This is a genomic window from Curtobacterium sp. MCPF17_011 (assembly GCF_003234145.1).
In the GTDB taxonomy this organism is placed as follows: domain Bacteria; phylum Actinomycetota; class Actinomycetes; order Actinomycetales; family Microbacteriaceae; genus Curtobacterium.
Map to the genome: position 1 here is coordinate 57385 of NZ_QKSK01000001.1, position 56381 is coordinate 113765.

56 protein-coding genes, 1 tRNA gene and 1 riboswitch (1 of these 58 running past the window's edge) are annotated in these 56381 nt (G+C 71.4%); of the genes, 23 read left to right on the forward strand and 34 right to left on the reverse strand.

The window, feature by feature from the left end; all coding sequences use genetic code 11:
• The 3 genes from DEJ25_RS00270 to DEJ25_RS00280 all read right to left on the reverse strand — a co-directional run.
• A protein-coding gene (locus tag DEJ25_RS00270) for an anti-sigma factor domain-containing protein (RefSeq protein WP_111043415.1) crosses the window boundary here: on the reverse strand, window positions 1-543 show its 5' portion. It extends 330 nt beyond the left edge of the window; only the first 543 of its 873 coding nucleotides appear in the window; it begins with the start codon at window positions 541-543; its stop codon lies beyond the left edge, outside the window.
• Window positions 540-1139, reverse strand: a complete 600-nt coding sequence (sigK, locus tag DEJ25_RS00275) for an ECF RNA polymerase sigma factor SigK (RefSeq protein WP_111043416.1) — start codon at window positions 1137-1139, stop codon at window positions 540-542. Before sigK ends, DEJ25_RS00270 begins: the two co-directional genes overlap by 4 nt.
• Window positions 1140-1828: 689 nt before the next feature.
• Window positions 1829-2458, reverse strand: a complete 630-nt coding sequence (locus tag DEJ25_RS00280) for a DNA-directed RNA polymerase subunit beta (protein ID WP_110903456.1) — start codon at window positions 2456-2458, stop codon at window positions 1829-1831.
• A gap of 43 nt (window positions 2459-2501) precedes the next feature.
• Here DEJ25_RS00280 and DEJ25_RS00285 point away from each other — a divergent pair.
• From DEJ25_RS00285 to DEJ25_RS00295, 3 genes are all read left to right on the forward strand, one after another.
• Window positions 2502-2574, forward strand: a tRNA-Lys gene (locus DEJ25_RS00285).
• Between the two features lie 107 nt (window positions 2575-2681).
• On the forward strand, window positions 2682-3320 hold the full coding sequence (locus DEJ25_RS00290; RefSeq protein ID WP_111043417.1) for a TetR/AcrR family transcriptional regulator: 639 nt from the start codon (window positions 2682-2684) through the stop codon (window positions 3318-3320).
• Window positions 3321-3482: 162 nt separating this feature from the next.
• Complete coding sequence (locus DEJ25_RS00295) at window positions 3483-3803, forward strand: hypothetical protein (RefSeq protein WP_110903458.1); 321 nt, start codon at window positions 3483-3485, stop codon at window positions 3801-3803.
• Window positions 3804-3842: 39 nt separating this feature from the next.
• On the opposite strand, the gene DEJ25_RS00300 is transcribed toward DEJ25_RS00295, so the two are convergent.
• Both DEJ25_RS00300 and DEJ25_RS00305 read right to left on the reverse strand, forming a co-directional pair.
• A complete protein-coding gene (locus DEJ25_RS00300) occupies window positions 3843-4778 on the reverse strand; it encodes an aldose 1-epimerase family protein (RefSeq protein WP_111043418.1) in 936 nt (311 codons plus the stop codon).
• The gene (locus DEJ25_RS00305) at window positions 4775-5620 is read right to left on the reverse strand and encodes a DeoR/GlpR family DNA-binding transcription regulator (RefSeq protein ID WP_111043419.1); all 846 of its coding nucleotides are present in this window, start codon (window positions 5618-5620) and stop codon (window positions 4775-4777) included. The genes DEJ25_RS00300 and DEJ25_RS00305 overlap by 4 nt, the downstream gene beginning before the upstream one ends.
• Before the next feature lie 63 nt (window positions 5621-5683).
• Here DEJ25_RS00305 and galT point away from each other — a divergent pair, with 63 nt between their 5' ends.
• Both galT and galK read left to right on the forward strand, forming a co-directional pair.
• On the forward strand, window positions 5684-6781 hold the full coding sequence (gene galT, locus DEJ25_RS00310; protein WP_111043420.1) for a galactose-1-phosphate uridylyltransferase: 1098 nt from the start codon (window positions 5684-5686) through the stop codon (window positions 6779-6781).
• Complete coding sequence (gene galK, locus DEJ25_RS00315) at window positions 6778-7920, forward strand: galactokinase (RefSeq protein ID WP_111043421.1); 1143 nt, start codon at window positions 6778-6780, stop codon at window positions 7918-7920. Before galT ends, galK begins: the two co-directional genes overlap by 4 nt.
• Window positions 7921-8077: 157 nt before the next feature.
• On the opposite strand, the gene DEJ25_RS00320 is transcribed toward galK, so the two are convergent.
• Window positions 8078-8989: a tetrahydrofolate dehydrogenase/cyclohydrolase catalytic domain-containing protein gene (locus DEJ25_RS00320; RefSeq protein WP_111043693.1), complete on the reverse strand. Its 912-nt coding sequence runs from the start codon at window positions 8987-8989 to the stop codon at window positions 8078-8080.
• Window positions 8990-9006: 17 nt separating this feature from the next.
• Window positions 9007-10296 (reverse strand): serine hydroxymethyltransferase, encoded by a 1290-nt coding sequence (glyA, locus tag DEJ25_RS00325; protein ID WP_375334522.1) that lies wholly within the window; start codon window positions 10294-10296, stop codon window positions 9007-9009.
• Window positions 10297-10365: 69 nt separating this feature from the next.
• Window positions 10366-10451, reverse strand: a riboswitch (ZMP/ZTP riboswitch).
• A 38-nt stretch (window positions 10452-10489) separates the two neighbouring features.
• Here glyA and clpS point away from each other — a divergent pair.
• On the forward strand, window positions 10490-10777 hold the full coding sequence (gene clpS, locus DEJ25_RS00330) for an ATP-dependent Clp protease adapter ClpS (protein ID WP_110903463.1): 288 nt from the start codon (window positions 10490-10492) through the stop codon (window positions 10775-10777).
• Complete coding sequence (locus DEJ25_RS00335) at window positions 10774-11250, forward strand: DUF2017 family protein (protein WP_110903464.1); 477 nt, start codon at window positions 10774-10776, stop codon at window positions 11248-11250. Before clpS ends, DEJ25_RS00335 begins: the two co-directional genes overlap by 4 nt.
• 93 nt (window positions 11251-11343) lie before the next feature.
• Here DEJ25_RS00335 and DEJ25_RS00340 read toward each other — a convergent pair whose 3' ends face one another.
• Window positions 11344-12219 carry an NmrA family NAD(P)-binding protein gene (locus DEJ25_RS00340; protein ID WP_111043422.1) on the reverse strand — a complete coding sequence of 292 codons (876 nt, stop codon included), beginning with the start codon at window positions 12217-12219 and terminating at the stop codon, window positions 11344-11346.
• Window positions 12220-12300: 81 nt separating this feature from the next.
• Here DEJ25_RS00340 and DEJ25_RS16515 point away from each other — a divergent pair, with 81 nt between their 5' ends.
• The 4 genes from DEJ25_RS16515 to nagA are packed head-to-tail and all read left to right on the forward strand — an operon-like array spanning window position 12301 to window position 15203.
• Window positions 12301-12765: a MarR family winged helix-turn-helix transcriptional regulator gene (locus DEJ25_RS16515; RefSeq protein WP_181427306.1), complete on the forward strand. Its 465-nt coding sequence runs from the start codon at window positions 12301-12303 to the stop codon at window positions 12763-12765.
• A gap of 4 nt (window positions 12766-12769) precedes the next feature.
• On the forward strand, window positions 12770-13639 hold the full coding sequence (purU, locus tag DEJ25_RS00350; protein ID WP_111043423.1) for a formyltetrahydrofolate deformylase: 870 nt from the start codon (window positions 12770-12772) through the stop codon (window positions 13637-13639).
• 8 nt (window positions 13640-13647) lie between these two features.
• Window positions 13648-14055, forward strand: coding sequence for a YrdB family protein (locus DEJ25_RS00355; RefSeq protein WP_111043424.1), 408 nt, complete (start codon window positions 13648-13650; stop codon window positions 14053-14055).
• Window positions 14052-15203, forward strand: coding sequence for an N-acetylglucosamine-6-phosphate deacetylase (gene nagA / locus DEJ25_RS00360; RefSeq protein ID WP_258366379.1), 1152 nt, complete (start codon window positions 14052-14054; stop codon window positions 15201-15203). The genes DEJ25_RS00355 and nagA overlap by 4 nt, the downstream gene beginning before the upstream one ends.
• A 16-nt stretch (window positions 15204-15219) precedes the next feature.
• Here nagA and DEJ25_RS00365 read toward each other — a convergent pair whose 3' ends face one another.
• On the reverse strand, window positions 15220-15717 hold the full coding sequence (locus DEJ25_RS00365) for a MarR family winged helix-turn-helix transcriptional regulator (RefSeq protein ID WP_111043425.1): 498 nt from the start codon (window positions 15715-15717) through the stop codon (window positions 15220-15222).
• 87 nt (window positions 15718-15804) lie between these two features.
• Here DEJ25_RS00365 and DEJ25_RS00370 point away from each other — a divergent pair, with 87 nt between their 5' ends.
• On the forward strand, window positions 15805-16860 hold the full coding sequence (locus DEJ25_RS00370; RefSeq protein WP_111043426.1) for an LLM class flavin-dependent oxidoreductase: 1056 nt from the start codon (window positions 15805-15807) through the stop codon (window positions 16858-16860).
• Window positions 16861-16888: 28 nt separating this feature from the next.
• On the opposite strand, the gene DEJ25_RS00375 is transcribed toward DEJ25_RS00370, so the two are convergent.
• Window positions 16889-17371, reverse strand: coding sequence for a MarR family winged helix-turn-helix transcriptional regulator (locus DEJ25_RS00375; protein WP_111043427.1), 483 nt, complete (start codon window positions 17369-17371; stop codon window positions 16889-16891).
• Between the two features lie 70 nt (window positions 17372-17441).
• Between DEJ25_RS00375 and DEJ25_RS00380 the strand changes: the two genes are divergently transcribed.
• Window positions 17442-18329, forward strand: coding sequence for an NmrA/HSCARG family protein (locus DEJ25_RS00380; RefSeq protein WP_111043428.1), 888 nt, complete (start codon window positions 17442-17444; stop codon window positions 18327-18329).
• Window positions 18330-18381: 52 nt separating this feature from the next.
• Complete coding sequence (locus tag DEJ25_RS00385) at window positions 18382-18717, forward strand: zinc-binding dehydrogenase (protein WP_111043429.1); 336 nt, start codon at window positions 18382-18384, stop codon at window positions 18715-18717.
• Window positions 18718-18789: 72 nt separating this feature from the next.
• Here DEJ25_RS00385 and DEJ25_RS00390 read toward each other — a convergent pair whose 3' ends face one another.
• Complete coding sequence (locus tag DEJ25_RS00390) at window positions 18790-19020, reverse strand: hypothetical protein (protein ID WP_111043430.1); 231 nt, start codon at window positions 19018-19020, stop codon at window positions 18790-18792.
• 55 nt (window positions 19021-19075) lie between these two features.
• Window positions 19076-21541 carry a GH92 family glycosyl hydrolase gene (locus DEJ25_RS00395; protein ID WP_258366380.1) on the reverse strand — a complete coding sequence of 822 codons (2466 nt, stop codon included), beginning with the start codon at window positions 21539-21541 and terminating at the stop codon, window positions 19076-19078.
• Between the two features lie 143 nt (window positions 21542-21684).
• Here DEJ25_RS00395 and DEJ25_RS17190 point away from each other — a divergent pair, with 143 nt between their 5' ends.
• Complete coding sequence (locus DEJ25_RS17190) at window positions 21685-21936, forward strand: hypothetical protein (RefSeq protein WP_375334529.1); 252 nt, start codon at window positions 21685-21687, stop codon at window positions 21934-21936.
• Window positions 21933-23111 carry an aminotransferase class I/II-fold pyridoxal phosphate-dependent enzyme gene (locus tag DEJ25_RS00400; protein ID WP_309146908.1) on the forward strand — a complete coding sequence of 393 codons (1179 nt, stop codon included), beginning with the start codon at window positions 21933-21935 and terminating at the stop codon, window positions 23109-23111. The genes DEJ25_RS17190 and DEJ25_RS00400 overlap by 4 nt, the downstream gene beginning before the upstream one ends.
• A gap of 89 nt (window positions 23112-23200) precedes the next feature.
• On the opposite strand, the gene nagB is transcribed toward DEJ25_RS00400, so the two are convergent.
• Window positions 23201-23986 (reverse strand): glucosamine-6-phosphate deaminase, encoded by a 786-nt coding sequence (gene nagB / locus DEJ25_RS00405; RefSeq protein ID WP_111043433.1) that lies wholly within the window; start codon window positions 23984-23986, stop codon window positions 23201-23203.
• Between the two features lie 74 nt (window positions 23987-24060).
• Between nagB and DEJ25_RS00410 the strand changes: the two genes are divergently transcribed.
• Window positions 24061-24540 carry an NUDIX domain-containing protein gene (locus tag DEJ25_RS00410; protein ID WP_111043434.1) on the forward strand — a complete coding sequence of 160 codons (480 nt, stop codon included), beginning with the start codon at window positions 24061-24063 and terminating at the stop codon, window positions 24538-24540.
• A gap of 42 nt (window positions 24541-24582) precedes the next feature.
• Here DEJ25_RS00410 and DEJ25_RS00415 read toward each other — a convergent pair whose 3' ends face one another.
• From DEJ25_RS00415 to DEJ25_RS00430, 4 genes are all read right to left on the reverse strand, one after another.
• Entirely contained in the window at window positions 24583-25653 is a 1071-nt protein-coding gene (locus DEJ25_RS00415; protein ID WP_111043435.1) for an ABC transporter ATP-binding protein, read from the reverse strand.
• Entirely contained in the window at window positions 25650-26429 is a 780-nt protein-coding gene (locus DEJ25_RS00420; protein ID WP_258366381.1) for an ABC transporter permease, read from the reverse strand. The genes DEJ25_RS00415 and DEJ25_RS00420 overlap by 4 nt, the downstream gene beginning before the upstream one ends.
• Window positions 26430-26530: 101 nt before the next feature.
• On the reverse strand, window positions 26531-27541 hold the full coding sequence (locus tag DEJ25_RS00425) for an ABC transporter permease subunit (RefSeq protein WP_111043697.1): 1011 nt from the start codon (window positions 27539-27541) through the stop codon (window positions 26531-26533).
• 5 nt (window positions 27542-27546) lie between these two features.
• On the reverse strand, window positions 27547-28689 hold the full coding sequence (locus tag DEJ25_RS00430) for an ABC transporter substrate-binding protein (protein ID WP_111043437.1): 1143 nt from the start codon (window positions 28687-28689) through the stop codon (window positions 27547-27549).
• 188 nt (window positions 28690-28877) lie between these two features.
• On the opposite strand from DEJ25_RS00430, the gene DEJ25_RS00435 reads away from it, so the two are divergent.
• Both DEJ25_RS00435 and DEJ25_RS00440 read left to right on the forward strand, forming a co-directional pair.
• On the forward strand, window positions 28878-29315 hold the full coding sequence (locus DEJ25_RS00435; RefSeq protein WP_110903480.1) for a YdeI/OmpD-associated family protein: 438 nt from the start codon (window positions 28878-28880) through the stop codon (window positions 29313-29315).
• Window positions 29316-29341: 26 nt separating this feature from the next.
• Entirely contained in the window at window positions 29342-30196 is an 855-nt protein-coding gene (locus DEJ25_RS00440) for a hypothetical protein (RefSeq protein ID WP_146240592.1), read from the forward strand.
• A gap of 163 nt (window positions 30197-30359) precedes the next feature.
• Here the strand turns inward: DEJ25_RS00440 and DEJ25_RS00445 are convergent, their stop codons facing one another.
• From DEJ25_RS00445 to DEJ25_RS00480, 8 genes are all read right to left on the reverse strand, one after another.
• Complete coding sequence (locus DEJ25_RS00445; protein WP_111043439.1) at window positions 30360-31223, reverse strand: NAD(P)H-hydrate dehydratase; 864 nt, start codon at window positions 31221-31223, stop codon at window positions 30360-30362.
• Window positions 31216-31962 (reverse strand): histidine phosphatase family protein, encoded by a 747-nt coding sequence (locus DEJ25_RS00450; protein ID WP_111043440.1) that lies wholly within the window; start codon window positions 31960-31962, stop codon window positions 31216-31218. Before DEJ25_RS00450 ends, DEJ25_RS00445 begins: the two co-directional genes overlap by 8 nt.
• 144 nt (window positions 31963-32106) lie before the next feature.
• On the reverse strand, window positions 32107-33333 hold the full coding sequence (locus tag DEJ25_RS00455; RefSeq protein WP_111043441.1) for an ice-binding family protein: 1227 nt from the start codon (window positions 33331-33333) through the stop codon (window positions 32107-32109).
• Window positions 33334-33619: 286 nt separating this feature from the next.
• Window positions 33620-36673, reverse strand: a complete 3054-nt coding sequence (locus tag DEJ25_RS00460) for a glycoside hydrolase family 38 C-terminal domain-containing protein (RefSeq protein ID WP_111043442.1) — start codon at window positions 36671-36673, stop codon at window positions 33620-33622.
• Window positions 36674-36706: 33 nt separating this feature from the next.
• Window positions 36707-37606, reverse strand: coding sequence for a carbohydrate ABC transporter permease (locus DEJ25_RS00465; RefSeq protein WP_375334523.1), 900 nt, complete (start codon window positions 37604-37606; stop codon window positions 36707-36709).
• Entirely contained in the window at window positions 37606-38556 is a 951-nt protein-coding gene (locus DEJ25_RS00470) for a carbohydrate ABC transporter permease (protein ID WP_111043443.1), read from the reverse strand. Before DEJ25_RS00470 ends, DEJ25_RS00465 begins: the two co-directional genes overlap by 1 nt.
• 116 nt (window positions 38557-38672) lie before the next feature.
• Window positions 38673-40031 carry an extracellular solute-binding protein gene (locus tag DEJ25_RS00475; protein ID WP_110903487.1) on the reverse strand — a complete coding sequence of 453 codons (1359 nt, stop codon included), beginning with the start codon at window positions 40029-40031 and terminating at the stop codon, window positions 38673-38675.
• A 181-nt stretch (window positions 40032-40212) separates the two neighbouring features.
• Window positions 40213-41499, reverse strand: a complete 1287-nt coding sequence (locus tag DEJ25_RS00480) for an ROK family transcriptional regulator (protein WP_111043444.1) — start codon at window positions 41497-41499, stop codon at window positions 40213-40215.
• 106 nt (window positions 41500-41605) lie between these two features.
• Here DEJ25_RS00480 and DEJ25_RS00485 point away from each other — a divergent pair, with 106 nt between their 5' ends.
• Window positions 41606-42058 carry a GNAT family N-acetyltransferase gene (locus DEJ25_RS00485; RefSeq protein ID WP_110903587.1) on the forward strand — a complete coding sequence of 151 codons (453 nt, stop codon included), beginning with the start codon at window positions 41606-41608 and terminating at the stop codon, window positions 42056-42058.
• Window positions 42058-42537, forward strand: coding sequence for an MGMT family protein (locus tag DEJ25_RS16830; protein ID WP_111043445.1), 480 nt, complete (start codon window positions 42058-42060; stop codon window positions 42535-42537). The genes DEJ25_RS00485 and DEJ25_RS16830 overlap by 1 nt, the downstream gene beginning before the upstream one ends.
• Here the strand turns inward: DEJ25_RS16830 and DEJ25_RS00495 are convergent.
• The 6 genes from DEJ25_RS00495 to purN all read right to left on the reverse strand — a co-directional run bounded on the left by DEJ25_RS00495 (window position 42534) and on the right by purN (window position 49582).
• Complete coding sequence (locus DEJ25_RS00495; RefSeq protein WP_110903490.1) at window positions 42534-42989, reverse strand: DUF805 domain-containing protein; 456 nt, start codon at window positions 42987-42989, stop codon at window positions 42534-42536. The genes DEJ25_RS16830 and DEJ25_RS00495 overlap by 4 nt on opposite strands.
• 137 nt (window positions 42990-43126) lie before the next feature.
• The gene (locus DEJ25_RS00500) at window positions 43127-44935 is read right to left on the reverse strand and encodes an ABC transporter ATP-binding protein (RefSeq protein ID WP_111043699.1); all 1809 of its coding nucleotides are present in this window, start codon (window positions 44933-44935) and stop codon (window positions 43127-43129) included.
• Between the two features lie 125 nt (window positions 44936-45060).
• Complete coding sequence (locus tag DEJ25_RS00505; RefSeq protein ID WP_111043446.1) at window positions 45061-46887, reverse strand: ABC transporter ATP-binding protein; 1827 nt, start codon at window positions 46885-46887, stop codon at window positions 45061-45063.
• 198 nt (window positions 46888-47085) lie between these two features.
• Window positions 47086-47253, reverse strand: a complete 168-nt coding sequence (locus DEJ25_RS16525) for a hypothetical protein (RefSeq protein WP_181421552.1) — start codon at window positions 47251-47253, stop codon at window positions 47086-47088.
• 98 nt (window positions 47254-47351) lie between these two features.
• Window positions 47352-48992 (reverse strand): bifunctional phosphoribosylaminoimidazolecarboxamide formyltransferase/IMP cyclohydrolase, encoded by a 1641-nt coding sequence (gene purH, locus DEJ25_RS00510; protein ID WP_111043447.1) that lies wholly within the window; start codon window positions 48990-48992, stop codon window positions 47352-47354.
• Entirely contained in the window at window positions 48989-49582 is a 594-nt protein-coding gene (purN, locus tag DEJ25_RS00515) for a phosphoribosylglycinamide formyltransferase (RefSeq protein ID WP_110903493.1), read from the reverse strand. Before purN ends, purH begins: the two co-directional genes overlap by 4 nt.
• A 161-nt stretch (window positions 49583-49743) precedes the next feature.
• On the opposite strand from purN, the gene DEJ25_RS00520 reads away from it, so the two are divergent.
• Entirely contained in the window at window positions 49744-50286 is a 543-nt protein-coding gene (locus DEJ25_RS00520) for a hypothetical protein (protein ID WP_110903494.1), read from the forward strand.
• A 15-nt stretch (window positions 50287-50301) separates the two neighbouring features.
• On the opposite strand, the gene DEJ25_RS00525 is transcribed toward DEJ25_RS00520, so the two are convergent.
• The 3 genes from DEJ25_RS00525 to sucC form a co-directional block, all read right to left on the reverse strand.
• The gene (locus DEJ25_RS00525; RefSeq protein ID WP_110903495.1) at window positions 50302-52290 is read right to left on the reverse strand and encodes a DUF6350 family protein; all 1989 of its coding nucleotides are present in this window, start codon (window positions 52288-52290) and stop codon (window positions 50302-50304) included.
• 151 nt (window positions 52291-52441) lie between these two features.
• Window positions 52442-53329, reverse strand: coding sequence for a succinate--CoA ligase subunit alpha (gene sucD / locus DEJ25_RS00530; protein ID WP_111043448.1), 888 nt, complete (start codon window positions 53327-53329; stop codon window positions 52442-52444).
• Window positions 53330-53340: 11 nt separating this feature from the next.
• The gene (gene sucC / locus DEJ25_RS00535; RefSeq protein WP_111043449.1) at window positions 53341-54510 is read right to left on the reverse strand and encodes an ADP-forming succinate--CoA ligase subunit beta; all 1170 of its coding nucleotides are present in this window, start codon (window positions 54508-54510) and stop codon (window positions 53341-53343) included.
• A 232-nt stretch (window positions 54511-54742) separates the two neighbouring features.
• Between sucC and DEJ25_RS00540 the strand changes: the two genes are divergently transcribed.
• A complete protein-coding gene (locus DEJ25_RS00540; RefSeq protein WP_111043450.1) occupies window positions 54743-56374 on the forward strand; it encodes a RecQ family ATP-dependent DNA helicase in 1632 nt (543 codons plus the stop codon).
• The last annotated feature ends 7 nt before the right edge of the window (window positions 56375-56381 follow it).

The following is a 56381-nucleotide window of genomic DNA, read 5'->3' on the forward strand; positions in this document are numbered from 1 at the left end:
GTCCGGGGCCGCGTAGATCTGGTCGAGGCCGGAGGCGGCCTGCGTGGTCGCCGGCGCTCCACCGTCGTCCTGGAGCAGTGAGCCGCCGACCCCGAAGCCGACGCTGAGGAGCACGACGGCACCCGCTGCGGCGAGGCTGAGCATCGCGGCCGGACGCTGGAACCACCGGGCCCGGGCGGTCGACGCGGCACGGCCAGGAGCGGACTGCGGGTCGGTGACCGACGCTGCCGGCGTGACGAGCGGGGCGGACGTGGAACGCGCCTCCCGGACGGGCTCCGGTGTGACACCGGCGTCGTCCAGGGCGGGCAGCTGCGGGGTCGTCTGGATCTTGGCCATCAGCGAGGTCTTGAGGGACGCGGAGGGTTCGACGGGCGACACGGCGAAGGCGAGTGCCAGTGCGGTCTCGCGGAGGGAGTCGGACTCGCGCTGCAGCTCCGGGGAGTCGGACAGCGCCCGCTCGACCGCGGCGCGCTCGTCGTCGGTCAGCGCGTTCAGCGCGTGCGAGCCGGTCATCAGCTCGGGGTCGTCGTGACGGTCGGTCATGACGTCACCCCCATCTCGTCGCGGAGTCGGATCATCCCGTCGCGGAGACGGGTCTTGACGGTGCCGATCGGCACCCCGAGCTTGTCGGCCATCTCGCTGTGCGAGAAACCGCCGTAGTAGGCGAGCTGCACGGCCTGACGCTGGAACTCGGTGAGTCGGGACAGTGCCCGGCTGACGCGTTCGTGTTCGAGCCGGATCTCGACGGACTCGGAGACGGAGTCGAAGTCCGTCTCGAAGTCGCGGATGCCGATCTTGGTGTCGCGGTCACGGGACGACTGCGATGCCCGCACCCGGTCGACCGCTCGACGGTGCGCCATGGTGAGGACCCAGCTCGCAGCGCTGCCGCGGGCCTGGTCGAAGCGGGTGGCCTGCTGCCAGACCTCGAGGAAGACCTCCTGCGTGACCTCTTCGGACTGGGCGCGGTCACGGAGGAGCCGCGTCACGAGACCGAGGACCCGGCCGGACAGCTCGTCGTAGAGGTCGGCGAAGGCAGCCTGGTCACCGGTCGCGACCCGACTGAGCAGGTCGTCCGCCGACACCGGTTCCGGGGCGCCGGGAGTCCAACCATCCATGTCGCCTTCCACGAGAGTGAGCATTGCAGGTTTTCCTCCTTCCCGGGTGTTCGGCGTCCACCGCGCGCTCTGGACAGAGCCCTCGGCGACTGCGGTCACGGTGGTCATCAGCTGGAGTCCCGTTCGGATCGGGTCCCGGCAGCGATCGCTGCGCGGGTGGCGCGGGTACATGTGGCGAGGCCCCGGACGACCCACAGGGAATTGACCCGCGAGCGGGCCCGGGTCGTCCGGGGACCTCGTGTGAGACGTCTTGCGACGGTCACGCTGATGGTTCGGCACCGTCGCCCGGTCGGATTGGGTCAGGGTGGGAATCCGTGACGATCGGTCCAGCCCCGGCGGGCCGACGACCGGAGCCGGGACGTGCATCCCGTTCGGCGTCGTCCCCATGCCACGGCACGCCCGGTGCCGGATCTGTCCACCGAGAGTGAACACCTGGGTACGACGCGGCAGTCGTCTCGTACACTTGGACGTGCCGGGCCGCAGCAAGCCCCGGGCTCCAATATTCGCCGCTCCGAGCGGCCTCGCGCCGAGAGGCGCTTCTGCGGCCCGGTCTTTCCATGTCCGGATGCGGACGGCTGCAGGCCACGGCCAGGAGGCGCGTCAGCGGTCCGACGGTCGGGTCACCGCCGTCGGCGGCGAGCGGCCGTGACGCCGGTGCCAGCCCACCCGTGTCAGTCCGCCGACATCAGCCCGTCGGCGTCGGTTCGTCGGCGTCAGTCGAGGCTCTCACGGCGCCAGAGCGCCGCTGCGGCCGACAGGTCCTCGGCGAGTTCCGCGAGTCGGAAGGCACGGGTCGTCAGCGCCGACGCGCGCTCCTCCGCCGAGACGTCCGAGTCGTCCGCCACCGAGGTCGCCCCCGCCGCGGTCAACCGCGCGAAGGCCGCACCGCGCTCGAGCGCCACCGCGAAGTCCCCCGTGTACAGCCCGTGCAGGATCCGGTCCGACAGCGTCAGGATCTCCGCCGGGCCCGTCGGTTCCTCGGCACCCGCGACCGCCTGGTCGATCGTGCCGATGAGCTGCGTCCCCCGCTCGAAGAGGTACGCGATCTCCTCCGGGTTCTGCCGGATCACCGTGCGGACCAGGTAGATGCGCCAGAGGGCCCCCGGCAGGGTGTGCGGTCCCACGCGTGCCCAGAGTTCCGCGATCGCGTCGATACCGTGCACGTCGGTGTAGGTGACCAGGCGCTCGACGACGGCCGGGTCCGGGTCCTCGCGCACCCGGTGCAGCAGCGCGTTGGCGGTGTCGTGCGCGACGCGGTTCACCAGGGCCGGGTCCTCACCGCCCTTGATGGCGGCGAACTCGGCATCGGTGAACTGGACGGGACGGTGGTGTTCGCGAGGCACCGCGACAGTGTAGGCGCTGCTCGCCCGATACCCTTGTGTGCGAGGGCCTCTAGCTCAGTTGGTAGAGCACCGGACTTTTAATCCGAGGGTCGTGGGTTCGAGCCCCACGGGGCCCACTCTCTCGTCAGCCCGGAGTGGGCGGGGGTGCACCCGTTTCGCACACCGGACAGCGTGCTCGTTGTGGGGGTACCCCGTCGCGCTGCTGATGTGATGTGGTGCTGACATGCCCAGCCCCGACATGGACTCCGCACCGCACGACGACGTCTTCACCCGTACGCAGATCGTCGACGCGATGATCCGGGTGCTCCACGAACTGCCCCTGCACGAAGTCACCCCCGCCCGCGTCGCCGACGAGGCGGACGCCACCATCGCGGCCCTCGAGGCGTCGTTCCCCAGCTGGGACGGCCTGCTCCTGGCGGCCATCGACCGGTGGAACGACCGCCGGACGACCCCGCTGACGTCGATCGCCGCCGATCTGGGGACGATCCGGTTCCTCCGCGCGATCGTCACCGCCAACATCGAGGACCCGTCGTTGATGCGCTTCCTCACCTCGATGCTGAACATCGCCGCCGCCCCGAAGCACCCGCTCGCGCCGATGCTGCACGCCCGCTGGCGCCGGTTCCACGGGTTCGTGCAGCAGAGCCTCGTGCAGGACATCGCCGCCGGTCGGGAGCCGCACACGATGGAGCCGTCCCGTGGCGCCGAGCAGCTCCTGGCCACGTACGAGGGCCTGCAGCTGCAGTCGATGGTCCGCCCGGAGATGGACCTGCTCGAGTCGTTCGACCGCGCGGTGACGCGTCTGCGCGAGGGGTGGTCCCGCGAGTACGTGCCGCCGGTGTGGGACCTGGGCCGCGCCAGCTGACCCCTCGGGGTACAAGTCGTCCCCAGACGATCCATGGCCGGCGCTCTGTCCACATCAGTGCACCGCTCAGCCGACTGTTGGATTCCCATCGATATGGTCGTTCTTGGTTCCGCTCACCGCGGGACGCCAGCACCGAACGAACCACACCGAACGGGGTACATCGTGATCGAGCCCATCGACGCCACGCAGACCAGCTCCACCGGTGACGCGCGCCGCCTCGTGGAGCTCGCCGCCGCCACCGGGACGACCATGAGCGACGACCTCCTGCTCGACGCGCTCCGCCGCGGAGCCAAGGTCAGCGTCCGCCACATCCGCAAGGACTTCACCGAGGTCGCAACCGCCACGGCCGTCCTCGGGTACGTCGTCCGCCAGCGCAAGGACTTCCTCGCGCTGCGCGGCGACGACCCGGCGTGGGCGCAGGAGATCGGCCGCTACCCCAGCGAATCGCTGGCGGTCGAGGCCCTGCGGATGCGGCGGGCCTGACCGGACCGGCGGCCGGACCGGCCGCCGCAGCGACGGATGTCAGGACCAGACGCGGCGGATCCCCCACGAGCCCGTCCAGGACTCGTCGGCGTCCAGCCATCGCAGCCCTTCACCGGAGTTGAGCGCGTCGGCGGGCGCGGTCATCGGTTCGACGGCGACCGCCAGTCCCTTGCCGCCACCGCGGGGGAACTCGCGGGACGTGAAGACCTGCACGTAGGGGAACGACGCGTCCTGCCACAGCTCGACACCGTCGCCCTCGGGGCCGTGCAGCGTCGTGCGACGGATGCCCTCGGCGTCGGGCGTCACGTCGGTGTACGCCGTGTCCAGGTCCGAGTCGCCGGCGCGACGCCCCTGCCGCAGGTCCACGTCCGTGCCCTCGACCGGCCGGGTGCCGTTCGGGATCTTGCGCTCGTCGACGGTGAAGGCCGTCGCGGCGTCGAGCCGGATGACCAGGTCCTCGGCAGGGGTGTCGCCGGCCCGCAGGTACGGGTGCGATCCGACCGCGAACGGGGCCGGACGACCCGACCGGTTCGTGATGGTGTGCGTGATCCGGATGCCGTCCTCGACCAGCTCGTGGTGCACCCGTGTCTCCAGGGTGAACGGCCATCCGTGCTGGGGGTGGATCGTGGCCTGCTGCTCGATCGACGACTCGGTCTGGTCCACCACCCGGTACGGCGCGAACCGGAGCAGCCCGTGCGAGGCGTTGCCGTACTTCGGCTCCGAGATGTCGAGCTGCTGGGTCTTCCCGTCCAGCTGCCAGGCACCACCGGCGACCCGGTTCGGCCACGGCGCGAGGACGATGCCGTTGGCGCCGGCCGGAGCTTCGCTCGCGGGGAACGGCTCGGTGAGGTCGAAGCCCGCGACGCGGAGTTCGCGGAGGCCGGCGGCCACCTTGGTGACGACGGCCTCGACGACACCGTCCGGGCCGGCGTGCCGCAGGTGGTACTGACCGCCGGTGGGGGCCGCTGTGCTCATGGTCTCTGCTTCCTCTCCGATGTGCGGGTCCCGCCCGCTGGTGCATCCGCGACGACCACGTGGACACCGGCCGCCCGGATCGGGGCGACCGCCTCCGCGCTGACGCCCGCGGTGACGACGACGTCGACGTCCTGCAGCGTGCTCACCACGCCGATGTCGGCCCGGCCGAACTTCGACCCGTCCGCGACCACGACGGTACGCCTGCCCGCCGCCGCGAGGACCCGCTTCGCCTCGGTCTCGGGCAGGTTCACGTTGGTCAGCCCGTGCGCGACGTCCAGACCGGTCCCGCCGAGGAACACGAGGTCGGCGGACAGCATCGGCAGCACGGTCGCGTTGAACGGCGCGACGAGCGAGTGCTGCAACGGTCGGAGCGTCCCGCCGGTGACCACGACGGTGAAGCGCGGGATCGCACGTTCGAGCGCGAGTGCGGTGGTGAGTGAGTTCGTGACGACGGTGACGTCGACCAGGTCCTCGCGGGCGACCAGGGCCTCGGCGACCGCTGCGGGTGTGGTGCCGACGTCGAGGACGATGCACTGCCCGGAGCGCACCAGGTCCGCCGCCGCCCGGCCGATCGCGGCCTTGGCGGTGCTGTTCTCGACGGCGGTCTCCTCGAGCGGCCGTTCGCGCGTGCCGGCCCCGAGGCGGACGGCGCCGCCGTGCACCCGACGGACCCGGGCCTCCCGGTCGAGGGCGGCCAGGTCCTGGCGGACCGTCACCTCGCTCGTCCCGACCGCCGCTGCGAGGGCTGCGGTCCGGACCATGCCCGGGGCACCGTCCAGGAGCGCGACGATGCGGTCCTGGCGCAGCAGCGCCGGCAGGACGGGAGGCTCCTCAGACGTCACAACACGAGTTTCGTCTGCTTCCACTTGCTTTCGCAACCCTTCGCGCGAGGGTAGAGTGCAGCGGTGATCACGAAACGTGCGACGACGCTCGCGGACGGCCGCGACCTCTTCTACTTCGACGACGCCGACTCGACGCTGCCCGCGGAACGCAGCATCGACGAGCGTGTCCTGGACCCTCGGCCGGCGACGGCCCGGATGCGGCAGGACGTCCTGACCGGTGAGTGGGTGTCGATCGCGAGCGCTCGGCAGAACCGTGTGTTCCTGCCGCCCGCCGACCAGGACCCGCTCGCACCGCAGACCGCTGCGAACCCGTCCGAGATCCCGAGCCGGTACGACGTCGCCGTGTTCGAGAACCGCTCGCCGTCGTTCGGGCCGGACCTGGTCGGCGACGATGCACCGTCGTCGCTCGAGTCGCTGTCGGACGTCGGACTGAACCGGCAGCTCCGGTCGGTCGGGCGCTGCGAGGTGGTCTGCTTCTCCCCGGAGACCAGCGGCTCGTTCGCGTCCATCTCCGAGTCGCGTGCCCGCACCGTGGTCGAGGCGTGGGCCGACCGGACCGCCGCACTGTCAGCGATGCCCGGCATCCAGCAGGTGTTCCCGTTCGAGAACCGCGGCGAGGCGATCGGCGTCACCCTGCACCACCCGCACGGACAGATCTACGCCTACCCGTACGTCACCCCGCGCACGCAGCGACTGCTGTCGTCGATCGAGCGCTTCGGGCCGGACCTGTTCGAGCAGCACCTGGCCAACGAGCGCGGTTCCGAGCGGGTCGTCCTCGCCGGTGAGCGCTTCACCGCCTTCGTGCCGTTCGCCGCACGCTGGCCCATCGAGATCCACATGCTGCCGCACCGTCACGTGCCGGACTTCGCGGGCCTCACCGACGCCGAGAAGGACGAGCTCGCGCACATGCACCTGCGCCTGACCCGCAGTCTCGACGCCCTCTACGGTGACCCGACCCCGTACATCGCCGCGTGGCACCAGGCGCCGGTGCACACCGGACGCGACACCGTCCGGCTGATGCTGCAGATCACGTCGCCGCGTCGATCGGCGGACAAGTTGAAGTTCCTGGCCGGCAGCGAAGCCGCGATGGGCGCCTGGATCGGGGACCTGGTCCCCGAGAAGGCGGCCGAGTTCATCCGAGGAGGGATCGAACGAGCATGACGTTCCAACAGGTGTTCGGGTACGAGCCGCCGGTGCGGTACTCCGCCCCCGGCCGCGTGAACCTGATCGGCGAGCACACCGACTACAACGACGGGTACGTGCTGCCCTTCGCGATCGACCGGCGGACCACGGCTGACATCGCTCCCCGCGAGGACCGGGTCATCCGCGTCGCGTCGTCGTTCGACGAGTCCGGCGGTGCCGTGACGCTGTCCCTCGACGACCTCGACCCGTCCCGCATGGACGGCTGGTCGGCGTACGTCTTCGGCATCGCCTGGGCGCTCCGGGAGCAGGCCGGCGCCTCGCTCGACAGTCGGACCGGGTTCGACGTCTTCATCGACTCGGATGTGCCGGTCGGTGCGGGTCTGTCGTCGAGTGCGGCGATCGAGTGCGGCGTGGCCCTCGCGTTCAACGACCTGTGGGAGCTCGGCCTCGACCGCAAGACCCTGGCCCGCGTCGGCCAGTACTCCGAGAACCACGCGGTCGGCGCTCCGACGGGGATCATGGACCAGTCCGCGTCGCTCCTCGGCGAGCAGGACGCCGTCGTGTTCCTCGACTGCCGCACGCTCGACACCGCCGTGGTGGACCTGGCGCTCGAGGCGAACGGTCTCGAGGTCCTCGTCATCGACACCCGCGTCGAGCACGCTCACGCCACCGGCGGCTACAAGGCCCGTCGCGACTCGTGCGAGAAGGGCGCGCAGGTGCTCGGTGTCCCGGCCCTGCGCGACGTCGCGGTCGAGGACCTGCCGCGCGCGCAGGAGCTCCTCGACGACGAGACCTTCCGCCGGGTGCGCCACATCGTGACGGAGGACCAGCGCGTCCTCGACACCGTCCGCACCCTGCGTGAGCAGGGACCCCGGGCGATCGGTTCGCTGCTGGTCGCATCGCACGCGTCGATGCGCGACGACTTCGAGATCTCGGTGCCGGAACTCGACCTCGCGGTCGAGACCGCCGTGGCGAACGGCGCGGTCGGCGCACGCATGACCGGCGGCGGCTTCGGTGGTGCCGCCATCGCGCTCGTCGACCGGGAGGCTCGTGAACGCATCGCCGCGGCCGTCACCGCCGCCTTCGCCTCGGCCGGGTACCGCGAGCCGAACGTGTTCACGGTGCACGCGGCGCAGGGCGCGCGACGCGACGCGTAGCCCACGCGGCTGCCCGCGGCCGGGAGGCGCGTGCCGGGGCGGCACCGCGCCTCCCGGCCGCGCCGTCCCCGACGCGAAAGCGACAGATGTGCGCGCGTCTCCCGCGCACATCTGTCGCTTTCGCGTACCGGACCGCCGCCGTGCCGGGCCGGCGCGGCTAGCGCAGGCGGCGCTCCGCCGCCTCGACCACGTTCTTCATGAGCATCGCGCGCGTCATCGGGCCGACGCCGCCGGGGACCGGCGACATGAACCCGGCGACCGCCGCGACGGCCGGGTCCACGTCACCGCGCAGGCGCGCCTTGCCGGTCTCCTCGTTGACGACCCGGGTGATGCCGACGTCGATCACGGCCGCACCGGGCTGCACCCAGTCCGGCTTGACGAGTCCGGCGACGCCGGCGGCCGCGATGACGATGTCCGCGCGGCGGCACTCGGCCGCGACGTCCGCCGTCAGGGAGTGCGTCAGCGTGGCAGTGGCCTCGAGACGGGTCAGGAGCAGCCCGAGCGGCCGGCCGACGGTGAGTCCCTGGCCGATGATCGTCACGTGCTTCCCGCGGATCGGGATGTCGTACGCACGGAGCATCTCGACGATGCCGCGCGGGGTGCACGGCAGGGGCGCGTCGATCGTGCCGGCTCCACCGGGGACGGCGAGCACGAGCTCCCCGAGGTTCGTCGGGTGCAGGCCGTCGGCGTCCTTCGAGGGGTTCATCAGCTCGAGCATCGGCGTCGGGTCGATGCCCTCCGGCAGCGGGAGCTGCACGATGAACGCGGTGACCCGGGGGTCGTCGTTCATCTGCAGGATCGCGGCACGGATGTCAGCGGCCGAAGCGGTCGTGGGCAGGTCCAGACGGATCGACTCGATGCCGATCTGCGCCGAGTCACGGTGCTTGCCGGCGACGTAGGACAGCGAGCCGGCGTTCTCGCCGACGAGGATCGTGCCGAGGCCAGGGTGGATGCCCCGCTCGTGCAGACGGTCGACGCGGACACGGAGTTCCTCGAGCGTGCGGGCAGCGAGGGCGGTGCCGTCGATGCGCACGGCCGAGTCCTCCCCCGCCCACCGAGCAGTGGGCAGGGGAGCCACGGCGCCGCTCACGCGTAGAGCGGGAACGCGTCGGTCAGGGTCTTCACCCGGGCCGAGAGTGCTGCCACGTCGGGGTCCGGCATCAGCGTCAGCGCGATGATGTCCGCGACCTCGGTGAACTCGGCGTCACCGAACCCACGGGTGGCGAGTGCCGACGTGCCGATGCGGACACCCGAGGTGACCATCGGCGGACGCGGGTCGAACGGCACGGAGTTGCGGTTCACGGTGATGCCGACGTCGTGCAGGAGGTCCTCGGCCTGCTTGCCGTCGACCTCGGACTCGCGCAGATCGACCAGCACCAGGTGCACGTCGGTGCCACCGGTGAGGACGTCGATGCCGGCCGCCTTGGCGTCCGGCTGCGTCAGACGCGCCGCGAGGGCCTGGGCGCCGCGGATGGTGCGCTCCTGGCGGTCCTTGAACTCGGGGGTGCCCGCGAGCAGGAACGCGGTGGCCTTCGCCGCGATGACGTGCATCAGCGGGCCACCCTGCTGCCCCGGGAACACGGCGGAGTTCAGCTTCTTGAACAGCGTCTCGTCGTTGGACAGGATGATGCCCGAGCGGGGTCCGGCGAGGGTCTTGTGCACGGTGGACGAGACGACGTGCGCGTGCGGCACCGGCGACGGGTGCAGTCCCGCGGCGACGAGACCGGCGAAGTGGGCCATGTCGACCCAGAGCTTCGCGCCCACCTCGTCCGCGATCTCGCGGAACTTCGCGAAGTCGAGCTGACGGGGGTAGGCGGACCAGCCGGCGATGAGGACCTTCGGCTGGTGCTCGATGGCCTTCGCGCGGATGTCGTCGTAGTCGACCTCGAAGGTCTCGGGGTCGACGCCGTACGAGACGGCGTTGTAGATCCGGCCGGAGAAGTTCAGCTTCATGCCGTGCGTCAGGTGTCCGCCGTGCGCGAGCTCGAGGCCGAGGATGGTGTCACCGGCCGACGCGATCGCGTGCAGGACCGCGGCGTTGGCTGTGGCGCCGGAGTGCGGCTGGACGTTGGCGTACGCGGCGCCGAAGAGGGCCTTCGCGCGGTCGATCGCGAGCTGCTCGGCGACGTCGACGTACTCGCAGCCGCCGTAGTAGCGCTTGCCCGGGTAGCCCTCGGCGTACTTGTTCGTGAGGACGGAGCCCTGGGACTCCAGGATCGCGCGGGGCACGAAGTTCTCGGACGCGATCATCTCGAGGAAGTCGCGCTGACGGCCGAGCTCCTGCTGCAGGACGGCGGCGATCTCCGGGTCGACCTCGGAGAGGGGGGCGTTGAAGGACGACTGGGTCGCGGCGGGCGACAGGTCGGTGATGGACACGGGACTCCTCGTTGTCTGGCGCGCCGGAGCGCGACACCGCCGAGCAGACGCGCGACGGGGTGGACGATTGGTTGCGGCCCAGGCGTACGGCCGCGCACCGTGTCAGGTGTCGCTCCCCGATGGTGACCCATCCAACGCCAGTCGCGACCCCACGATCGTACCGAGGCCACCGGTTCGTGTCACCCTTGACTCCATGACCATGCTGAGTCCGGACGTCGACGAGCGGACCTCGGTGCGCGCCGACGTCCCGTGGACGACGGTGGTGTGGGACGACCCGGTCAACCTGATGTCGTACGTCACCTACGTCTTCGAGTCCTACTTCGGCTTCCCCCGAGCCAAGGCCGAGCGCCTGATGCACCAGGTCGACTCCGACGGTCGGGCGATCGTCGCGACCGGGCACCGCGAGGAGATGGAGCGCCACGTGGAGGCCATGCACGGCTACGGCCTGCAGGCGACCGTCGATCGGGCACCCGCCGCGTGATCCCCTTCGTCCGCCGCGCCGACGGCGTGCACCTCGGCCTGGCCTCCGGCGAGCGCGCCGTCCTCACCTCGCTGGTCGAGCAGCTGCGCCAGGTCCTCGACGAGGACCTGGCGACGGACCCGGTGGCGGTCCGGATGTTCCCGGACGCGTACCCGGAGGACGACGAGGCCAGCGCCGAGTTCCGCCGCTACACGCAGGAGGACCTGCGCACCGCCAAGTCCGCGAACGCCGCCGTTGTCCACGAGTGGCTGACGGGTGCTCGCGACGGCGCGTTGACCCGGGCCGACGAGCAGGCGTGGCTCCGATCCCTCACCGACCTGCGCCTGACGATCGCGGACCGCCTGGGCATCGTGGACCGCGCGACGGCCGACAACGGGCTGGACGGGGACGACGGCAGCGTCGGACTGCGGGACGTCTACGACTGGCTCGGGTACGTGCAGGAGCACCTGGTCGTCACCATCTCGTCGCGCTGACGGGCCGCTCGCCGGTGCGTCTGCCGGACGGGAGGCGCGCCACACGGCCGCCACGGGCCTCCCGTCCGCTGCTCTCCGGTCTCACACCCCGTGTCAGCGCCCCAGCAGCTCCCGCCGGTGTGCCCGCGCCCAGCCGGAGAGCGGCGTCGCCGGGTCCCCGGTGATGCGCTCGACCTCGTCCGTGAGCACGTCGACCCCGTCGAGGCGCCGCCGCGCGACCACGCCGAACTGCTGCCGGAGTCCCTCGGCCTGCCACCCGGGCATGCCGGTCAGGCGCAGCATGCCGCCGAAGACGCGGCTGGGCAGGTGCAGGTAGTGCACTGGCCGGCCGAGTCCGGTGGCGAGCTCACGGGCGACGCCGCGACCGTCCAGCAGCTCCGGCCCGGTCAGGACGGGTTCGTCGCCGTGGTGGACGCCGGCCTGCAGCACGGTGCTCGCGACGCGGGCGATGTCGAGCGTGTCGATCCAGCCGATGACGCCGTCGCCCATGGTCTGCGGGAACAGCCCGCGTCGGATCGCCGGCCCGGAGGACTCCAGGTTCGTCATGAAGCCCGACGGGTGCAGGATCGTCCGTTCCAGTCCGCTCGCCCGGACGGCACGGTCGATCCGCCAGATGGCACTGGCCCAGGGCATCGGCGAGTGTTCGGCCGCGTCGCCGCCGGAGAGCTGGACGATCGCGCGGACCCCGGCGGCTCGGGCTGCGTGGACGGCGGTGATGCCGTGCTCCGCCTGGCGTTCCGTGGCAGCGGTGACGAGGAAGAGCTGGTCGACACCCTCGAGCGCGGCGGTGAGGGCTTCACCGTCGTCCATGTCGGCGAGGCGGGCGTCGATCCCGCGGTCGCGGAAGGCCCTGACCTGCTCGGTGCGTCGGACGACGGCGCGGACGTCCGCTCCGGCCGCGTGCAGCATCTCGATGGTCTTGCCGCCGACGTCGCCGGTCGCACCGGTGACCGCGATGGTGTCGCTCATGGTTCCTCCTGGTGGGCGAGGCTGACGCTCGGAGTGAGTATCAGCCTTCTGATACCGAACGGTACGCCGTACGATCGGTCCGTGCCCCGGGAGTTCTCAGCGACGCGAGACGACGTCGACGCCATCGCCGCGTGGACGGTGATCCGGGCGGCGCGCGAACTCGCCCGACGCCTGGCCACCGAGCTCGACCCGCTCGACCTCACCCCGGTCGAGTTCGGTGTCCTCGTCCAGCTCGCCGCGGCCGACGGCCTCAGCCAGGCCGACCTCGCCCGTGCCGTTGGCGTCCGCCCGCAGAGCATGACGCCGCTCGTGACGGGGCTCGGCGGGCGCGGGCTGCTCGACCGGGGTGCCGAACGGGGCCGCGGCCGGCTCTCCCGCATCCGACTGACACCGGCGGGCCGCGAGCTGCTGGGCCGGGCGTACCCGGTCGTGCACGCGAGCAACCGGTGGTTCGGCGACGACCTGGAGGACAGCGCCGCACTGGTCACGACGCTGCGGCCCCTGCTCGGCGACGCCAGCGACCCGGTCGACGCCCCGGTACCCTGAACCGGTGACCGACCCGAGCTCCGCGAACCCCACGCACTGGACCCTCACGCTGGTCTGCGACGACCGGCCGGGCATCGTGCACGCCGTCTCCGGAGCCGTGGTCGCGGCCGAGGGCAACATCACCGAGTCGCAGCAGTTCTCGAGCGCGGACACGAACACGTTCTTCATGCGCCTGCAGGTGATGGCCCCCGTCGACCGCCAGACCTTCCAGGAGGCCCTGGCCCCCGTCGTCGAGCGGTACCGCATGCGCGTCCAGCTCGACGTCGTCGGTCGGCCGATGCGCACCCTGGTCCTGGTGTCGAAGGCCGGACACTGCCTCAACGACCTGCTCTACCGGCAGCGCGGCGGGCAGCTGCCCATCGACGTGCCGCTCGTGCTGGCGAACCACCCGGACCTGGCCGGACTGGCGTCGTTCTACTCGGTGCCGTTCGAGCACCGTCCCGTCACCGACGCCGACTCGAAGGCCGCGATGGAGCGCCGGATCCTCGAAGCGGTCGAGGAGCACGACATCGAGCTCGTCGTCCTCGCCCGCTACATGCAGATCCTCTCCCCCGAGCTGTGCACGGCCCTCGCCGGTCGTGCCGTGAACATCCACCACTCGTTCCTGCCCGGCTTCAAGGGTGCGAACCCGTACCGACAGGCGCACGCCCGCGGTGTGAAGCTCATCGGTGCCACCGCGCACTTCGTCACGAGCGACCTGGACGAGGGCCCGATCATCGAGCAGAACGTCGTCCGCGTCGACCACACCAAGGAGCCCGCCGAGCTGGTGTCCATCGGCCAGGACGAGGAGTCCCGCACCCTGACCCAGGCCGTGCGCTGGATCGCCGAGGACCGCGTGCTCCTCGACGGCGCCCGCACGATCATCTTCAAGTAGGCCCGGCGATGCACGACGCACCCCGCAGCCCGATCGACCCCGGCGACGACCACGTACCGGCGACGCATGCCGCAGCAGGGCGACGGTTCGACGTCTGGAGTGCCCTCCGCTTCCTGGTCTGTGCCTTCGGTCTGCTGTCACTGGCGTACTGGGGGTACCTGACCTGGCCGTACCCGTTCCCCGCGCTGTTCTTCATCGTCGGCGCCCCGCTGTTCGCTGCCCTGGTGTGGTTCTTCTTCCGCTCACCGAACTCGCCGGTCGAGACCGACGTCGTCGGCAAGACCATCGTCGAGGTCGCCCTCGTCGTCGCGGCCGGCGCGACCTGGATCTCGCTGGGCCACCCGGCCGTCGGACTCGTCTTCGTCGTCGTGGCCGCCGTGAGCGGGATCGTCGCGGCCCGGCGGGAGACCGCGTGAGCACCGCCGGACGGGAGGCCCACCGCACGCTGGTCCGCGCCGCCCACCTGGTCGACGTGGCCGGCCCCGTGCCGGACGGATGGGTGCTCGTCGGAGGGGACACGATCCTCCAGGCCGGGACGGGAGTCGCACCGGATGCCGACGAGGTCGAGGACCTCGGCGACGCGACCCTGGTGCCGGGTTTCCTCGACCTGCACGGACACGGCGGCGCGACCCAGGCGTACGAGGACGACGACTTCAGTGCAGCCCTGGCAGCGCACCGCACACACGGCACCACCCGCTCGGTGGTGAGCCTGGTCGCGAACCCGGTGCCGGAACTCGCCCGGTCGCTCGACCGGATCCGCACGGTGACGGCGACCGATCCCCTCGTGCTCGGAGCGCATCTCGAGGGGCCGTTCCTCTCACCGCACAACAAGGGGGCACACAACGAGGACCACCTCGTCGCGCCGACGCCCGGGGCCGTCGACGCGTTGCTCGCAGCGGGCGACGGCGTCCTCCGCCAGATCACGATCGCGCCCGAGCTGCCCGGCGCGCTCGACGCCGTCCGTCGGTTCGTCGCCGCCGGGGTCACCGTCGCCGTCGGGCACACGGTCGGGACGTACGAGCAGGCGCGTGCCGCGTTCGACGCCGGTGCGACCGTCCTGACGCACGCGTTCAACGCGATGCCGGGGCTGCACCACCGCCGTCCGGGGCCGATCGGCGCCGCGGTGGAAGACGACCGGGTGACCCTCGAACTCATCCTCGACGGTGTGCACGTGCACCCGGCCGCAGCGCGCACGCTGTTCCGCGCTGCTCCCGGTCGGGTCGCGCTCATCACCGACGCGATGGGTGCCGCGGGGGCCGCCGACGGCCCCTACCGACTCGGCTCGCTCGACGTCACCGTCACGGACGGCGTCGCGCACGTCACCGGGACGGACACGATCGCCGGCTCGACCCTGACGCAGGACGTCGCGCTCCGGAACGCCGTGCGGCTCGCGGGGCGGTCACTGCCGGAGGCCGTCGCCGCGCTGACGAGCATCCCGGCCGAGGCCCTCGGGCTCGGCGACCGGTTCGGGCGTCTCGCGCCCGGGTTCGCTGCGGACCTCGTCGCGCTGTCGCCGTCGCTCGAGGTCGAGCGCGTGTGGGGCGGCGGGCGGGAGCTGCGCTGACGACGGACGCGGCCTGTCAGCCTTCGGGTGCCGGTCGTCCGGCGTCGAGGTGGCGGTGCAGGGCCGCCGTGAGCACGCGCATGTCCTCGAGTTGCTCGGCGGTGAACGCGTCGACGAAGACGTCACGGACGACACGGAGGTGCGCGGCGGAGGAACTGCGGAAGACCCCCGCGCCGGTCGGGCTGAGCGTGATGGCCGCACCGCGAGCGTCCCCACCGACCGCGGCCCGGAGCACGAGCTGCCGTGCCTCCATGCGCCGGAGGTGGTGCGAGAGCCGACTCCGTTCCCAGCCCACGACCACGGCGAGGTCCGACGACCGCAGGGTCCGGTCCGGAGCCTCGCTCAGCGCCAGCATCACCGAGTAGTCCCCGGGCGAGATCCCGGAGGTCTCCTGGAACGCGGCCGCCAGGGTGCGCTTGACGCGCTCGGCGGTCTCGACGTAGTCCCGCCAGACCGCCAGCTCGGACGCACGCATCGACCGCTTGCCGGCGCGTTGGTCCTGCGGTTCACCCATGTGCGTCCTCCTGTTGACAGCGCGACCGTACCGTCTCATGATTGACGCGTCAACCATTCGGTTGATGTGTCAATCACGTGAGGGAACATGCCCGACATCATCTTCGGCCTCGACACGTTCGGCGACGTCCCCTCTGACGACACCGGCGTGCAGGTCAGTCACGCCCGGTCGATCCGGCAACTCGTCGACGAAGCCGTGCTGGCCGACGAGCTCGGCATCGACGTCTTCACCGTGGGCGAGCACCACCGCCCGGAGTACTCGGTTTCGTCACCGGAGACGGTGCTCGCGGGGCTGGCCACGGCGACCGAGCGCATCCGCCTCAGCTCCGGCGTCACGGTCCTCAGCTCCGATGACCCCGTGCGGGTGTTCCAGCGGTTCGCGACCGTCGACGCCCTGTCGAACGGGCGGGCCGAGGTGATCCTCGGACGCGGCTCCTTCACCGAGTCGTTCCCGCTCTTCGGCTACGACATGGCCGACTACGACGTGCTGTTCGAGGAGAAGATCGAGCTGTTCGCCCGACTGCTGCGGGAGACGCCCGTCACCTGGTCCGGGACGACCCGAGCGCCGCTCGTCGACGCCGACGTGTTCCCGAAGACGGAGCACGGCCTGACGACCTGGGTCGGGGTGGGCGGATCCCCGGAGTCGGTCGTGCGGACCGCGCGGTACGGCTTCCCGCTCATGCTCGCGATCATCGGCGGCCAGCCCGAGCGCTTCGCGCCGTTCCTCGACCTCTACCGCCGTGCGACCGAGCAGTTCGGGACACCGCGGCACCCGGTCGGGATGCACTCCCCCGGATTCGTCGCGGATACCGACGACGAGGCCCGGGAAGCGTGGTTCCCGCACTACAAGGTGGTGCGGGACCGCATCGGCGCGCTCCGTGGCTGGCCGCCGGTGACCCGCGCGGAGTTCGACCGCGAGGTCGAAGCCGGGTCGATGTACGTCGGGTCCGCCGAGACCGTCGCACAGCGGATCGCACGCAGCGTCCACACGATGGGCGTCGGGCGTTTCGACATGATCTACACCTCGGGTGCCCAGTCGATGCGGTCGCGCCTGCGGTCCGTCGAGCTGTACGGCAGCACGGTGGTCCCGCGCGTCCGCGAGCTGCTCGCCGACATGCCCTCGTCGCCCGCACTGGACGCCTGAGTCGCCCGTCCGCCCGTCCGCCAGGACGTCAGTGCTCGGCGGCCAGGTGCGCGGGTGCAGCTGCCAGCGAGGCGTCGAGCCGGGTCAGGAGACCCCTGAGCTGGTCCTGCTCGGCCTGGTCCAGTCCCGCGGTCGTCGCCGCCTCGAGCGTCGCCCACACGGCCATGACCGGCGCTTCGAGCGCCCGGCCGGCATCGGTCAGGGACACCAGGAGCACGCGACGGTCGGACCCGGAGCGCTCGCGGGTGACCAGCCCGAGGTTCTCGAGGCGAGCCAGTGCCTTCGCACTGGTCGGTGGCTCCACCATCAGCTGCCGCGTCAGGTCCGCCTGCGACTGCGGTGACTCCTGCCACAGGAGCATCAGCACGAACTCCTGGCCGGCGGCGAGACCCAGGTCCTGCAGCAACGAGCCGGCGAGCTTCCGGTGTGACTTCGCCACGGCCGGGATCAACGAGCTGATCGGCACGACGGCCGGTGCCGGGGTCGGCTGTGAGTCTTCCGCGTGGTCCATCGCACACCTTCCGGGAATGTTCTTAGCCGGCTAATGATTGACTCCGAGACCGACCACGAAGGAGTCAACCATGAGCACCCAGACCACATCGACCACGCCGACCATCGCCGTCTTCGCCGCCACGGGCAGTCAGGGCGGTGCCGTCACCGATGCCCTGCTCGCGGCGGGCGCCCGGGTCCGCGCACTCCTGCGGGACACGACCTCGGAGAAGGCGGCGGCCCTCGCCGGACGCGGTGTCGAACTCGCGCAGATCGACGTCCACGACCCGTCGTCCCTGGTGACCGCACTGCAGGGCGTGGACGCGTTCTGGTTCATGACGACGCCCCCGGGAGGCATGCAGCAGCCCGACACGGAGGGCGAGACCGCGCAGGGCATCGCACTGGCCGACGCTGCCGCCACCGCGCAGGTGCCCCACGTCGTCTTCAGCTCCGTGGGCGGAGCGGAGCGCGACTCCCACGTCCCGCACTTCGAGTCCAAGTACCGCGTCGAGCAGCACCTCGCCACGGTGGGGCTCCACGTGACCGTGGTGCGGCCGGTGTTCTTCACGGACAACTTCCACGCGTTCGCACCGACCCGGGAGGACGGCACCCTCGTGCTCCGGCTGCCGTTCCCCGACGGGATCCCGCTGCAGATGATCGCGACCCGCGACGTCGGCGCGATCGCGGCCACCGCGTTGCTCGACCCGACAGCAGTCCCCGCCGAGATCGAGATCGCCGGGGACGCCCTGACCGGGAGCGAGATCGCCGCGGCCTTCGCCGAGCAGACCGGCACGCCGACCCGGTACGAGGCCCTGCCCCTGGCGGTCCTGGACGGACAGGACGACATGCAGGCGATGTTCCGGTGGTTCGCCGAGACGCCCGCGTACCAGGCCGACCTCGAGCAGGTCCGCCGGATCGCCCCGACCACGTGGACGCTCGCCCAGTGGCTCGAGACCGCCGGCCCCACCCGGGACTCCTGACCCCGCGCCACCACCCCGTCATCCGCTCGGGGCGACGCCCGTCACCTACGGCGTGGGACTCGTCGACCGCGTCCGGGCGGCCGCACCGGAGGGTGTGGACGGTGCGCTCGACCTGTCCGGAGCCGGAGTCATCGCCGACCTCGTCGCGTTGGTCGGCGACCCGCAGGAGGTGATCTCGATCTCGGACTTCACCGCCCCGGCGCTCGGCGCCCGCGTCTCGACCGACGCCGGGCGGACGACCGATCCCCGCGACGGGTTCGCGGAAGCCACGGCACTCGCCGGGTTCACACTGCAGATCGAGCGCCGGTACGCACTGGACGAGGCTGCTGCCGCGCACCGGGCAGCGGAGGGCGGTCACACGGTCGGGAAGCTCGTGGTCGTCCCGTAGCTCGATGGGGCTCCGGACCGGCCGGTCCGCGGGGGCGACGCGGACCGACCAGTCGTCACCGGGGGCTCCGTGCTAGCGGCCCTGGCCGCGAGTCCCGCGGCGCTGCGCGAGGACACCCTGCACTGCCCACACGACGAGTCCGACCGCGCCGACGACCGTCCCACCCAGCATCAGCGCGCCCGCACCGATGTTCGCGTCGCCCGCCGGACTGGTCGCGTTGCTGAACCCGCCGACCACGACCATCACGAGCCCGCAGGCCAGCAGGATCATGCCGACGAGGGCGATGGGACGACGACGCTGCATGCCACGAACACTAGTGGCGGGCGCAGGAACGTCGCGCCTCGACTGCCGGAGGCGCCTACCGGTCCTGCGGCCGGTCGCGCGGAGCGGTCGCCCACTTCGTGTCCGGAGTGCTGCCGACCCGGAGCGACAGCGTGCCACCCCGGTTCACGAAGGACGCCGGCACCCACGACTTCGTCAGGGTCCGACCGTCGAGCCGTGCGCCCTGCACGTACTGTTCGGTGCCCGAGGACCGGATGACGATCCGCTGGCCGCTCGACCGCCGGATGTCGACCGTGCTGAACGTCGGGCTGCCGATGAGCATCTCGGCACGGCCCGGCGTCTGCGGGAAGAGTCCGATCGAGGCGAAGACGTACCAGGCGCTCATCGTGCCGAGGTCGTCGTTCCCCGGCAGCCCGCCGGGCCCGGTGCCGTAGGCGCCGTCGACGACCCGGCGCACGGTCTCCTGCGTCTTCCACGGCTGTCCGAGCGCGTTGTACATCCACGGCGTGTGGATGTCGGGCTCGTTCGTCGGGTCGAACTTCGTGGCGTCGCCGCCGGTCACCGCGAAGTTCCCCGCTGCGTCGTGGAAGAACGCGTCGAGTCGGGCCACCGCGGCGGCGTCGCCACCCAGCGCGGCGGAGAGCCCGCTGACGTCCTGCGGCACGAGCCAGGTGTACTGCGCGCTGGTCCCCTGTGCGAAGCCGGTCCCGGTGGACGGTGACCACCCGGGCGTCCACGACCCGTCGGCCTGGCGCGCTGCCTGGTACCCGACGGCCGCGTTGAACGTGTTCTTCCAGTACGTCCCGCGTTCCGCGAACATCCGGGCGTCGGAGCGCAGCCCCATGGATCCCGCCCAGGAGCCGAGCGCACTGTCGGAGATCGAGTCCTCGAGCGTCTCGGCGGCCCCGCCCCAGCACGAGCAGTCGTCGTTGGCGGCGTACTGCCGCTGCAGGTACTCGTCGAGCGCGGGTCGTTGTGCCAGGCACTGCCCCGGGCAGCCGATCTCGCTCTCGGCGTCCGCGTTCTCCACGGTCGCCTGCCGCTTCAGCGACTGGTACGCGGCTTGTACGTCGAAGTTCCGGACGCCCATCGCGTACCAGGTGGCGAGCGTCGCGGCCGAGGGGTCGCCCGTCATCACGTGGGTCGGAGCGCCGAGGTGCAGCCACCGGTCCCAGACGCCGCCGTTCTGCTGGGCGAACCGCAGCATGGACTGGGCCATGTCCCCGGCGACGTCCGGTCGGAGCAGGGCGAGCAGCTGGATCTGCGCCCGGTACTGGTCCCACCCGGAGTACGTGCCGTAGACGGCCGCGTGCCCGTGGTCGATGCGGTGCACCCGCATGTCCGGCCCGAGGTAACGGCCGTCCCGGTCGTTCAGCGTGTTCGGCTGCATGAGCGCGTGGTACACCGACGTGTACAGCTGCGTGGTCCGGTCAGCGGTGCCGCCGCCGACCCGGATGCGGGACAGTTCGCGGTTCCAGGAGGCCCGTGTCCCCGCCGCGACACTGGCGACCGTCGCGTGCCGCCGCACCTCGGCGTCGCGGTTCGCGACCGCGCCGGCGGCGCTGACGTACGAGATGCCGATCTTCGCGTGCACGGTGGCACCGCGACGCGCGTCGAACCCGACCCATGCGCCGGAGCCACGTCCGGCACGGTCGGCCCCGGTCAGGTAGCCCTCCCCGCCGGAGGCGCGCGTGCCTCCCGGCTGGACGGTGCCGTCCTTCCAGGTGCCGGTGCTCGTGAAGTCGCGGTCGAAGGTGGCGGTGAAGTAGAGGCGGTAGTAGCTGCGGCGGTCCGGGTTGGTGGCGCCGCCGCCGTTGCCGCGACGGCTGCAGAAGCCGCCGGTCAGGACGCTGCCGCTCACCGTGCGGGTCCGGGCGTCGACGCGGGTGTCGGCGGCCTCGCTGCCGTTGATCGAGTTCGAGGTGCGGAACAGCAGGTTCGCGTCCTTGCCGGCGGGGAAGGCGAACTCGCCGATGCCGGCACGCGTGGTGACCGCGAGGTCGGTGCGGACGCCGTTGTCGAGCTGGACGCCGTAGCGGCCCGGGCTCGCCGACTCCTGGTCATGGGAGTACCCCGCGGCGTAGACGGCGTCGGTGGTGTCGGCCGACGGCGAGGTCGTGACCGCCGTCGTGATCGGCATGATCGGCACGTCACCCGCGGCTCCCGGCGCACAGCCGGCGCCGTTGAGGTGCGTCAGGCTGAACCCGCGCAGGCGGTTGACGTCGTAGGAGTAGCCGTTCGCGACCGGGGTCGAGGTCTGGTCGCCCCTGGCGCCGGTCGGGCTCCACTGCAGCATCCCGAACGGCGCGGTCGCGCCCGGCCAGGTGTTGCCGTCGTGGCTGGTCCCGATGAAGGGGTCCACCGATGCTGCGGGGTCGGTGACCGGCCGGGAGGCCGTGGTCGCCCCCGCCGGGCCGGTAGCGGGGGCCGCCGTGGCCGGGGAGGCGACCACTCCCGTGCCGAGCAGCGCGGCGATCGTGGCGGCCGCGGCGAGCGGGAACGGACGGAGGAGCGGGCGACGGTGCACGCGAGGACTGGTCACGTCCGCGACGCTATCCCCCTCGGTCGGGGGACGCACGCCGGGTCACCGAGCGGTCGCCCGGTGTTCACGTCCAGGCAGGGTCCGCTCCGCGCTCACGTCGATCCGCTGTCAGGCGCGGGTGCGGTGGACGGTCTGTTTGACCAATCTGCGCACGCGCGACCGGAGGGCCGGGTCGGCGGCGGCCCCACGGACCGGGACGACGTGCAGTCGGCGGTCGGAACGGCGCAGGCCGGGGTGCCGCCGCCGGTGTCGTCCGCGGCGACGTCGGGCCGGACGACGTCCGCCGCCTGGTCTGCGGGATGCGGGAGGCAGCCACCGCGGGTGGCGTCACGGTCGCCGATCCGGACCGGTACGTCGAGATCCTGCTCACCGGGCTGCGTCCCCTGCGAGGATGACCAGCATGAGTGTCATGGTCTCCGTGTTCGATGCCTCCCGGACCCGCACGAGCGAGAAGTACACGGCCTACCCGCCGGAGGTGCTGCCGATGTTCGTCGCCGAGATGGACTGCGCCCTCGCCGAACCGGTGCGGGACGCCCTGGTCCGAGCCGTCACCGACGGTGACACCGGCTACGTGGGGCACGGCCGCGCGCTCCCCGAGGCGTTCGCGGACTTCGCGGCCGACCGATGGGGCTGGCAGGTCGACCCGGACCTGGTCCGGACGACCACGGACGTGTCGGTCGCCGCGGTCGAGACCCTGCGGCGGGTCATCGAGCCGGGCGACCAGGTCGTCGTGATGCCCCCGGTCTACGCGCCGTTCTGGGAGTACGTCACCGAGGCCGGCGGCTCGGTGACCGAGGTCCCGCTCCTGACGCCGTCGGGCACCGCGGACCCCTACAGCACCACGGCAGGGTGGCGGATGGACCTGGACGGGGTCCGGCAGGCGTTCGCCGAGGGTGCCCGCACGGTGCTGCTCTGCAACCCGCACAACCCCCTCGGGCTCGTGCACGACCGCGAGTCCCTCGCCGCACTGGCACGGCTCGCGGCGGAGTGGGACGCGGTGGTGGTCTCCGACGAGATCCACGCGCCGCTCGTCCACGCCGATGCGACCTTCACGCCGTTCCTCGACTCCTGCCCCGAGGCCGCGGCCGTCGGTGTCGCCCTGTCCAGCGCGAGCAAGGCCTGGAACCTGGCCGGCACCAAGTGTGCGCTGATGGTCGGGGCCTCCGACCGTGCCCGGACGTGGTTCGACGGGATGCCGACCGAGGTCGTCGAGCGCACCGGGATCCTCGGCTACACCGCGAGCGTCGCCGCGTTCTCCGAGAGCGGTCCCTGGCTGGCGTCACTGCTGGCGGAACTGCAGGCGAACCGGCGGATCCTGGCCGAGGAGCTCGGGGCAGCGCTGCCCGGTGCCGGCTACCGACAGCCGCAGGCGTCGTACCTGGCGTGGCTCGACCTCCGCGCGCTGCCGTGGGGCGACGACCCGGCCCTCCGGCTGGTGGACGAGGCGAAGGTGGCGCTGTCGAACGGTCGCGACTTCGGACGGCAGGGCATCGGGCACGCTCGGCTGAACTTCGGCTGCTCTGAGGAGACCCTGCGCGAGGGGCTCGCGCGCCTGTCCGCCGCCGTCTGACCCCCGCAGAACGCAACGTCGGCGGCTGCACGCAACGGAACACCGCTGCGAGGAACCGCCGACGTTGCGTTTTGCGGGGGGGGGGGGGGCTACTCGAAGCGCTGCCAGGACGGCTTGTTCGCGTACGTGTAGCGGTAGTAGTCGGCGAGACGGAGGCCGGCAGCCGCTTCCTCGTCGACGACGACCGTGGCGTGCTCGTGCAGCTGCAGCGCGGAGCCCGGGACGAAGGAGCTCAGCGGCCCCTCGACCGCGGCGGCGACGGCGTCCGCCTTCGCCGACCCCTGGGCGACGAGGACGAGCTCGCGGGCCTCGAGGATCGTGCCGAGCCCCTGCGTCATGCAGTGCGTCGGCACCTGGTCGGGCGAGTCGAAGAAGCGCGCGTTCGCCTCGCGCGTGGACGGCGCGAGGGTCTTGATGCGGGTGCGGGACGCGAACGAGGACGTCGGCTCGTTGAACCCGATGTGCCCGTTCGCGCCGATGCCGAGGATCTGCACGTCGACCCCGCCCGCGGCCCGGATCGCGGCGTCGTACTCCTTCGCGGCGAATGCCAGGTCTCCGGCACGCCCGTCCGGCACCCGGACCCGGGTGGGGTCGAAGCCGAGGGGCTCGACGACGTCGCGGGCGATGACGCTGGCGTACGACTCCGGGTGTTCGAGCGGGATGCCGACGTACTCGTCGAGCGCGAACCCGCGGGCCTGCGCGAACGACAGCTCGCCGGCCTCGACACGACGACGCAGGTCGGCGTAGATGCCCTCGGGGCTCGACCCCGTGGCGAGTCCGACGACCGCGGACGGCTTCTCCGTGACGACCGACGCGATCTTGGCCGCGGCGACGCGACCGACCTCCGCCGGAGTGGGCAGGATGATGATCTCCACACCGTCAGCCTACTGGTCATGACCAGCAGACGACAGGGGTCGGACGCACTGGGCGACCCCGGTAGCGTGGCGGCATGCCCACCCCCGACTTCGTCCTGTCCCTGCGCGAGAAGGTCGGCACCGAGCTGCTCTGGCTCACCGGCGTCACCGCGGTCGTCACCCGCGGCGACGGCGACGACCGCGAACTCCTCGTCGTCCGTCGCGCCGACAACGGCGCGCTCACCCCGGTCACCGGCATCGTCGATCCCGGTGAGGAACCCGCCGTGGCCGCCGAGCGCGAGGTCCTCGAGGAGGCCGACGTCGTCGCCGTCGCCGAGCGCCTCGCCTGGGTGCAGACGCTCGAACCGATGACCTACCCGAACGGCGACCGGGCCCAGTACATGGACCTCGTCTTCGCCTGCCGCTGGGTGTCGGGAGACCCGTACCCGGCCGACGGCGAGAACACGGAGGCCTTCTGGGCATCGGTCACGAGCCTCCCGGACATGCCGGAGAACATGCGCCGACGGGTCGACGCGGTCCTGGCGGACGAGGTCGCGGCGCGCTTCGAGCGCTGACCGGACGGGAGGCACGCCCCGCCCCCGCCACGTCCCCTGCGGTCAGGAAACGGGTGCCACCGCCACCGGAGCGCCGAGCAGCCGGACCGCCACAGGGTCGCCGGACGTGTGTCGGTCGCCGACCTCGTGCTGGACCGTGACGATGGTGTCGTCGTCGAGCCGGACCGTGGTGCGCCGGATCGACCCGAGGAAGCTCGAGGAGACGACGGTGCCGGTGACGCCCTCGGGAGCGAACGCGATGTCCTCCGGTCGGACGTAGGCGAGCACGGGACCGTCTGCCACGGTGAGGTCGAGCGCGGGGATCCGGAAACCGTAGACGAACACGTCGCCGCCGCGCAGGTCACCGCCGAGTCGGTTCGACTGCCCGACGAAGTCCGCCGTGAACGCCGACGACGGGGAGCGGTAGAGCTCCTCGGGCGTCCCGATCTGCTCGATGTCGCCCGCGTTCATCACCGCGATCCGGTCGGAGACGGCGAGCGCCTCCTCTTGGTCGTGCGTGACGAAGACCGTGGTGATGCCGAGGTCGGACTGGATACGGCGGATCTCCTCGCGGAGGGACACCCGCACCTTGGCGTCGAGGGCGGACAGCGGCTCGTCGAGCAGCAGCACGCGGGGGCGTGTGACGAGCGCGCGGGCGAGTGCCACGCGCTGCTGCTGCCCACCGGAGAGCTGGTGCGGGAACCGGTCGGCGAAGTCGGCGAGGTGCACCATGTCGAGCGCGTCGACGACCCGGGACTTCCGCTCGGACGACGGGACCTTGCGCATCTCGAGGCCGAACGCGACGTTCTGCCGCACCGTCATGTGCGGGAACAGCGAGTACTGCTGGAAGACCATCCCCATGTCGCGCTTGTTCGCGGGGGTGTTCGCCACGTCCTCGCCGTCGATGCGGATGGCGCCGGCGTCGATGGCCTCGAGCCCGGCGAGGGCACGGAGCGCGGTCGTCTTGCCGCAGCCGGAGGGGCCGAGGAGCGACAGGAACTCGCCCGGCTCGACGCGGAGGGACAACCCGGCGAGTGCCCGGTGGGTGCCGTAGCGCTTCTCGACGGCATGGAGCTCGACGACGGCGCCGGTGCCCGACAGGGACGTGGGGGCGGCGGGTGCAGTGGTGGTCATGCGGGGTCCTTGCGGTGGGGACGACGGACACGCGTGCGGCGCTGCCCGATCCGGCCGATGGCGACGAGCAGCAGGAAGCCGAACACCAGCGCGCCGAGCGAGAAGATCGCCGCGACGTACGGATCGGTCCCCTGCACGAGGAGCAGTGCCGTCTGGAAGGTGGTGCGGGAGAGGAACGAGGCCAGGGTGTACTCACCCAGGACGACCGTGATCGTGAGGAAGCACGCGGCCAGGATCCCCCGCCGCAGGTTCGGCAGGAGCACCCGCCAGGTCACCGTCCACCACGAGGCACCGAGGGATCGAGCGGCCTCGGTCAACGTGATGAGGTCCATCGCGGTGATCGCGGCGGAGATCGGACGGAAGGCGAACGGCAGCGCGACGACGCCGATGGCGAAGGAGAGCGTCCAGGCGCCGGACCCGAAGAGCCGGGCCACGACCTGGTACACCGGGACGAACCCGACGACGAGGACGACCACCGGCACCGTGATCGGCACCAGGCAGACGAACTCCAGGATGCGTCGGAGCCGCGGGTGGTGCAGGGCGGTGATGACCTGTGCGGGCAGGAGCACGAGCAGGATGATCGCGACGGCGATGACCGCGATGACCAGCGAGGCCCCGAGGCCGTCGAAGACGGGCTGGTAGGTGCCCGCGTTCGCCGGGTCCGCCAGGGCCGTGTAGTGCGCCGTGGTCAGGCTGCCGTCGGTGCCCTGGCGGAACGTGAACTGCAGCAGCGCGACCAGCGGCACGGCGAAGAGGAGTCCGACGACGACCAACACGACCGCTGCGGTGCCCCGGGACGGGGCCGCGCCGAACTGTGGGACGCGGGCCGGGCCTCCCGTCCGAGCGGAACGTGCCGGACGTGCCGGCGCTCCCGCGCTCATCGCTGCCACCGGGCCGCACGGCGCTGCAGCAGCGAGTACGCCGTCATGACGACGGCCATCACGACGACCATGCCGAGCGCCAGGACCCCGGCCACGTTCTGCAGGCCGATGATCGTCTCGCTGGTGAGCTGCGCGCGGATCGTCAGCGGGACGATGCCGCCCTGCGAGATGAGCGCGGCGGCGGTGGCGAACGACGAGAACCCGTTCGCGAACAGCAGCAGCAGCGATCCCCAGAACGCCGGCGCGAGCACGGGCAACGCCACGCGACGCCAGTAGGTGGCACGCGATGCTCCGAGCGTCGCCGCGGCCTCGCCCCACTGCGTCTTGACGCCCTCGAGTGCGGGCATGAAGGTGAGGACCATGAGCGGTACCTGGAAGTACACGTAGGGGATCACGAGGCCGGGCACGGTGTAGAGGAAGGCGCCGTCGGCGTTGAGGTCCCAGTGGAAGGTGGACACCAGCCACGCTGTGACCAGACCCTGCGTGCCGATCGTCGCGATGAACGCGAAGGCGAGCATCACGCCGCCGAACTGGGCCAGCACGCTGGCGGCGGAGTCGATCATCGACCGGACGATGCCGTCCGGCCGGAGTGCCGCGAGCGCCCAGCACACGAGCGCACCGATCACGGCGCCGATCACGGCGGAGGCCGCGGACAGCCCGAACGAGCCGCCGAAGGCCCGCAGCACGCTGGGGTCGCCGAGCGCGGCCGAGTTCGCGAGCGTCGGGTGGCCCGACGCGTCGAAGAACCCCGACCCGACGGCGATCAGCGCCGGGACGGCGAGGAAGAGCAGCACGTACGCCGCGAACGGGGTGAGACCGAGCCACGCGATGCCGCCGCGGCGCCGGACACGGGGTCCGGCGCCGCGGCGGGCGGTGGCATCGGCCTGCGTGCCCGCGCGGGTCGCGGTCGCCTGCTCGCTCGTGACGAGCGTGACGGCCGGGACCGTGATGGCGGGGACCCCGGCGGCCGGGACTCCGGCGGTGCCGGGGGCCGATGCGGTGGTCATGCTGCTCAGGAGCCCATCGTGGACGACCACTCGGCCGCCAGGACCTTCGCGGCCGCGGTCACCTGCGCGTCGGTCAGCTCGACGGAGTCCTTCGGTGCGCCACCGGCGGCCTGCAGCGCGTCCTCGTCGACCTTGCCCGACTCCTGGAGCGCGGCGAGGGTGGACGGGAACGCACCGGCCTGCAGGTACAGGTTCTGGGCGTCGGGGCTTGCGATGTACTCCTGCCACAGGCGGGCGGCCGCGGGGTGCGGGGCGTCCTTGTTGATCGCCTGCGAGTAGTAGGAGCTGAGCGCCTGCCCCTCGGGGACGACGGTCTTCCAGTTCTCGTTGCCGCTCGCGCCGGCTGCCGCGCCCCAGGCCAGGTTGTTGTAGGACCACTGGATGACGACCGGGGTCTCACCCGAGGCGACCGTGGCCTGCGTCGGCAACACGTTCTGGAAGTTGCCGGCCTGCTTGAGCTCGCCGAAGTAGTCGACGCCCTTGCTGATGTCGTCGGCCGAGCCGCCGTTCTCCAGCGCCGCGAGGTAGACCGCGCTGGCGGCCTGGTTCGCCTGGGTGGGGTCACCGGCGATCGAGACCTTGCCCTTGTACTCGGCGCCGAGCAGGTCGTTCAGGTCCTCCGGTGCGTCCGTGATCTTCGACGAGTCGTAGCCGATCGACATCAGACCCGTGTAGTCCCGGGTCCAGGCGCCGTCCTTCTCCTTCAGGTCGGTGGGGATGTCGCTCCAGTTCGCGACCTTGTAGTCCGTCAGCAGCCCGAGGTTCTGCTGCAGGACGGCGTTGCCGAGGTCGAGCACGTCGGGAGCCGTCGACTGGCCCTTCTGCGACTTCACGGCGGCGACCTCGTCGGCGCTCGACCCGTTCGGGTTGGCGGAGTTGATCTTGATGCCGTACTTCTTCGTGAAGCCGTCGATGATCTTGCCGTAGTTCGCCCAGCTCGGCGGGAGCGCGATGACGTTGAGCTGCCCCTCCGCCTTCGCGGCCTTCACCAGGGCGTCCATGCCGCCGGCGCCCTCGGCGCTCGTGGCGGTCTTCCAGCTCGCGTCGCCGCTGCTCGTCGAGGCGGAGCTCGTGGCCGAGCAGCCGGCGAGGGTGACGACGGCCGCTGCGGCGAATGCCAGGCCGGTGAGGGTGCGCTTGTACTGCACGGGGGAGCCTTCCGTGTTCGGGTCCGACCCGTCGGGCCGGTCCGGCGGGGAGCGCCGGTCGGGACGATCGTGGACGCGGCCGGTTTCCGGTCCGTGCTCGAACGGTGAACGGTGGCAGAACAGCGCGTGCGCCTGTACGGTTCTGCGTGATCTCGGTCCGCCGGTGATCGAGCAGCCGGGAGGCCCGCATGGAGTTCACGACGACCGTCCTGCAGGCGCGGGTCAACGCCACCGGCCTGCCCGTCCCGCCGGAGGTGATCGAGGCGCTGGGCTCCGGCGGGCGCCCGGCCGTCGTGGTCACCATCGACGGTGGCTACACCTACCGCTCGACGGTCGGCGTGATGGGCGGACAGGCCCTCGTCCCGCTGTCCGCGGAGCACCGGACGGCCTCGGGCATCGTCGCTGGGCAGACCGTGACGGTGTCGCTCGAGGTGGACACCCTGCCGCGGACCGTGGACGTGCCGGACGACCTGGACCAGGCGCTCACAGCCGCCGGGGTCCGTGCCGCGTTCGACACGCTGTCGGCGTCACGGCAGCGGGCGCTCGTCGACCCGGTGACACGGGCGAAGGCGCCGGAGACCCGCGCGCGGCGGGTCGAGAAGGCCGTGGAGTCGCTTCGCGGGTGACTATGTCGACTGGCATGATGTACCACATGCCAGTACCGCTCGGGGTGGTCCGTTTCCGCGCCTACCGCCGCTACGAAGCCCTCCGAGTCGAAGCCAGCAACGCCCTCATGGGGCTTCTCGCAGGCGCACAGCTCTCGAACCACCTCCTCCAGCTGAACCGCGGTTCTGACCGGCTCCTGCCCGAGGTGTACCCGAACGTGCCGCACATCCGCCGCTTCAACCTCACGGCCGAGGCAGCGAGCGACATCCTCGCCGAGGCCGACGTCCACCTCGGCGCGATGAGCATCGCCTACGTCCTTGCGCTCCACGAGGACTCCCTGAAGACCTGTCTGGGCATGGCTGCAGACGCCGGGCTCGTCTCACGCCGACGCGCTCGAGAGACGCCGTCGGCCGGGCAGCACGAGGCACTGCAGCAGGCGTGCGGGTCGCGCATCGACGGCCTCCCTCTCGAACAGTTGGCGGTCCTGCGCAGGATGCGGAACGCGGTCATCCACGATGGCGGTCGGGTGGACCAGGGTCTCGTGGACGCCGTGTCCGCCCTCTCCCCGGCGGCGGTGCTGGCCTGGACGAAGGCCTCGGGGAGCGATCCCACACGGCTGGCGAAGGGCGACGTACTCCGGCTGGGCCACGGTGAGATGCTGCTGGCGCTCGCCGTCACCAAGGCGATCGATCGAGCGTGCAACGGTCTGCTGCAGATCGGGCTTCCACGAGACCATTGGATCCGTGAGGCGGTCGAGGACGCCCTGACCGAGCACCCGCAAGCGGGGCATGCTGCCACGGTGCTACGGAAGTGCCATGGGTTCGCCCGTCATCACTACGGGCCACTCAGGCTCGCCCGCGCCGAGGTCGAGTCCGAACTCGCTCGTCGCCGCGAGGGCTGAAGGCAAAACGGGGCTCTACTCGTTGAGCTACGTGCCAGGACTTGCACCTGGGTCTCCGCGTTTCTGTGGGGATTCCGGTCGTGATCCGGAAGCGGCCTGCACCGATCTCCTGCTTGGAACGGTACCAGCATCGTCGCCACCTGCCAACGCGGTGGACGCCGCCTCAGGCACCGAACTCGACCAGGACGCGCGGGATCTCGCCGAGCAGTTCGCTCGCCAGGTAGCCCATCGGTCCGACCTGCACCGCCAGTCGGTCCCCCGCGGCGGCGTGCACCTGGGTCGCCCACACGGTCGCCTGTGCGACGTCGGCTCCGCGAGCGAGCAGACCGGTGATCGCACCGGAGAGGACGTCCCCGCTGCCGCTGGTCCCCAGACCCCCGGCGCCGGTGCCCTTCGCCCACGCCCGACCGTCCGGGGCGGCGATGATCCCGCCGAGGGAGACCACCGCCCCGAAGCGCTCGGCGATCTCCGCTGCGTCGGTGTGGTCGTCGGAGCAGTCCCGGCCGAGCAGCCGTTCGGCCTCACCGGAGTTCGGTGTCATCACGAGCCGGCCGCGCAGCGGGGCGAGTTCGTCCACCAGGTCGGCGGCGACCCCGAGCGCGAAGGCGTCCAGGACGACGACCGTCTCGTCCCCGACGACCGCGGCGAGTCCGGCGACGAGGTCGCGGCTCCCCTCGGGTTCGTCGAGCCCCGGGCCGACGAGCACCGCGTCGGCGGCGGCCAGGTCGTCCGTCAGGCTCTGGATCGCGCCGACGGCCACGTGGCCGCCCTCGTCCTCGGCGAGGGGCTGCACGCCCGACTCGGGCAGGGCGACGGCGACGTGTGGTGCGACGCTCCCCGCGACGGCGAGCGTCAGGCGTCCACCGCCGACGCGGAGCGCTGCGGTCGCGGACAGCATCGCCGCGCCGGGGGTCTTCGCGGCGCCACCGACGACGAGCACCTGGCCGCGGCCGTACTTGCTGCCGCCGACCTCCGGCAGGGACCACTCACGGAGCAGGTTCGGGGTGACGGGGATGGGCTCAGACACGGGCGTCGTCCTTCCGGCCTTCGTGTTCGGTGACGGCCGCGTCCGGGTCCTCGTCGAGGTGTCCGGTGCCGGAGAACTCCTCGAGCGTCCACGGGGCACCGAGTGCGTCGCGGCGGAGTCGCGTGAGAGAGGCGTTCGCGACGGTGTGGTCCTCCGCGAAGGCCATCAGTTCGGGCTCGTCGAGGTCCAGGCAGACGGCGATGGCGAGCATGACGACGGCATCGTGGGCGGCGATCACCAGACGGTCCGCGTCCACGATGCGGTCGACGTCGGCGAAGAGCGTGCGCAGTCGGAGCATCACGTCGACCCAGGACTCGCCGCCGGCCGGCCGGTGGTAGTACTTGCCGAGCCACTGCCGACGCTGCTCCTCGTCAGGGTGCAGGTTCGCGGACCCGGTGCGGGTGAGCCGGTCGAGGACGCCGAGTTCCCGGTCACGCAGGCGTTCGTCGACGCGGCGCGGGGGTTCGGTGAGGCCGCCAGCCTCGAGCGCGATGCCGATCGTCTGCTGCGCTCGACGGTAAGGCGAGACCCAGAGCACGACCGGCACGTCGTCGACCCCGCGCTCCGCGAGTTCGGCACCGAGCGCACGGGACTGCTCCTCGCCGAGGGGGCTCAGCGGGACGTCGGCGTCCCGGTGGTCGACCTCGATGACGTCGGCGCCCGCAGCGTCGGCCTCGGCTGCTGCGACGTTCGCGGTGGACTCGCCGTGACGGACGAGCCAGATCTCGGTGACGGCCATGGTCGTGACGCTAGCCGGGAGGCGCTGGACCGGTTCACGGGCGGCCGCCGCCGGCGGCCACCCACGACCACGGCGGACAGCACACGGCACCGCCCGTCCGGGGACGAGCGGTGCCGTGTGTGGTGCGGGTGGTGTGACCCGGCGTCAGACGCGGGCTGCGCGACGACGGCGGGCGACGACGGTCAGGCCGATGCCGGCAGCCAGCAGCACTCCGGCGATTCCGAGCGGGACCGTCGGGTCACTGCCGGTGAAGGCCAAGGTCCCGGTCGGCGTCCGGCCGTTGCCGGAGACCACGCCTGCGGTGGTCGGGCTGTCGGTCGGGGTCGTGCCGACGGGCGTGCCAGCAGTCGGTGTCGGTGCCACGACGCGGACCGTGACGACCTGGGTGTCGGCCGGTCCGGTGCCGTTCGAGGCGGTGATCGTCACGGTCGAGGAACCCGTGGCGGTCGGGGTGCCCGAGATGACGCCGGTGGTGCTGTCGATCGTCAGACCGGCGGGCAGCCCCGTCGCGGTGAAGGTCGGCGTCGGCGTCCCGGTGGCGGTCACGGTGTAGCGGTAGGGCTGGCCGGTGGTCGCGGCCGTCGGCGTGCCGGAGGTGATCGAGGGTGCCACGGTCGGGGTGGGCGTCGTGGGCGGCGGGCAGCTCTGCGCCGGGGTGATCGTGTTCGTGTCGAGCGTCACGGCGGCGTCGAGCGCGATCAGGCGGCCCTGGATGGTCGCACCGGTCACCGCTGTCACGGACGTCCTCGCGAGGACGGTGCCCTGGAACTGCGAGCTGGTCTGGATGGTGGCCGAGCTGCCGACCTGCCAGAACACGTTGCACGAGCTCGCCCCTCCGGTGATGAGGATCCGCGTGTTCGTCCCGACGACCAACGACGAGGCTGCCTGGAACACCCAGGTCGACTGCGCGTCGCCTCGCAGAGTGAGCGTGTTGTTGTCCGACAGGTTGAGCGCGCCACCGGAGTAGACGCCCGGCACGAGCGTCCCGACGTTGTCGAGGTCGCTGACGTCGACACCGCTCGGCGTGAGCGAGGCGGCCACGTTGAAGGCGTTCCGAGCGTCCTGCTGCGCCAGCGCCGCTTCGGTCGGGGTGCGGACGGTGCCCGTGACCAGGCCGTTCGGCAGTCCACCGAACCCGCTGATCTTGGAGCTGGGGGGACCGCCGAGGTCGCCGTTGACGACGGTCGGTCCGGTGTTGGTGATGGCCTGGCTGGCGAGCACCCCGTAGGTCGCCGCAGTCCCGAGCTTCACGGGCCCGTCGATCTCCGTCGCGGCGGAGGCGGCGGAGGTCGCCATGAGGACGAGCGACGCCGAGAGACCGAGCACGGCACCACCCGTCAAAACTCTGCGGAGGAACGGGGACGTCGCCATGGGAGACACCTGACTGAGAGGGAGAGGCACAGTGCGATCGTCGACGACGGGCGCATGATCTCCGTCGTCGCAGTATGCACTCCAGGCGCTCTGATCAGGGGCGATCGCCTGAAAACGCTCTGTCTACCCGCCGGACTCCCAGCCTGAGCAGTCTGGAAGGCGGACCCAGGCGCATCCGCACCCCCAGTAGTGGGGTCGGCGTGGCGACGGGCCGCCGTACCCCCGCAGGAGCGACGCCGGACGAGTGCACCCAAAGCCTCGCCCGGCGTCGCGGTCCCCCGCCCGGTCAGGCCCGTCGGACCCGCAGGGTGACGAGCTCGAACGGGCGCATCGTCAGGACGACCGGTTCGCCGTCGTCCCGGGAACCGTCGTCGAGCGGTCGTTCGAGCAGGTCGACCCGGGTCACCCCGGCAACGTCGAAGCCGAAGTCGACACCGACGTCGGTGGCCCGCCCGCCGAGTGCTTCGTACAGGCGCACGACGACGTCGCCCGAGCGGTCCTCGGCGAGCTTCACGGCCTCGACGAACACCTGCGGCGACGACACCGTGACGAGCGGCTCCACGACACGGTCGCCCGGCACGGCACGGACCGGCAAGTTGAGCCGGTACCCGGAGTCCGCGGCGTCGAGCACCGAGGCACCGACGCGCAGGACCGTGCGGAACACGTGGTGGCCCTGGTCGGCCTCGGGGTCGGGGAACTTCGGCCCGCGCACCAGCGACTCGCGCACCTGCGTCGTGGTGCCTCCGTCTGCACGGGTCCGCCGCGTGACGTCGTGCCCGTAGGTGGAGTCGTTCGCGATCGCGACGCCGAACCCCGGCTCGGCGACGTGCACCCAGCGGTGGGCGCTCGTCTCGAACCGGGCGAAGTCCCACGAGGTGTTCTGGTGCGTCGGCCGGTCGATGTGCCCGAACTGGATCTCACTCGAGGCCTGGTCGGCCTTGAGGTCGAGCGGGAACGACAGCTTGAGGAGCTTCTGCTGCTCGTGCCAGTCGGCCTCGGTCTCGACGACGAGCTCCGGCTGCCCCTCGGTCGCCGTGTAGCGGGTGGTGACGGTGGAGCGGCCGAACGGGCGGACCACGACGAGCGCCTCCCCCTCGACGGTGACGCTCGTCGCCTGCAGCACCGACCCGTGCCGCTGGTAGGCGCGGTCGATGTCCCACGCCTCCCATTGGTTCGGGGTGTCACGGAATACGGTGTACTCGGCGGCGGCTTCCCCCGGCGCGACGGCGTCGCGGCCGGTGCCGCGGTCGACGAGCGAGACGACGTGTCCGTCGCCGTCGACGGTGGCGACGACGACGCCGGTGTCGAAGACGAAGCGGTCGCCGTCGCGGACGGGAGGCACGGCGCGCGCCGCGTCGACCGGCTCGGCTCCCAGCGCGCGGACCCCGTCGGCGGGGACCGGGGACGCGTTGAACCGGACGTGCGAGGCGGCGGAGGTCGAGCCTCCCGGCCGGTCCACGCCGCTGTCCGGACCAGCGCCACCGGTGGCGAGGGCTGTGGTCGCGGTGCCGATCAGCTCCTCGAGCACCGCGGCGATCCGGGCGTACTCGGCCTCGGCGTTCTCGTAGACCCAGGCGATCGACGAGCCGGGCAGGATGTCGTGGAACTGCTGCAGGAGCACGGTGTGCCAGGCCGAGTCGAGCGCGTCGTACGGGTACTCCCGGCCGAGGCGCACGGCGGCCGTCGTCGCCCAGAGTTCGGCCTCGCGGAGCAGGTGCTCGGAGCGGCGGTTGCCCTGCTTCGTGCGGATCTGCGACGTGTAGGTGCCGCGGTGGAACTCCAGGTACATCTCGCCGGACCACACACCGGGCGTGGGCAGGGCGCGCTCGAGCTCCTCGAACACCCGCGCCGGTGTCCCGAGTTCGACCCGGGGTGAGCCGTCCAGGTCGTGCTGCCGATGCGCCGCGGCGACCATCTCGCGGGTGGGACCACCACCACCGTCACCGAAGCCGTAGAGCAGCATCGAGGTGTTCGCGACGCCGCGCTCCTTGTTGTTCCGCTCCCCACGGTGCAGGTCGGCGGGCGAGACGTCCGAGTTGTACGTGTCTGCCGGGGGCAGGTGGGTGAGGACGCGGGAGCCGTCGATGCCCTCCCAGAGGAACGAGGTGTGCGGGATGACGTTCGTCTCGTTCCACGACGGCTTCTGCGTGACGAACCACTTCGACCCCGCGGCCCGGACGATCTGCGGCAGCGCGCCCGTGTAGCCGAACGAGTCGGGGAGCCATGCCTCGGGGGTGTCCACCCCGAACTCCTCGAGGAAGAACCGCTTGCCGGCGACGAACTGGCGGGCCAGGGCCTCGCCGCCGGGCAGGTTCGTGTCGGACTCGACCCACATGCCGCCGACCGGGATCCACCGGCCCTCGGCGACGCGCTGCTTGATGCGCGCGAAGACCTCGGGGTACTCGTCGCGCATCCACGCGTACTGCTGTGCCGACGAGCACGCGAAGGTGAAGTCGGGGTCCCGGTCCATCAGGTCGAGCACGTTCGAGAAGGTCCGGGCGCACTTGCGCTTCGTCTCGCGCACCGGCCAGAGCCAGGCGGAGTCGATGTGTGCGTGTCCGACGGCGATGGCCCGGTGCGCCGAGCCGCTGGTGGGGACGGCGAGCGCCCCGGCCAGGACGGCACGCGCGTCGGCGGCGGTCCCGGCGACGTCGTCGGGGTCGAGCGCGTCCGCGGCCCGTTCGAGCACCCGGAGGACGTCGGCACCGCGGGTGCCGTCGGTCGGCAGTTCCGCCATCAGCCCGCGGAGCACCCACAGGTCCTGTTGCAGCTCCCACACGGTGTCGTCCCGTTCGACGACCTCGAGCGCGCGGAGCCGGTAGATCGGGGCGTCACCCGCGGTGTGCTTGGAGCCGAGCGGGGTGGCGCCCTGGAACGAGTCACCGCCGATGTCCGGGTTGGCGCCGGCCTCGATGTACAGCTCGAACGACTCCCCCGGGGCGACCTGCAGCGGGACGCTGTCGTTGCGCGGCTCGATGGCCTTGATCGTGGAGCCGTCCGGACGCCAGGCGAGCCCCTCGGCCTGGAACCCGGCCTGGCGCTTGGTGAACCCGAGGTCGACGTGCAGCTCGGCGGTGGTGCCCTCGGCGGTGCCGAAGTCGGCCGGGACGGTGCCGGTCACCCGGAACCAGGTGGTGCCCCAGGGCCGACCGCCCCACGGGGAGCCGACGGTGAACGGTTCGTAGTGCTGGGTCACGGCCTCGGCGAAGGGCACGGGTTCGTCCGGGACCTGCCACGCCTCGATCGTGACCGGCGATGCCCGGCGGTGGACGTTCGGGTCGACGCGGTCCCGCACGAGTCGCGCGATCCGGGCCTCGACGAGGGGTTCGTCCTGGTGCATGGAGATGGGTTCCTTCCCAGCGGTGGAGTTCGGTCAGCCCTTGATGCCGCCGGCGAGGGCGTTGCCGCCGCCGAGGCCTCGCGACACGAGCACGTAGAGCGCGATGACGGGCACGGAGTAGACGATCGAGAACGCGGCGAGCTGCCCGTAGGCCACCGCCCCGTTCTGCCCGAAGAAGTTGAAGATGCTCACCGCGGCGGGCACCTTGTCGGGCGAGAGCAGCAGGACGAAGGGGACGAAGAAGTTCCCCCACGCCTGGATGAACACGAAGATGAACACCACGGCGATGCCCGGTCGCATCAGTGGGATGACGATCCGCCACAGCGTCGTGAACATCGACGCCCCGTCGGTCCAGGCCGCTTCCTCGAGCGAGATCGGGACCGCGTCCATGAAGTTCTTCGCCATCCAGATCGCCATCGGCAGGCTGGTCGCGGCGAGGAAGAAGATGCAGCCGTAGATGTTGTCGATGAGGTTGAGCGACACGAACAGCGCGTAGACGGGCACCATCATCGCGGTGATCGGCAGGCCGGTGCCGAACAGGATGCTGTACAGGAACGGCTTGTTGACGCGCATCTTGTACCGGGACAGCGGGTACGCGGCGAGGATCGCGACGACGACCGTGACGACCGCCGTCCCGCCGGAGAGCAGCAGGCTGTTGCCGAGCGGGATGAACGACAGCTCCGGGGTGAGCACCGTCGTGAAGTTGCCCAGCGTGAACTGCGACGGCAGCTTCACCGACAGCGACGCCTGCGCGTCGAACGAGGCGAACACGAGCCACAGGAGCGGCACCGCGAAGCAGACCGCGATGACGAGCAGCACGACGTTCGACACCCACCGCATCGTCCGACCTCGGGGCGAGGTCATGTGCAGGGACCCCGGCGCGGTGATCGAACGGGTCGTGGTCCGGTCGAGGGACGGGGCTGTGATGGCCATCAGTCCACCTCCGGCTTGAGCGCTCTGATGTAGATGATCGAGAAGACCGCCCCGACCACGAGCAGGATGGTCGCGATCGCGGTCCCGAAGCCGAGCTGCGAGAACTTGAACGCCTCCTGGTACGCCAGGATCGGCAGCGTCGAGGAGTTGGTGCCCGGCCCGCCACCGGTCATCACGAAGATGAGGGTGAAGACCGACAGCGTCTGCAGCGTCGTCAGCATGAGGTTCGTGGAGATGCTCCGGCGGATCACCGGCAGCGTGATGTACACGAGTCGCTGCCACCCGGTGGCGCCGTCCACCTCGGCGGACTCGGTGATCTCCTCGGGGACCTCTTGCACGGCGGCGGAGTAGACGAGCATCGAGAACGCGGTGCCGCGCCAGACGTTCGCCAGGATGATCGCGACCATCGGGTACGTGTAGAGCCAGTTCGCACCGGTGATCCCGAAGACCGCCAGGAACGAGTTCAGCGTGCCCTCGTCGTTGAAGAACGCGTACGCCGCGAAGGACGCGACGATCTCGGGCAGGACCCACGCCGCGACGACGAAGGTGCCGACGATCGAGCGGACGACCTTGTTCGCCGACCGCATGAGGAGCGCCAGACCGAGTCCGAGCACGTTCTGTCCCACGACCGCCGAGGCGAGCAGGAACACCACCGTCAGGATGACGGACTTCGGGAAGTCCTTGTCCTGGAACAGGTCGACGTAGTTCTGCAACCCGATGAACTGCTGGTCGGCCGCGCCGGCTCCGGTCAACGCGGAGTTCGTGAACGACCCGTAGAACGACGAGATCACGGGGCCGAGCAGGAAGACGAGGAGGAGGACGACTGCCGGCAGGAGCGGGACGGCTCGGCCGACGTTGCGGAGCGGCTTGCGCTTCCGAGGGACGGGAGGGTCGGTGCGTCTCGGCGCACCGGGCGCCGGGACCACCGGCGCGAGGGGAGTGCTGGTCATGCTGGGTGCCTTCCAGGACAGCTCACGGTGATGAGTGGGGACGGACGGGAGGCGCGGTGCGGGCTCGCACCGCGCCTCCCGTCCGTCACACGGTCGCGTCGGACCGGACGGACGCGTCAGCGCGCGGAGACCGTGTTCTCCTTGCCGACGACGCCGACCACGGCATCGTCGTAGGCGGCGGCGGCTTCCTTCGGCGACTGCTGGCCGGTCATCACCGACTCCATGGCGACCTGGATGGCGTTCGAGATCTGCGAGTAGTCACTCGTCGCGGGGCGGAAGTTGGTGTTCTCCACCAGACCCGAGAAGAACTTGAACGTCGGGTTCGCGCCGGTGTACTCGGGGTCGGCGGCGACGTCCTTGCGCACCGCGATCTGGCTGTTCTCGGAGTCGTACTGCAACGAGCCGTCCTTGTCGAGGAAGCTGGTGATGAAGTCGAACGCCGCCTGGGGGTTCTTCGACTTCGCCCCGACCGCGAGCGTCCAGCCTCCCGACATGCTGTTGTAGCCCGGGGCCTGCCCGTTCTGCGTCGGCATCGGTGCCTGACCCATCACGTCGTTCCACTCGGCCCACGGGGCGGTGCCGGTCTTCAGCCACGTGCCGGACTGCCACGAGCCGTCGAGGTCGATCGCGAGCTTTCCCTTCGGCAGCCACGTCTGCGTGATGGTCGTGCCGACGTTGGTGTCGAGTGCCTGCTGCGGTGTCGGGCCGAGGCCGCCCTGGTAGACGTCCTTCACGAACTGCAGCGAGTCCTGGAACTGCTTCGAGCCCGTGACCCACTTCTTGTCCTGGTAGAGCGTGTTGCCGGGGCCGTCCGCGCCGTACAGGAGCATCTCGAAGCCCTGCATGGTGGACGCTTCGCCCTGCGCCTTGCCCGAGTACATGTTGAAGGGGATCAGGTCGGGCTTCTCGTCCTTGATCGTCTTGGCGGCAGCGAGCACGTCGTCCCAGGTCTTGGGCTGCCACGGAACGGGCAGGCCGACCTCCTTGAAGATGTCCTTGTTGTACCAGAGGGCACGGGTGTCGGTGCCCATCGGGACGCCGTAGGTCTTGCCGTCCTCGCCCTCCCCGGCTTGCTTGGCGTTGTCGAAGAACTGGTCCCACTCGTCCCACTTCGCCGTGTACTCGTCGAGCGGCAGCAGGTACCCGGCCTCCGCGTCCGCCTTGACGAGGAACGTGTCCTCGTACATGACGTCGGGTGCGGTGGCGGGCGCCTTGTTCATCAGCGCGAGCTTGGTGGCGTAGTCGCCCTCCTGCGCCTGGATCGGGACGAGCGTGACCTTCTTGCCCGGGTTCGCCTTCTCGTACTCCTTCTTGACGACCTTCATCTGGGCGTCGAGCTGCTGGAAGGCGCCGAACTTCTGGTACGCGATCTTGATGGTGTCACTCGAGGCGGACCCCGAGCTCGAGCAGCCTGCGAGACCCACTGCGGCGACTGCCACGGCTGCGAGTCCGGCGATGATGCGGGTGCGTTTCATCGGTGCTCCTTTGCACGGGTGAAGGTCGCGGACTCCGTTGCCCGCGTTGCGCAGTTAGTCCACCGTATGGACTTAAACGTTGTCAAGACATGGGCGCAAAGTGCGCCCGGTTCGTGACCTGCAGCCCGCGCGACGGTCCGGGCGCAGCCCCACAGGCGGCAGCCGCGCGGGCGGCAGCCGATCAGTGGGCGATGAGCATCGTGCTCGCTCGCGGCGACAGGGCAGCGTCGAGCACCAGGCAGGCCGCCCCGACCGCGGCCACGTCGGTCCCCCGTCGGCTCTCGACGACGGTGACCGGGTGTTTCGGCACCAGGATCGGCGAGCCGGCGATCGCCGCGGTGGCAGCCGGGAGGGCCGCGCTGCTGATCCGCGACCAGAACGGTCCGCCGAACACCACCCGGTCGAGGTCGAGCAGGTTCACGATGACGACGACGGCCCGCCCCATCACGGTGCCGATCTCGGCCGCGAGGGCCTGCGCCGCCGGGTCCTCCGCCGCGATCGCTGCGGCGAGTGCGTCCCACGCCCGGTCGACCGCCGCCAGGTCGACCGCGATGTCGGCACCGTCGGCAGCAGCCGTCCCGGCGACGGGGACTCCGTCGCCCAGGGCGATCCCCCGCTCGACCGCGATCCGCACCAGGCGGTCGGGCATCACCGTCGCCCCGACCTCACCGCGCGTGCCGTCTCCGTCGCCGGTCCCGGCGAGGGGCCCCTGGTCGACCATGATGTGCCCGGCGTCGCCCGCGTTCGCCCCGGATCCGCGGACGGGCTCGTGGTCGATGACGAGCCCGACCCCGAACCCGGTGCCGAAGTACACGAAGGCGAAGTCGCGGGCCGCCGCACCCCGCTCGAGGAACATCTCGCCGACGGCCGCCGCCGTGACGTCCTTCTCGAGGAGCACCGGGTAGCCGGTGGCGTGACCCAGGGCGTCCCGGAGCGCGACGTCCCGCCACCGGGGCAGGAACGGCGGGTCGAGCACGACGCCGGCCGCCGCGTCGATCGGCCCCGGCGAGGCGATGCCGACGCCGAGCACGCTGTCGGGCGCGACCCCGGAGCGGCGGACCAGCCCGTCGACCGCGGCCGCCATCGTCCGGACGACCTGGTCCGGGTCCTCGGCGTTCGGGGTCGAGGTCGTGGCCTCGGCGACGACCGCACCCGCCAGGTCGAGCAGCACGTAGGTGACGACCGCGGGATCGACGTGCACCCCCACGGCGAACCGGCTGCGGGCCTCCAGTCGGAGGATCGTGCGCGGCTTGCCCCGACCCGCCACGACCGTGCCGGACTCGACGATCATGCCGGCGTCGATGAGGAACCGGGTGACGTTCGAGACTGTCTGCGGGCTGAGGCCGGTCCGCGCGGCGAGCTCGACGCGGCTCAGGCCGTCCCGGGACCGGCGGACGGCGTCGAGCACGACCGTGCGGTTGAACCCGCCCAACGACGGCAGGTTCGCCCCGCGCCGATGCTCCGCCATCTGGCGACCATACCGCCGGTGACATGCGCGGTGCGACGCGCACGGGGTGACCGTCACCGGACCGATCGCTGGCTTCTCACCCGCCTGCACCGTTACCCTGACCGACATGACGGACCTCCGCCTCGAAGAACTCTCCGCAGCGACCGCCGCCGCGGCCAACTCGCTGACGCTGAAGCCGGGGCAGGAGCAGTTCGTCCAGCCCACCTCGTACGCGCAGGCCGAGTCGGACGTCAAGCCGAGCGCCTCCTGGCCCCGCGTGGTCCTCGACGGGGACGAGGTCGTGGGCCTCATCATCGGCAGCTTCGACGCCGAGAACGCGCAGGAGGAACTCCGCAGCTGCATCTGGCGTGTCAACGTCGCGGCCAACGCGCAGGGGCGCGGGGTCGGTCGTTTCGCCGTCCACGGGCTGGCGGAGGAGGCCCGCAAGCGCGGCTTCGAGCGCCTCACCGTCGTCTACGAGCCGGGCACCGGCAGCCCCGAGGCGTTCTTCGAGGCCATCGGCTTCACCGTCGTGGGTGAGACGCAGTACGGCGACCACTTCGCGGCCCTGACGCTGTAGTGCCGGCGCGGCCCCGCGCCTCCCGGTCGGCAGCCGGCGTTCCGGAGCCAGCCGATCCGGCGCCAGCACATCCGGCGCCTGCCGATCCGGCGCCAGCAGGTCCGGCGCCAGCAGGTCCGGAGCCAGCCGTTCCGGGTGCCGCCGACTTCGGTGCCCAGGTCGCCGCGGTCGTCCGGTCCATCCCGCCCGGGCACGTGATGACCTACGGGGACGTCGCCGCGGTGCTCGGCTCGCGGGCCTCCCGCGCGGTCGGCAAGGTGATGGCGCACGAGGGCTCGGATCTGCCGTGGTGGCGGGTCGTCCGTTCCGGCGGGCTGCCGCCGGTCGACCACGAGGCGCGTGCGCTGGAGCACCACCGAGCCGAGGGCACGCCCCTGCGGTGGTCGCGGGACGACGCCTCCTGGAGGATCGACATGCCCCGCGCGCGCTGGTCACCGACCGACGACGGCTGGTCGGCCGACGACGGCTGGTCGGACTAGAGGCGTCCGCCGGCCGTCACGCCGGGCCGGAGGTCGAACCGGGTGCCCTTCGCGTTCGGCGGCAGCAGGAACATCACGAACAGCGCGAGCGACCCGATGCCCGGCAGCACGTGCAGGAACTGCCAGAACCCGGACAGGTTCGCGTCGTGCAGCCGCCGAGCGCCGAGTGCCAGCCCGCCGATGAGGGTGATCAGCGCCCAGAGCACGAACAGGTAGGACCCGACGGGGTTCTCGAGCAGCGGCGCGTCGGGGGTGAAGACCTGCGGCACGAGCTGCAGCACCAGACCGATCGCGAACGAGGTCAGCCACCACCACCAGAACTCGGAGCGCGAGGCCCGGCCGGTGAACACGGTGTACTTCCGCCAGAACCGTCGGACGGCCTCGGCGAAGGGCGCGCCGTAGAGGGGATCGCGGAGGGCGACACCGCCCGGCTGCACGTCGTTGTCGCTCATCCCCCCACCCAACCACGCCGTCCCGCCGGACTCCGGACGGGACGCGCCCCCGGACGCACATCGCGCCCCGTCGGAGCGGGGCGTGATGTGCGTGGCGGGGCGCGATGTGCGTGGCGGGGCGCGAAGCGCAGCGGTCGTCAGACCAGCGAGTCCCGCCAGGCCGCGTGCAGCTGGGCGAACCGTCCGGTGCCCGCGATGAGGTCGGCGGGCGTGCCGTCCTCGACGATGCGGCCGTACTCCATCACGAGCACCCGGTGGGCGATCGCGACGGTGGACAGTCGGTGCGCGATGATCACCGCGGTGCGGTCGGCGAGCAGGGTCTCGAGGCCCTCCTGCACCAGGCGCTCCGAGGGGATGTCGAGCGACGCCGTGGCCTCGTCGAGGATGAGCACCTTCGGGTCGGCGAGGAACGCCCGGGCGAACGACAGCAGCTGGCGCTGCCCGGCCGACACCCGGCCACCGCGCTTGTTGACGTCGGTGTCGTACCCGTCCGGCAGCGCCATGATGAACTCGTGCGCGCCGACGGCCTTCGCCGCCGACTCGATCTCCGCTCGGGAGGCTCCCGGTCGACCGAGCTCGATGTTGTCCGCGACGGAACCCGAGAACAGGTACGCCTCCTGCGTCACCATCACGATGGCGCGGCGCATGTCCTTCGGATCGAGGTCCCGCAGGTCCACGCCGTCCAGGGTCACGGTGCCCGAGGTCGGGTCGTAGAACCGGGCCATCAGCTTCGCGAGCGTCGACTTGCCGGCACCGGTGGACCCGACGAGCGCGATCGTCTGACCCGAGGGGATGTGCAGGTCGAACTCCGGCAGCACGACCCGGTCGGCCGTGTACGCGAACTGCACGTGGTCGAAGTCGATGCGGCCCCGGGCGTCGGGCAGCTTCGTCGGCTTCGCGGGGTCCGGCACGCTCGGCCGCTCCTCGAGGACACCGGAGATCTTCTCCATCGCCGCGGATGCCGATTGGTAGCTGTTGTAGAACATCGCCAGTTCCTGCGCCGGGTCGAAGAACCGCTTGGCGTAGAGCGCGACGGCGAGCAGCGCGCCGATCTCCAGTGATCCACCGACGACCCGGAAGCCGCCCACGATGACGACGGCAGCCAGGGTGGCGTTGCCGATGAGGACCAGGCCCGGGTCGAAGATCCCGAACAGGTTGAACACCCGGGCGTTCGCCTGCCGGTTCGCCTCGACCTGGACGCCGTACTCGGTCTCGTTGCGGGACTCCTTGCGGAACGCCTGTACCGCGCGGATGCCGGTCATCGTCTCGACGAAGTGCACGATGACGCGGGCGCTGGTCGTCCGGGTGGAGCGGAACAGCTGCTGCGAGCGCTGCTGGAACCACCGCGTCAGGAACCACAGCGGCACCAGGGCGATCGCGAGCACCAGGCCCGAGGTCGGGTCGAGGAACACCAGCGCCACCGCGGTGAACACCATGTACAGGACACCCTGGATGAGCTGGTTCAACCCGGAGTCGAGCAGCTCCCGGATGGAGTCCAGGTCGCTCGTCTGCCGGGAGATGATCCGCCCCGACGTGTACGTCTCGTGGAACTCCAGCGACAGCCGCTGCGTGTGCAGGAACACCCGCTTCCGGAGGTCGAACAGGATCGCCTGACTGATCCGGGCCGCCAGCACCGTGTACCAGGCGGTGAGGACCGCCCCGACGACCGCGATGGTGATGTACAGCCCGACGACGAGGAACGCCGGCATCCAGTCGTCACGGTCGAGCACGGCGGGCAGGGCGTTGTCGATGCCCCACGCGATGAGCGTCGGGCCGGCGACCTGTCCACCGGTGGAGAGCACCACGACGACCGCGATGCCCCAGAGCCGGGCCTTGAGCGGTGCCGCGAGGGAGCTGAGCAGCGTCAGTGACCGGCGGCGCAGCCGACGGCTCTCGGCCTTCGTGAAGTCCTCACGCTCCTCGCCACGTGTCCCGTGGACGGTGATGGACGCGGTGACCGGAGCTGCCGCCTCGGCCGCCTGCGTGCCGGTGCCGACCTGCGCCACCGGCACCGAGCCTCCCGTCGGTTCCTGGTCGACGGTCAGGGGCTGGTCGTGGTCGGTCTCGTTGCTCATGCCATCGCCTCCTCTCGGTCCTCGGCGTCGTCGTCGTCGAGCGACGAGATGACGAAGCGGTAGTGCTCGTTGGTGGCCATCAGCTCCGAGTGGGTGCCGACGGCGGTGACGCGGCCGTTCTCCATGAGTGCCACGCGGTCGGCGAGGGTCACGGTGGACGGGCGGTGCGCGACGATCAGTGAGGTCGTCTCGGCGAGGACTCGGCGGAGGCCCGCTTCGACGCGTGCCTCGGTGTCGACGTCGAGCGCGGACAGCGGGTCGTCGAGGACGAGCACGCTCGGCCGCGCCGCGATGGCCCGGGCGAGCGCCAGGCGCTGTCGCTGACCGCCGGAGAGGGACAGCCCCTCTTCGCCGACGCGGGTGTCGACGCCCTCGGGCAGGTCGTCCACGAAGGACGCCTGCGCGATGTCGAGCGCCTCGCGCATGACCCGCTCGGCCTCGTCACCGGACAGGTCGGGCCGACCGAGCAGGACGTTGTCCCGCACGCTCGACGAGAACAGGGTGGCGTCCTCGAACGCGACGCCGACGTGGCGACGGAGTTCGGCGCGGGACAGGTCGCGGACGTCGACCCCGTCGATCGTCACCGATCCCCCGGTCACGTCGTACAGCCGCGGGACGAGCGCCAGCAGGGTCGTCTTGCCCGAGCCGGTGAGGCCGACGAGCGCCATGGTCTCGCCGGGACGCAGCTGCAGTTCGACGCCGTTCACCAGGTCGGGGAACTGCGCTGGGGAGTCCTGGTAGCGGAAGTGCGTCGCGTTGAAGGCGAGTGCACCGTGGGGTTCTGCGATCGTCTTCGGCGCTGCCGGGTCCGTGATCGTGTTCTCGGAGTCCATGACCTCGAAGAACCGGTCCACGGCGGTGCGGGTGTCGAACGTCATCGACAGGAAGAAGCCGATCGACTCGATCGGGAACCGCAGCACGGTCGCCGTCGCGAAGAACGCGAACAGCTGGCCGACGCTCAGCTCCCCCTGGCTGGCGAGCCAGATGCCGGCGAGCAGACACAGCGCGAACGCCACGTCCGGCACGAGCAGCAGCCAGAACCAGATCGCCGCGATCGCCTTGGCCTTCTCGATCTCGGTGCCGCGCAGCTGTTCGGCCTGCTCGGCGAACTCGTCGAGCTTGTACCGACCACGGCCGAACGCCTTGAGCACGCGGATGCCGTGCACCGACTGCTCGACGCTGGTCGCGAGGTCCCCGACCTGGTCCTGACTGCGTCGGGCGACGACCGAGTACTTGCGCTCGAACAGCACGCTGTTCACCCAGACCGGGATCGAGGCCACCAGGAAGATCAGGCCGAGCTGCCACCCGAAGGTGAACAGGACACCGAACCCGATGACGATCGTCACGACGTTGACGACGAGAAGCACGATGCCGAAGGCGAGCCATCGGCGGATCAGCGACAGGTCGGACACCGATCGGGACAGCAGCTGCCCGGACTCCCACCGGTCGTGGAAGGCGACCGGCAGGTCCTGCAGCTTCGCGTACAGCGCGTTGCGCATGCTCGCCTCGATCCGGGTGGACGGCCGCATGACCATCTTCCGTCGGGAGGCGATGAAGAACGCCTCGAGGACGCCGAGCGCGAGCACGCCGAGTCCGGCGGGCCAGATGCGGCTGCCGTCACCGGACGCGAGCGGTCCGTCGACGAGCGCCTGCAGCACGTAGGGGATGACGAGCGCGACGACGGAGGCGCCGAGCGCCGCCAGCATCCCGCCGAACAACCGCCATCGGTACGGCTTGACGTAGGGCCAGATGCGCCCGATGGCGCGGGCGGTGGAGGGGCGCGCCGGTGTCGGCGCCGGTTCCCGGTGGGGTACCTGGGACATGCGTGTGCGTCCTCGTGCTTCGTACGGGCGCAGGTGCGGTCAGGTTGCGTCTGACCGGACGGGAGGCCCGGGGTGCGTTGCGTGGTCTGGTCGGCCGGGTGCCCGCTCGGGCACCACGACAGCGCGCGGAGTCCCGCGGGTTCCGTCGGCGCCGCTGGGACGACGTCGCCCGTGGGGCGGGTGGGGCCGGTCGTGCGCCTAGGCGGACGGCGGTGTCGGGACGCCGGGAGCGGCCGTGTCGATGGACGTCGATCGCGTCCGGGCAGCCGTTGCGGTGGTGCCGGTCGTCGTGTCCATCGTCACTCCAGTCTCGTCGTCGTCACCGTCGTGCCCGCGGTGCTGCCGACCTGAGAAGTCGTCAGCCATGAGGTCGCGGAGCCTTGCAGACTATCGGCAGCGGCTCTCAGGACGCAACCAGGATCTCGTGCTGGTTGCGCCCTGGTCGACGCGGAGTCGAACTGGACTCAGTGGAAGAAGTGCCGCTCGCCCGTGAAGTACATCGTCACGCCGGCAGCAGTCGCAGCCGCGATGACCTCGTCGTCGCGGACGCTCCCGCCGGGCTGGGCGACGGCGCGGACACCCGCCTCGAGCAGCACCTGCAGGCCGTCGGCGAACGGGAAGAACGCGTCGGACGCCGCGACCGAACCGGCAGCACGGTCCCCGGCCCGGTTCACCGCGAGGTGGCACGAGTCGACCCGGTTGACCTGCCCCATCCCGACACCGACGCTCGCGCCCTGGTTCGCCAGGAGGATCGCGTTCGACTTCACCGCGCGGCTGGCCTTCCACGCGAACGCCAGGTCCGCCAGGGTCTGCTCGTCGGCCTGCTCGCCGGAGACGAGCGTCCACGTGGACTGGTCGAACGCCGTGAAGCGGTCGGCGTCCTGCACGAGGAACCCGCCGGAGATCTGCTTGACCTCTCGCTCGGCGAGCGCGAAGTCACCCGGCAGCGTGAGCAGACGGATGTTCTTCTTGCGGGACAGGACCTCGAGCGCCTCCGGGTCGAAGGCGGGAGCGACGACGACCTCGGTGAAGATGTCGGCGATCGTCTCGGCCATGCCGCGGGTCACCGTCCGGTTCGCCGCGATGACGCCGCCGAACGCCGACAGCGGGTCGCAGGCGTGGGCAGCCGCGTGCGCCGAGGCGATCGGGTCACCCGCGTCAGGGGCCGCCACCGCGATGCCGCAGGGGTTGGCGTGCTTGATGATCGCGACGGCCGGCTCGGTGAAGTCGTACGCGGCACGGACGGCGGCGTCGGCATCGACGTAGTTGTTGTACGACATCTCCTTGCCGTGCAACTGCGCCGCCTGGGCGATCCCGGTGCCGTTCGTGCTCGTGTAGAGCGCCGCGGACTGGTGGGCGTTCTCGCCGTAGCGGAGCGTCGCGGTGCGGTCCGCGGACAGCGTGAGGTGCTCCGGGAACGTGCTGGGGGCCTCCTGGCCGTCGTGCTCTGCTGCCGCGGACGTTGCCGACGGGGCGACGACCTCGGACGCGAAGTAGCTGGCGACCGCGGTGTCGTACGCCGCGGTGTGGCCGAACGCCTGCGCGGCCAGACGCTTGCGGAGTTCCAGGGTCGTGCCGCCGGCACGGACGGCTTCGACGACCTCGTCGTACGACGACGGCGACACCACGATCGCGACATTCGGGTGGTTCTTCGCGGACGCGCGGACCATCGCCGGGCCGCCGATGTCGACGTTCTCGACCACCGTGGCCGCGTCGGCACCCGAGGCGACCGTCTCGACGAACGGGTACAGGTTCACCACGACGAGCTCGAACGGGGCGATCCCCAGGTCAGCGAGCTGCTGCTCGTGCGACTCCAGCCGCAGGTCGGCGAGCAGCCCCGCGTGCACGGCGGGGTGCAGGGTCTTGACGCGGCCGTCGAGCGACTCCGGGAAGCCCGTGACGCTCGCTACGTCCGTGACGACGTACCCGGCGTCACGGATGGTCTGCGCGGTGGAGCCCGTCGAGACGAGTTCGACGCCGGCGTCGGCGAGCGCGCCGGCGAGCTCGAGCAGCCCCGACTTGTCGCTCACCGAGATGAGGGCTCGACGCACGGGCACGACGTCCCGGTCGCGGTACAGGCTGGGGTCGGCGGCGTGCACGCTCATGCGGGGGTGGTGCCCTTCAGGTCGATGTGTCCGTTGGCGATGTCGAGGACGGTCTGGATGAGCAGCCGACGCTCGACGGGCTTGATGCGGTCGTGCAGGGTCGACTCGGTGTCGCCGGGCAGGACCGGGATGCGCTCCTGCGCCAGGACCGGACCGCTGTCGACACCGTCGTCCACCGCGATGACGCTCGCGCCGGTCTCGGTGACGCCGGCGGCCAGCGCGTCCCGGACGCCGTGCGCTCCCGGGAACTCCGGCAGGTACGCGGGGTGGGTGTTGATGACCGACGGGCCGAACTCGGCGACGACCGCGGGCGGGAGCAGGCGCATGAGCCCGGACAGCACGAGCAGGTCGGGCGACCACGGGCGGATCTGCTCGGCGAGCGCTGCACCCCACTCGGCGCGGGTGGCGTACCGGGTGTACGGGACCGTGAAGGTCGGGATCGAGTAGTGCTCGCCGAGCTGCAGGCCCTCGGCGTCACGGTCCGCCCCGATCGCGACGACGCGGGCGGGGTACTCGGCATCGCGGGTCGCCTCGAGCAGGGCTCGGAGGTTCGACCCGGTACCGGAGATCAGGACGACCAGTTCGAGCACGGGGACAAGCCTAGCGGGGGCGGGTGCTGCCGGGCGCGCGGGCAGGCTGATCGTACGGCGTCCATCATCATCGCCGGTCGTCCGCAGTGACATCTGGTACTGGAGTGTGTAGCGTCAGGTCCTCGCCCAACTCGTCCTCGACGCAACGATCCGGAGTCATCGTGATCCTTTCCCTCCCTCCTCTCGCCATCGCCGGTCTCGCGGCCGTCGTCTCCTTCGCGGGCGCACTCGTGCCGACGCATCCTGCCGACGCCGCATCCGTCATCGACACTCCTGCCGCCGCTGCTGCAGCAGCAGCCGCACAGGAGGCGGACCCGGTCCTCAGTGCGCTGCAGGCTTTGGAAGGGAAGCAGTCCGCCGCGGAGATCGATCGGATCGTCGACACCGGACACGTGGTCGCCACGTACACCGAAGGCACCTCGTCGACGATCGTCGCGGCCGTGGACCTCGGGCCGGCGTCTCGCGGACTCTCCTTCGTCGCACCCGGCTGCAGTGCCGACAGCCTGTGCATGGTGAACACGAGCAACTCGCCGAGCGCCTACACCGGCGTGGGATCGCTCACCGGAACGTGGAAGCGCATCAAGAGCGCCGCCGCCCGAGGCCGCAATGCCCGCTTCACGTGGAGCGGCGGCGCGCTCACCGTCGGCGCCGGGCAGATCAACTACTTCGGCTCACCCGTCACGATGACGAAGGTCAGCAGGTGACCGGCTGACCTTCGCTCAGGCGTCGTCGTCGCCCTTCGGCTTCCGCCACCAGGGCAGCTCGTCCTCGGGGATCTGGTCCGTCGTGTCCCAGGTCGTCGCCCGCGGCGCGGGTCGCGCCGGCGGTTCCGGGTCGACGTCGTCACGGCCGGCGACGAACTCCTCGGTGCTCCACGGGAAGGCCGGCTGTTCGTCCGTCCGCGGGACGGGAGGCGCCTCCCGCCGTCCCGCGGGACCGGCGGGCGCCTCCGCGGACGACCGCTCCCCTGGACGACCGGCACCGCCCGCACGGTGGCGCAGGTCGTCCGCACGGTCGCGGAGGCCACTCGCACGGTCGCGGAGGTCACCGGCGCGGTCGCGGGCACCGGACGCGGCAGCCCGGAGGCGTGCCCGCATGCTGCCGACGGCCGGCGCTGCTGCCGCCCGGTCGTCGACGCGCTCTGCCGCGACGGCGTCGGTCCGTGCCCAGTCGGGCAGGTCGACGTCGGTGGCGACGGCAGCGGTCGAGACGGGTGTGGGTGTGGGCGCGGGTGTGGCTGCGGGCGCTGCCTCCGCCACGCGGTCGTCCTCGTCCTCGTCGACGGCGTTCGGCGATCGGTCCGTTCCCGCGTGCGCGGTCGTCACCGCGTCGTGCTGCTCGTCGACCGAGAACCGATGGACTTCGGTGGTCCGCCCGGCTCCGGCGGACTCGAGCGCGGCGATGAGCGAGCCGTGCTCCGGAGTCGCGTCGGCGGTGGCGAGGTCGTCCTCGGTCTCGTGCCAGCGCTCGCCGATCCACGAGCGCTCGGGCAGCCGGACCAGGTCGCTGCCGATCGCGAGCGCGATGAGGGCGGGGATGCCCACCTCGAGCGCGGCGAACCCGCCCACGGCCAGCGCATGCGGTCCGACGTCGGCCAGGCGCCCGGGTCCGACGGAGCCGGACGACATCCAGGCGAGGCCACCGATGACGACGCCGGCGACGAGTCCGGTCACGACACCACCGATCGCCCGGTACAGCGCCGAGTCGGCGGCACCGAGCATCCGCACCAGGCGCGGCCGCATCAGCCCGCCGACCGCGAAGCCCGCGACGACGGGGACCAGGATCCAGACGAGTCCGAACGTGTGCCCGGAGGTCGGCAGCGCACCGAGGACGGGGATCGCCGGCACCGGCCCCAGTGCCGTGCCGATCGGGGACACTGCGGAACCGGTGCCGATCGCGAAGCCCGGGCCGACGAGCCAGGCCGTGGCCCAGGCGACGAAGTCGGGGATGAACGCGAGTTGGCCGACGGTCAGGGCGAAGCCGCCGACCAGTCCGGCGTGCGAGCGTTCGTAGAGGGTGATGACCTCGGCGAACGAGACCAGCAGCACGAGTCCGACGAGCACTGCGGCGACGGCGACGACGCATGCGGTCGCGACCGTGCCGGCGCGCAGGCCGAAGCCGACGACGACCCGCCACAGTGTGGGGATCCGGTCGACCAGGTCGACGATGCGCGCGGTGACCGGGTCGGCGGCCAGGCCTCGGCGTCGGCGGCAGACCTCGGCGGAGACGACCGCGGGGATCCCGAACCAGAGCGCCGGTGCGACGACCGCCTGCCAGGTGGTCGGGTGCGTGGCCGCGCTGGTCGAGCTCAGTGCGACGAGGAGCCCGAGGACGGCGACAGCGGCCGTCCCGACGAGGATGCCGGTCACGCGGTGCTCGGTCTCGGCGAACCGACGTCCGGCGCGCGCGCCCAGCCAGGCGGTGACGACGGCGAACCCGAGGGCGGCGAGACTCACCCCGATCGGCGCGGAGGCTCCGGACAACCCGGTCGCCTTCGCCGCGGCGGCCCCGAGCGTGAACGTCACGTCGACGCCGTGTCCGATCAGCCAGACGTTGCCGGCAGCGGTCCAGAACACGTCCCAGTCGACCTGGAGCCCGTACTCGAACGCCCACAGCAGGGTGAGCGGGACGAGCGCGATGCCCACGCCGACGCCGACCGTCACGATCGCTTCGATCACGGCGAGCAGAGCGGTTCCCAGGCGGTTCATCGCAGCGAGGATACGGCGGCCACCTCCGCGCTCGCGGGTGCCGCGCGGCTCCCCCCGGCAAAACACCGGTGGACGGACCAGCCCGACCACGGACGGACGGGAGGCGCGGTGCCAGCCGGCACCGCGCCTCCCGTCCGCAGGGGGCCTGCGACTACTTCGCCGCGACGACCTCGCGCAGCAGCGCGGCGGTCTCGGACGGCGTCTTGCCGACCTTGACGCCGGCAGCCTCGAGCGCCTGCTTCTTCGCCTCGGCCGTACCGGCGGAACCGGACACGATCGCGCCGGCGTGGCCCATCGTCTTGCCTTCCGGGGCGGTGAAGCCCGCGACGTACCCGACGACCGGCTTCGTGACGTGCGCCTTGATGTAGTCGGCGGCCCGCTCTTCGGCGTCGCCACCGATCTCACCGATCATCACGATGGCCTCGGTCTCGGGGTCGGCCTCGAACGCGGCGAGCGCGTCGATGTGCGTCGTCCCGATGACCGGGTCGCCGCCGATGCCGATGGCGGTCGAGAAGCCCAGGTCACGCAGCTCGTACATCATCTGGTAGGTCAGCGTGCCGGACTTCGACACGAGGCCGATCGGGCCCTTGCCGGTGATCGTCGCCGGGGTGATGCCGACGAGCGACTCCCCCGGGGTGATGATGCCGGGGCAGTTCGGCCCGATGATCCGGGTCTTCGCGCCGAGGGCCTTGGCGTGCGCCCAGAAGACGGCGGAGTCCTGCACCGGGATGCCCTCGGTGATGACGACGACGAGCGGGATCTCGGCGTCGATGGCCTCCATCACGGCGTCCTTCGCGAACGCCGGCGGGACGAAGACGATCGAGACGTCCGCACCGGTGGTGTCGATCGCCTCGCGCACGGAGCCGAAGACGGGCAGTTCGACATCGCCGTGGGTGACGGTCGTGCCGGCCTTGCGGGCGTTGACACCGCCGACGACGTGCGTCCCGGCCTTGAGCATGAGGGCCGTGTGCTTCGTGCCCTCACCGCCCGTGATGCCCTGGACGATGACCTTGGAGTCCTTGTTGAGGAAGATCGACATGGTCAGTCCCTTCAGGCCGCAGCGGCGGCGAGTTCGGCGGCCTTCTCGGCCGCGTCGTCCATGGTCGCGGCGACGGTGACGAGCGGGTGCGCTGCCTCCGCCAGGATCCGTCGGCCTTCTTCCACGTTGTTGCCGTCCAGGCGGACGACGAGCGGCTTCGTGGCCGCGTCGCCGAGGATGCCGAGGGCGGCGACGATGCCGTTCGCGACGGCGTCGCAGGCGGTGATGCCGCCGAAGACGTTCACGAAGACGCTCTTCACCTGGGGGTCACCGAGGATGACGTCGAGGCCGTTGGCCATGACCTCTGCTGAGGCACCACCACCGATGTCGAGGAAGTTCGCGGGCTTCACGCCGCCGTGACGCTCACCGGCGTAGGCGACGACGTCGAGCGTCGACATGACGAGCCCCGCACCGTTGCCGATGACGCCGACCTGGCCGTCGAGCTTGACGTAGTTGAGGCCGTGGGCCTTCGCCTTGGCCTCGAGCGGGTCCTCGCTGGCGGTGTCCTCGAGTGCCCCGTGTCCCTCGTGGCGGAAGTCGGCGTTCTCGTCGAGCGTGACCTTGCCGTCGAGCGCCAGGATCTGACCGTCACCGGTGCGGACGAGGGGGTTGACCTCGACCAGGGTGGCGTCCTCACCCGCGAACACGTCGTAGAGCTTCACGAAGACGCTCGCGACCTGGTCGACCAGCTCGTCCGGGAACCCGGCCTGGCGTGCGATGTCGACCCCGGCCTCCTGGTTGATCCCGGTCAGCGGGTTCACCTCGACCCGTGCGAGGGCTTCGGGCTTCTCCACCGCGAGCTGCTCGATCTCCATGCCGCCCTCGACGCTGACGAGCGACAGGTAGGAGCGGTTCGCGCGGTCGAGCAGCACCGAGAAGTAGAACTCCTCGGCGATGTCAGCGCCCTGCGCGACCATCACGCGCTGCACGGTGTGGCCCTTGATGTCGAGGCCGAGGATCGCCTGTGCGTGCTCGAACGCCTCGTCGGGGGTCTTCGCGACCTTGACGCCGCCGGCCTTGCCGCGACCGCCGACCTTCACCTGCGCCTTGACGACGACGACTCCGCCGATCCGCTCGGCCGCCGCCTTCGCCTGCTCGGGGGTGTCGGCGATGATGCCCTGCAGCACAGGGACGCCGTAGGACTCGAAGAGGTCCCTGGCCTGGTACTCGAAAAGATCCACGCTGTTCTTCTTCCCGCACGGTTCGTGCGATCGGCATCGGTCATCCGGTCGCGTCCTCCTCATCGAGGGTCGCTCGATGTCGAGACGACGGCCGCGACCGAGCCTAGCGCTGGCAGGTGGACGTGCGGTGCCCGGTGGAGAACGCGCTGCCGGCACCGCCGCCAGCCCCGTGTCGTCCGGGGTACGCCGTCTCCGGGCGACCGACCAGGCCGTATCGTGCACCGTCGATCGGGTGCAGAACGATCTCCGTACCCGTGCCGCCGACGTCTTCGGCTGGGAACTCCGCGACGCCCAGGCGACCGTGGTCGACGCGGTCCTCGCCGGGCGCGACGCCCTGGCGCTGATGCCGACCGGTTCGGGCAAGTCCGCGATCTACCAGGTCGCCGCCCTGGCCCTCGACGGCCCGGTCGTCGTGGTCTCGCCGCTCGTGGCCCTGCAGGAGGACCAGGTCGTCGGCATCGAGGACCACCCGGACGCGCCCCGCGCCGTCACGATCAACGCCACCCGGGCGCACCGGGAGCTCGAGGACGCGTGGGAGGCAGTCGCCTCCGGGGCTGCCCGCTACGTCTTCCTCGCCCCGGAACAACTCGCCAAGGACGACGTCGTCGACCGACTCCGTGAGGCCGGCGTCGCCCTCGTCACGGTCGACGAGGCGCACTGCGTCTCGAGCTGGGGGCACGACTTCCGCCCGGACTACCTGGTCCTCGGCGAGGTCATCGAGCGCCTCGGCCGCCCTCCGGTGCTCGCGATGACGGCGACCGGCTCGACGCCGGTCCGGAAGGAGATCGTCGAACGGCTCGGGATGCGCGACCCACTCGTGCTCGCCACCGGGTTCGACCGGCCGAACCTGCGCTTCGAGGTGCAGCGACACACGGACGAGGACGAGAAGCGCGAAGCCGTCGTCGCCCAGGTCGTGGGGCTCGAGGGTGCGGGCATCGTCTACGTCGCGACCCGCGCCGAGACCGTGCTCTACGCCGACGAACTCGTCGAGAGCGGCCGACGGGCGAAGGCATACCACGCGGGGCTCCGGGTGCGGGACCGCGAGCACGTGCACCACGAGTTCCTCGACGGCGATCTGGACGTCGTCGTCGCCACGAGCGCGTTCGGCATGGGCATCGACAAGCCGGACGTCCGCTTCGTCGTGCACGCCGACGTCCCCGAGTCGGTCGATGCCTACTACCAGGAGGTCGGCCGGGCCGGACGGGACGGCGACGTCGGTCTCGCGACCCTGCACTACCGGTCGGAGGACCTCGGGCTACGCCGGTTCTTCGCCTCGGGCTCGCCCCGTACGGCATCGCTCCGCGCCGTGTTCGACGCGGTGCCCGCCGACGGCACCGTCGCCCGCTCCGAGGTCGCCGAGCGGGCCCAGCTCGCCGCACGCACCGCGGGACGGGTCGTGAACACCCTGGTCGACGCCGGTGCGCTGGTCGACGACCGGGACGGCCTGCGTCGGGCACCGCACGGACCGGCGGACGCCGCCGCGGCCGCCGAGCTCGCCCGGGCGCACGCGAAGGAGCGGGAGCGGGTCGAGGAGTCCCGGATCGAGATGATGCGTCGCTTCGCCGAGACGAACGGCTGCCGTCGACAGTTCCTGCTCGGCTACTTCGGTGACGAACTCCCCGAGCCGTGCGGCAACTGCGACACCTGCTCCGCCGGCACCGCCACCGATGCCGACACACACGGCGCGGACGGGTCGCACGATGCCGAGTGGCCGCCGGACGCGCCGGTCGAGCACTCCGAATGGGGCCGCGGGACCGTGATGAGCACCGAGGACGACCGGCTGACGGTGTTCTTCGAGTCCGCCGGCTACCGCACGCTCGCCCTGGCCGACGTCACCGAGCGGCACCTGCTCGAACGGGTCTGAACCAGCT

Coding starts and splice junctions, on each gene's coding strand:
- sigK (WP_111043416.1), bottom strand. CDS start 1,139: ATGCTCACTCTCGTGGAAGGCGACATGGATGGTTGGACTCCCGGCGCC.
- DEJ25_RS00290 (WP_111043417.1), top strand. CDS start 2,682: ATGCCCAGCCCCGACATGGACTCCGCACCGCACGACGACGTCTTCACC.
- DEJ25_RS00300 (WP_111043418.1), bottom strand. CDS start 4,778: ATGAGCACAGCGGCCCCCACCGGCGGTCAGTACCACCTGCGGCACGCC.
- galK (WP_111043421.1), top strand. CDS start 6,778: ATGACGTTCCAACAGGTGTTCGGGTACGAGCCGCCGGTGCGGTACTCC.
- clpS (WP_110903463.1), top strand. CDS start 10,490: ATGACCATGCTGAGTCCGGACGTCGACGAGCGGACCTCGGTGCGCGCC.
- DEJ25_RS00340 (WP_111043422.1), bottom strand. CDS start 12,219: ATGAGCGACACCATCGCGGTCACCGGTGCGACCGGCGACGTCGGCGGC.
- DEJ25_RS00355 (WP_111043424.1), top strand. CDS start 13,648: ATGCACGACGCACCCCGCAGCCCGATCGACCCCGGCGACGACCACGTA.
- DEJ25_RS00365 (WP_111043425.1), bottom strand. CDS start 15,717: ATGGGTGAACCGCAGGACCAACGCGCCGGCAAGCGGTCGATGCGTGCG.
- DEJ25_RS00370 (WP_111043426.1), top strand. CDS start 15,805: ATGCCCGACATCATCTTCGGCCTCGACACGTTCGGCGACGTCCCCTCT.
- DEJ25_RS00375 (WP_111043427.1), bottom strand. CDS start 17,371: ATGGACCACGCGGAAGACTCACAGCCGACCCCGGCACCGGCCGTCGTG.
- DEJ25_RS00380 (WP_111043428.1), top strand. CDS start 17,442: ATGAGCACCCAGACCACATCGACCACGCCGACCATCGCCGTCTTCGCC.
- DEJ25_RS00390 (WP_111043430.1), bottom strand. CDS start 19,020: ATGCAGCGTCGTCGTCCCATCGCCCTCGTCGGCATGATCCTGCTGGCC.
- DEJ25_RS00400 (WP_309146908.1), top strand. CDS start 21,933: ATGACCAGCATGAGTGTCATGGTCTCCGTGTTCGATGCCTCCCGGACC.
- DEJ25_RS00410 (WP_111043434.1), top strand. CDS start 24,061: ATGCCCACCCCCGACTTCGTCCTGTCCCTGCGCGAGAAGGTCGGCACC.
- DEJ25_RS00415 (WP_111043435.1), bottom strand. CDS start 25,653: ATGACCACCACTGCACCCGCCGCCCCCACGTCCCTGTCGGGCACCGGC.
- DEJ25_RS00425 (WP_111043697.1), bottom strand. CDS start 27,541: ATGACCACCGCATCGGCCCCCGGCACCGCCGGAGTCCCGGCCGCCGGG.
- DEJ25_RS00435 (WP_110903480.1), top strand. CDS start 28,878: ATGGAGTTCACGACGACCGTCCTGCAGGCGCGGGTCAACGCCACCGGC.
- DEJ25_RS00440 (WP_146240592.1), top strand. CDS start 29,342: ATGCCAGTACCGCTCGGGGTGGTCCGTTTCCGCGCCTACCGCCGCTAC.
- DEJ25_RS00450 (WP_111043440.1), bottom strand. CDS start 31,962: ATGGCCGTCACCGAGATCTGGCTCGTCCGTCACGGCGAGTCCACCGCG.
- DEJ25_RS00455 (WP_111043441.1), bottom strand. CDS start 33,333: ATGGCGACGTCCCCGTTCCTCCGCAGAGTTTTGACGGGTGGTGCCGTG.
- DEJ25_RS00460 (WP_111043442.1), bottom strand. CDS start 36,673: ATGCACCAGGACGAACCCCTCGTCGAGGCCCGGATCGCGCGACTCGTG.
- DEJ25_RS00465 (WP_375334523.1), bottom strand. CDS start 37,606: ATGGCCATCACAGCCCCGTCCCTCGACCGGACCACGACCCGTTCGATC.
- DEJ25_RS00470 (WP_111043443.1), bottom strand. CDS start 38,556: ATGACCAGCACTCCCCTCGCGCCGGTGGTCCCGGCGCCCGGTGCGCCG.
- DEJ25_RS00475 (WP_110903487.1), bottom strand. CDS start 40,031: ATGAAACGCACCCGCATCATCGCCGGACTCGCAGCCGTGGCAGTCGCC.
- DEJ25_RS00480 (WP_111043444.1), bottom strand. CDS start 41,499: ATGGCGGAGCATCGGCGCGGGGCGAACCTGCCGTCGTTGGGCGGGTTC.
- DEJ25_RS00485 (WP_110903587.1), top strand. CDS start 41,606: ATGACGGACCTCCGCCTCGAAGAACTCTCCGCAGCGACCGCCGCCGCG.
- DEJ25_RS00495 (WP_110903490.1), bottom strand. CDS start 42,989: ATGAGCGACAACGACGTGCAGCCGGGCGGTGTCGCCCTCCGCGATCCC.
- DEJ25_RS00505 (WP_111043446.1), bottom strand. CDS start 46,887: ATGTCCCAGGTACCCCACCGGGAACCGGCGCCGACACCGGCGCGCCCC.
- DEJ25_RS16525 (WP_181421552.1), bottom strand. CDS start 47,253: ATGGCTGACGACTTCTCAGGTCGGCAGCACCGCGGGCACGACGGTGAC.
- purH (WP_111043447.1), bottom strand. CDS start 48,992: ATGAGCGTGCACGCCGCCGACCCCAGCCTGTACCGCGACCGGGACGTC.
- DEJ25_RS00525 (WP_110903495.1), bottom strand. CDS start 52,290: ATGAACCGCCTGGGAACCGCTCTGCTCGCCGTGATCGAAGCGATCGTG.
- sucD (WP_111043448.1), bottom strand. CDS start 53,329: ATGTCGATCTTCCTCAACAAGGACTCCAAGGTCATCGTCCAGGGCATC.